This is a genomic window from Rhodoplanes sp. P11 (assembly GCF_964266735.1).
Lineage (GTDB): Bacteria > Pseudomonadota > Alphaproteobacteria > Rhizobiales > Xanthobacteraceae > Rhodoplanes > Rhodoplanes serenus.
The window spans coordinates 1,074,478-1,130,592 of the sequence record NZ_CAXWGY010000001.1; the positions used below are offsets into that span (position 1 = coordinate 1,074,478).

Sequence of the window (56,115 nt, forward strand, 5' to 3'; positions counted from 1 at the left end):
CTCGGCGATGCGCCCGATGGTGTTGCCGATCTCCTTGATGGCGCCGACGGAATCCTGAGTCGCCTGCTGCATGCCGGCGATCTGGGCGCCGATCTCGCCGGTCGCCTTGCCGGTCTGGGCGGCCAGTGCCTTGACCTCCTGGGCCACCACGGCGAAGCCCTTGCCCGCTTCGCCGGCGCGTGCGGCCTCGATGGTGGCATTGAGGGCGAGCAGATTGGTCTGCTCGGCGATCGCCGTGATCAGCTTGACGACGTCGCCGATCCGCTGCGCGGCCTGCGACAGCTCGCCGATGCGCGCATCCGTCTTCTCGGCCTGATGAACGGCGTCTGCCGCAATGCGGCTCGACTCCTGCACCTGGCGGCTGATCTCCTGCACCGAGGCGGTCATCTCGTTGGTGGCGGAGGCGACCGACTGCACATTGCTGGACGCCTGCCCGGATGCGGCAGCGACCCGGGTGGACAACTGCTGGGTCGTCTCGGCGGTCCGGAACAGCGTGGTCGCCGCGCCCTCGAGATCCTTCGATGCCGACGACACGGTCTCGACGATGTCGCCGACCGCCGACTCGAAGCCGTCGGCGAGCCGGTGCATCTCGCGCTTGCGCTCGGCCACGGCCTGCTGCTCGGCCGCCTGCTGGGCTTGTTGCAGCCGCTTCTTCTCGATGCCGTTCTGCTTGAACACCAGGGCGGCGCGAGCGATGTCGCCCACTTCGTCGCGCCGGTCCTGACCCGAAATCTCGACCGTGAAGTCGTCCTTGGCGAGCGCCTGCAAGTTCGCCACCGACGTGCCGATCGGACGCGCGATACCGAACTGGCCGATGACGAAGCCGAATGCGAGCGCGCTCAGGATGCCGACCGCCGAGGCCGCCACGATGGTGGTCCGGCCGTTCGATGCGGTGGTCTCGGCGACCTCCGACAGCACCTGCATCCTATTCTCGAGAGCGGCGTAGTAGTCCCTGGCGCGCGCCCGCGCCTTCTCCTGAACCTGGCGGCTCACCAGCAACTCGTGGATCAGCTTCTCCGCGTCGGCCGGAGTGAGCGCTCCGGACAGGGACTCGGCCATTTTGACGGTAATCTCCAGCTCCTTGCGATAGTCGGCATACAACGCCGCCGCTTCGGCGATGAAGCGACGGTCGTCGTCGGACGAGGCGAGCCCTTTGAGCTTGGCGAAGCGAAGGTCGAACATGGCCCATTCGTCGGAGATCGTCTGACGGGCGTCGCGGATCACGTCCGGCCGAGGCCGAATGGCAATGTTGTGCTCTTCCCGGTTCAGGGCCAGGACGTTGACGTTGAGAAGCGAGGACATTATTCCCTTGGCCCCGGCGGCCGCCACCTCACGGCTCACCTCGTTCAGGGCCGTGATCGCGTTGACCGCGACCACGCTGACGGCGGCGGCGGCGAAGCCGAGCAATCCGATGACGGTGAGAATCTTCGGCAGAATGCCGATACGGCTGAGCAGCGACATGTCGATCTCCGATGCATGTGTCGACGGCGCACGCGCCGGCGCGGCGCGCACGGGATGCTCCTCGCGGGGGCGAGGCACGACATTCACGAATCGCGTGATTCCTCCGGCCCGACGCCGGCATGCAATCGCGGCCGTCGTCCTGGCGCCGTCGTGCGGGGATCGCGGTGCGAGGACATGAGCCTCTCGATCCCTCCTCATACTCTTGGGTTAGTTAATTTATAGTATAAACGATCTATTTAAAAGACGATAACCATATGAAATAGGCTATGAATTGGATTATTAGTCCAATCCAGATAAGGTCGCCATGGTTAGTCTGGTGCGATCCGGCCGATCGCTTCGGTGATCACGCCGCGTCGGCGCGACCGCCTCGTCCTACGTCGGTTCGCGGGGCGACGAAGAACGTCTGCTCGAAGGTCGCGGCGCGCATCGGCGCGCCGAACAGATAGCCCTGGCCTTCGTCACAGCCCATGCTGCGCAGCAGCCCGACGGTGTCGGTGTGCTCGATGCCCTCGGCGATCACCGACAGGCCGAGCTGCTTGCCGAGCCCGATGGTGGAGCGGACGATCGCCGCGTCGTCGGTCCCGATGGTCAATTCGTGCACGAACGACTTGTCGATCTTCAGCCGGTCGGGGGCGAACTTCTTGAGATAGCTGAGGCTCCCGTAGCCGGTCCCGAAGTCGTCGAAGGCGATCTGGACGCCGAGCTGGCGAATCTGTCCGAAGGTGCGCGCCGCCGCCTCGTCGTCGGCGATCAGGATGTCCTCGGTCACCTCCAGCTCGAGCCGCGACGGCGACAGCCCGGTGGTGGCGAGAACGTCGGCCACGGTGGCGGCAAGATCGCCGAACAGCAGCTGCGACGGCGAGAGATTGACGCCGATGCGGATGGGATGGCCGGCATCGCTCCACGCCGCTGCCTGCCGGCAGGCACGGCGCAGCACCCACAGAGAAATGGCGTCCGACACCGACGAGGCGTTGGCGACAGGCATGAAGGCGCCCGGCGTCAGCAGGCCGCGCCGCGGATGCCACCAGCGGATCAGCGCCTCGGCGCCGGCGAGGGCGCCGGTCGCGAGGTCGATCTGCGGCTGATAGAACAGCTCGAACTCGTCGTGCAGCAGAGCCCGCGCGAGACCCTGCTCGAGCTCCAGGCGTTGGTCGAACTCGGCGCGGAAGCTCGGCTCGAAGCGGACGCTGCATCCGCGCCCCGCCGTCTTGGCGCGATAGAGCGCGAGGTCCGCATTGGCGAGCAGCTCCTCCGGCGAAGCCGCGTCGGCCGGCGCGCAGGCGCCGCCGACGCTGACATTGATGCGCATCTCGCGTTCGCAGACCAGGAGCGGCGTCGCCGCGAAGGACGACGCGATGTGCTCCATCAGGGCCGTGGCGCGGGCCGCGACGGTGTCGCCGATCAGCACCACCGCGAACTCGTCGCCGCTCACCCGGGCGACGAAGTCCGGCGTCGCGACGAAGGAGGCGAGCCGGTCGGCCACCGCGCACAGCAGCGCATCGCCATGACGATGGCCGAGCGTGTCGTTCACCTGCTTGAACTTGTCGAGGTCGATGATCAGCAGCGCGACCTGACGACCGGAGGCGAGCGCCGCCGCCGTCGCGTCGGCGAGCCGCGCATGCAGGACCTGCCGATTGACCAGGCCGGTCAGTGTGTCGTGCTCGGCCAGATAGCGGATGCGCTCCGCCTCGCGACGCTGGACCGAGACGTCGCGCAGCACCAGCCCGAACTGCCAGCCGTCGGTGCCCTGCCAGGCCGACAGCACGCCCTCGATCGGAAACGTCTCCCCATCGCGCCGCCGTCCGACCAGCTCGATCGGCTCGCGCGCGGCACGGTGCACGGCCTCCGGCGACAGCTCGCCGAGCGCGAACGGCTCGATCGCGGTGGCGGTGCGGCGCTCCGGGCAGACGGCGGCGAACGGCTGGCCCACGAGGTCGTCCGGCGCGCACCCGAAGAGCGTCGCCGCCGACGGATTGCACAACGTGATTACGCCCGCCTGATCGGTGCAGATCAGCCCGTCACCGAGCGACATGGTGACCTTCTGGAAGCGCAGATCGGCGATCCGCCCGAGCAGGCCGCGCAGATCGAGCTCCGACATCACGAGGGCGGCGAGCAGACCGGCGAGGGCGATCTGGACGAGCGCGGTGTCGACGATGATCGGCCACGTCGCCTGGACCAGCAGAGCGCCGGCCTCGATCGCCAGCGCCAGGCCGATCACGACGCCGCCGAGCGCCGGGGCGGACACGCGGCCCCACAGCAGCGACACGAGCCCCGCCAGCCCGAGCAGCCCGAGCGTGGCGACGACGGGGCCGCTCATCGTCAGGGCGCGGCCCTGAAGGATCGACTCGCCGGCGATTGCTTGCAGCAGCACCCCCGGGATGACTCGGCCGTTCGGCACGGTGAAGCGGTCGCCGAGCTCGATGGCGGTGCCGCCGATGATGACCTTCTTGCCGGCGAGCTGCGCTGCCGCGGTCTCCGCGTTGGCCAGCACGTCGATGTAGCTGATCACCGGCACGGTGGTCGCCGCGATGCCGAAATCGATCCAGAACGCATCGTCGCGCCCAGCCGTCGGACCGCCCAGATAGGCGCCGACGGTGGGCACGGTGAGACCGTCCATGTGATCCTGATACAGATAGCGCCGGACCCGTCCGTCGGCCTCCACCGGCACCGTCACCACGGCGGGCCAGGCGATATCGCGGAACTGCCGCAGCGGCATCGTCACCCGGTCGGGGCCCTGATAGCCGTGGCTGGCGGTGGGCTGCTTGAAGGTCGGCAGCACCACCGAGCCTTCGGCCTGGCGCAGGGCAGCCGCGAACGCCGCGTCCTCGGCCGGCGCAGAGCGCGAGCTGAAGTCGATGTCGAAGACGATGTCGGTGGCGCCGAACTGCTCCAGCCGGCCGATCAACGCGGCGTGCAGCCGGCGCGACCACGGCCACACGCCGATCGCTTCGATGGAGCGGGCGTCCATCGCCACCACCGCGATGGAGCCGGTCGCCGGCCGCGACAGCACGGCGAAGCGGAGGTCGGTGAGGGCATCGCGCAGGATGTCGCGGGCGCCGGTCAGCAGCCCGACGGTGACCAGGGCCGCGACCAGGAGGATCACGCGAGAGCGATGCACGTGCCCCTCCCTCGGTTCGCACGGCTTGCCACCGGCGCGGGCCGCAGGGGGATCACTTGCGCCGGCGCCGCCGTCGCCGCTCGATCGCCACCCCGAAGGCGACCAGCGTGCCGACCGACGAGGAGACCGCGATCGTCATGGTGGCGTCCTCGTGGTAGCGCAGGCTGTCGGCCGCGGTGACGACGTCGCCGAGATGCTCGAAGGCGCTGCGCAGCGGGTTGTACCAGCCATGCGCGCGGTCGTCGGTCGGCAGCAGCTCGGTGCCGTCTCCTCGGGTCGGCCAGGAGAGGGCGAGGCGCATGTCGGTCGTCGCGGCGGTCGCCGGCGCGGCGCCGACGGCGCCGTCGCGGTGCTCGCTCGCATCGGGCGCATCGGAGGCGTCGGGGGCCGGGCGGGCCGGCGGTGCGGCGGCCTGGCGGGCGCTGCGGTCCGTGGGCGGCGCCACCAAGGACGGGCGGGGTTGACCGGGCAGGATCGGGCTCAACCGGCCGGAGCCGCGCAGCGAGAGGTCGACGGGTCCGGCGGACGACACGCTGGCGCTCTGCTCGGCCAGCACCACGGCGTGGCGGCCGGTGGCGAGCGCCGTCACCTCGACGGCGCCGTTCACCACCTCGACATCCGAGCTTCCGGAGCCGACCGTGACGCGAAACTGGGTGCCCTTCACGACGGCGGCCAGATACGGCGTCTCGACCGAGAAGTGCTGCACCGGCTGCTTGTCGACGTCGAGCAGGAGCGTGCCGGCGCGCTGCAAGATGGTGGTCGAGCCATCCTCGGCGGTCGCGTCCGGAAGCGCCATCACCGAGCCCGGCGACACCAGGATCGACTCGCGGCCGCGGACCAGGAGGACACGGCCGTTGCGGCCGGTCGCCACCACGGTGCCGGGGCCGAGCACCGCGTCGACCGCGAGTGCGACGGTCGTCGTGGACGCAGTGCCGACACGGACGTCGCCGGACATCTTGGCGACGCGCCATTGCGGCTCGGCGGCCGCCGCGCCGGACACGACGGCGAGGCTCGTCACGAGGGTCGCCATCATGGTCGTGGCGAGAGAGATGAGCACGCGGAACGGGAACGATCGTCGCTCGAACATGGCCGAGGTCCCACGGTGAGCAATGGTGCCGCTGCGGCAGCGCCGGTAGTAACTCGATACTAAAAAGGTGTCTCAACTTGCTTATCGGTGATCGACGTATTTCGATGGGGGCCGAAAACGCATTGTTAACCGCGAGGCTCGCCCGCCGAGCCGCGATCGAGCACAGGGCGCCGATCGCTGCGGATACGTGGGAGTCACGCACCGGATTGCGCGAAAGTCTGATCTTTCGCGCGCATGAGGTGTGGCGAGCCGCGCGGCTCCAGTCACCACCCGTCAACCCTGTTCCGAAAGACAGTTGCAGCGCTGCGCCGCTGCGACGACGCGCCGTCAGGGGCGGAAGAGATCGAGCGGGCGGTGATCGACCGTGGGCGATCGATCGGGCGAGAGGGGGGATCGATGGTAGCGGAGGAGGGACTCGAACCCCCGACACGCGGATTATGATTCCGCTGCTCTAACCAGCTGAGCTACTCCGCCCCGTCCGGACGTGCGACCTGTAAGAAGCGCGATCCGGTGCAAGACCCCGCCGTGCAACACGCGCTCGGCCGGCGCGAGGCCGTGCGGCGCGTCCGCCGATCGGACCGCGAGGTCCGACCCGCCGGGGACGGCTCCATAGCACACCGCCCGGGCGGCGCGCCAGACCCTACGAGACGCCTTTTTGGCGGTCGCCGGGCCACGTCGCGCCCGCGGTCGACCCCAGCGTGCCGGCGAGACGAATCGACGAAGGAGGACGAGGCCACCTGAAGGCGCTCGCCCGCGTCGCCCGCATGCTGCGCGAGCCGGAGATCACCCGGCGCCACTCCTGCGAGTAAACGATCGGTTAATGTCGATCGCTGGTCGATGTTCGGCAGTGCAGCGAGTATCGGGGCTGACACCATCAGTACTTCTTCGAAGCCTATCGGTTTCTCTCACCGCTCCGTCACCATCTCGTCACCTCGCGAGACCTGTCGACCTGCTTCCGGCGGCGCGCTGTCGATCCTGCATGCCTCATTCAGCCGGCATTCATGTGGCGGGCGCCATGGTCCGCGCCGAACGAAGCTCGCAGCTCCATCGGTCTCACGGGGGGACCCGGCAGGCTCGCCATCATCGCCGATCGGTCGCACCGTCGCTCGCGCGGCGGACAGGCTTGCTCGGACCGACGATACGCGATCGTGCCGCGCCACTGCTGTCCGCGCGACATCACAGCCAGAGCACCATCATGGCCCATCGAATCGAGTTCGGCAGCGCCCTCGGCGGAGCGACCCACGGGGTCGACGGCACCGCGGCGCTTCAGGCGCTGGTCCAGCGCCGCGCAGACGATCGGCCGGGCCATGCCGAGGTGCTGTTCTGCCGCTCCGCCGACAAGGCGCCGCGCTGGCGGCCGGGCGAGCGGCTGCACCACCTGATCGAGGAGGCCGCCGACCGCTTCGGCGGCCACGCCGCCGTGGTGATGGGCGACGTGGTGCTCACCTATGCGGGCCTCGACCACCGCGCCAACCAGGTGGCGCGCCATCTGATCGCCGAGGGCGTGCGCCCCGGCGACCGCGTCGGCCTGCTGTTCGACAAGTCGATCGAGACCTATGTGGCGCTGCTCGCCGTCCTCAAGGCAGGAGCCGCCTATGTGCCGGTCGACGCCGGCTTCCCGGCCGATCGCGTCGGCTACATCCTCGAGGATGCCGGCGTCCGCACCGTCCTCACCATGGAGGCGCTGGCGGCTCGGCTCGCGAGTCTCGACGTCCGACCGATCGCGCTCGACGCGGCCCGCCCTGCCATCGATGCGCGGCTCGACCATCGCGTCGGCACCGACGAGGTGACGCCGTCCGACGATCCGCTCTGCTACGTGCTCTACACGTCCGGCACCACCGGCAATCCCAAGGGCGTCGCGGTCGAGCATCCGAGCATCTGCAATTTCGTGCGGGTGGCGGCGGAGACCTACGGCTACCGGCCGGGCGACCGCGTCTACCAGGGCATGACCATCGCGTTCGACTTCTCCATCGAGGAGACCTGGGTGCCGCTCTCGGCCGGCGCCACGCTGATTCCCGGGCGCGCCGGCGGCGGGCTGGTGGGCGAGGAGCTGGCCGACTTCCTGCACGATCGGCGGGTCACGGCCATGTGCTGCTGCCCGACGCTGCTGGCCACCATCGAGAAGGACCTGCCGCATCTGCGCCTGCTGATGGTGGGTGGCGAGGCGTGCCCGCAGAACCTGGTGACGCGCTGGAGCCGGGCGGGCCGCACCATCCTCAACACCTATGGGCCGACCGAGGCCACCGTGACCTGCACGGTGACGGAGCTGGTCGCCGAGAAGCCGGTCACCATCGGCGTGCCGATGCCGACCTACGCGATCGTCATTCTCGATCCGGCGGAGCCGCGCGCCCTGCCGCGCGGCGAGCTGGGCGAGCTCGGCATCGCCGGCATCGGGGTCGCGCGCGGCTATCTCAACCGCGAGGATCTCACCGCCCAGAAGTTCATTCCGGACTTTTTGGCGATCCCCAACAACGCCTCGGGACGCATCTACCGCACCGGCGACCTCGCCCGCATCAACGAGGACGGCGAGATCGAGTATCTCGGCCGCATCGATACGCAGGTGAAGATCCGCGGCTACCGCATCGAGCTGGTCGAGATCGAATCGGTGCTGATGGAGCTGCCGCAGATCGCCCAGGCGGCGGTGTCGACCTACGAGCCCGAGCCCGGGCTGGTCGAGCTGGTCGGCTACTACACGCTGAAGCCCGGCGCCGGCGAGCTGCCGCGCCGCGACATCGTGCAGGCGCTGCGCCGTCGGCTGCCCGCCTACATGGTGCCGGCCTATCTGGAGGAGCTGGACGCGATCCCGATGTCGGCCTCCAACAAGGCCGACCGCAAGCGCCTGCCGAAGCCGCGCGGGCCGCGCTGCCAGGCCGGCGACAAGGTGGTGGCGGCGCGCACCGAGAACGAGCGCCTGCTGGTCGAGGCGATCGCCGAGATCCTCACCGTCGAGCGGGTGTCGACCGAGGACCACTTCTTCGACGATCTCGGCGCCAACTCGCTGCTGATGGCGCGCTTCTGCGCCCGCATCCGGCGCAACCGCGGCATGGAGAACGTCTCCATGCGCGACATCTACATGAACCCCACCATCGCGCGCCTCGCCAAGAGCCTCGGCGACGCGGCCCCCGAGGCGGAGCCGGCGACGGCGCCCGAGCCGTTCCATCAGCCCTCGCGGCTCTCCTACTACTCGTGCGGCGCCCTCCAGGTGCTGTTCTACGCGGCCTGGAGCCTGCTCGGCCTGTGGGTGTTCGACACCGGGCTGGAATGGGCCTATGCGGCGACCGGGCCGGTCGACCTCTATCTGCGCGCCGTCGGCGCCGCGGTGGCGAGCTTCGTCGGCCTCACGGCGGTGTCGGTGATCGGCAAGTGGCTCTTGGTCGGCCGCTTCCGGGCCGAGCGCATTCCGATCTGGAGCCTCCGCTACTTCCGCTTCTGGGCCGCCAAGACGCTGATCCGCAACGCGCCCGTGGCGCTGTTCGCCGGCCACCCGATCTACAACCTCTATCTGCGGCTGCTCGGCGCCAAGATCGGCCGCAACACCATGGTGAAGTGCCGCTTCGTGCCGGTGTGCACCGACCTGATCGCGATCGGCGACGACACCATCCTGCGCAAGGACTCGATCCTGCTCGGCTACCGGGCGCAGTCGAACTTCATCCACACCGGCCCGGTCACCATCGGCGACCGCGCCTTCGTGGGCGAGGCGAGCGTGCTCGACATCGACACCGCGATGGGGAACGACACTCAGCTCGGCCACGCCTCCTCGCTCCAGAGCGGCCAGCGCATCGCCGACGGCGAGCGCCGGCACGGCTCGCCCGCCGTGGCGACGACCACCGACTACGTCCGCGTCGACGCGGTGCCGTGCTCGACGCTGCGGCGGGGGCTCGCCGAGGCGGCGCAGCTCGCGCTCGTCCTCGCCGTGGCGGTGCCGCTGCCGATCGTCGCGCTCGCCTTGTGGGACCAGCACGGCGGCGCGGGCTCCGCGGCGGCCGCGGCCGGCCTGTGGGGCAGCATCGGTACGGTCCTCGTGGTCTCGGCGGTGTCGTTCTTCGGCTCGATCGTGGCCGGCCTTCTCGGCGTGTGGGCGGTGCCGCGCCTCACCCGGTTCCTTCTGACGGAAGGCCGCACCTACACGAATTTCGGCATCCATGCGTGGTTGCAGAGCATCACCGCCAAGCTCACCAACGTGCCGTTCTTCAACGTGCTGTTCGGCGACTCCTCGGCGATCGTGCACTACATGCGGTTCGCCGGCTGGAACCTGAACACGGTCGAGCAGACCGGCTCCAACATCGGAACCAACCAGAAGCACGACAACCCGCTGCTCTGCGACATCGGCTCCGGCACCATGGTGTCGGACGGCCTGTCGATGATCAATGTGGAGATGTCGGCCTCGGCGTTCCGCCTGCGCACCACCCGCATCGGCGACCGCAACTATCTCGGCAACAACATCTGCTATCCGCCCGGCGGCCGCACCGGCGCCAACGTGCTGCTCGGCACCAAGGTGATGATCCCGATCGACGGCCCGGTGCGCGAGAATGTCGGCCTGCTCGGCTCGCCGCCCTTCGAGATCCCCCGCATGGTCGAGCGCGACAAGTCGATGCTCGATGCGCTGCCGCCGGAGGAGCGTCGCCGCCGCCTCGTCGCCAAGAACCGCTACAATGCCGTCACGGCGGTGCTGTTCCTGGCCACCCGCTGGCTCCTGGTGTTCGCCTCCCTGATGGTCTGGCAGGCCGGCCTGCTGGCCTATCCGGAGTGGGGCGTGCTGGCGCTGTTCGCGGCGGGTGCGGTCAGCTCGGCCGGCGCGGTGCTGTGGTTCACCCTCCTGGAGCGCGCCTCGATCGGCTTCCGCGACCTCAAGCCCGAGATGGTCACCATCTACGATCCAACCTTCTGGGCGCACGAGCGGCACTGGAAGCTGTCCGACTGGCCGCATGTGCAGCTGTTCGGCGGCACGCCGATCAAGAGCCTGATCCTGCGCCTGATGGGCGTGAAGGTCGGCCGCATGGTGTACGACGCCGGTTGCTCGATCACCGATCGCTCGCTCACCCAGGTCGGCGACTGCGCCAACCTCAACGAGGGCAGCGTGCTCCAGGCCCATTCGCTGGAGGAGGGCGTGTTCAAGTCCGACCACATCCGCATGGGGCGTGGCTGCACGCTCGGCCCGGCCGCCTTCGTGCACTACGGCGTGACCCTTGGTGATCATGTGGTGCTCGATGCCGATGCCTTCCTGATGAAGGGCGAGGTGGTCGAGGCGAACACCGCGTGGCGCGGCAATCCGGCCAAGCTGTGCCGCCGCCATGGCGAGCCGGCTCTTGCGCAGCCCGCGCCGGCGGCGCCGGTCGCGCCGCACTATCGCATCGCGGCGGAGTGAGGGCGTGCCGCGCGATGCCTTGAGATCGTTACGAGAGGCGGCCGGGCGCGTCCCGGCCGCTGGCGTTTCGACGGATGCAGGCGGCGAGGGCGTCCATGGATCGTCCGGGAGGCGATGCCGATGACCCGCGACCTCGTCGTGCCGGCCGCATCCGCGGGTGACGACGTCTCCCCCGTCGAGGTCCGGCTCGCCGACGTAACGGCCGACAACTGGCGCGACGTCGTCGCTCTCGAGGTGGAGCCGGAGCAGCGCCATCTGCTTGCCAGCAATGTCTACTCGCTCGCCGAGGCGAGCTTCACGCCGGCGGCGCGGCCACGCGCCATCTATGCCGGCCCGCGGCTCGTCGGCTTCCTCATGTACGAGCCGGGCGACACCCCGGAGGAGCGCCACCGCGTGTCGATCTACCGCTTCATGATCGACCGCCGCGTCCAGGGCCGTGGCTACGGCCGCGCCGCGCTGCTGAAGGCGATCGACGAGATCCGGGCGATGCCGGGCATCACCACGGTGTCGATCTGCTACGCCGCCGACAACCCGGCGAGGGTGCTGTACGAGAGCCTCGGATTCGTGCCGGTCGACCGCGACGAGGACGGCGACGTGATCGCCGACCGCCCGCTCGAAGGGGCGCGCTGATGCAACCGCTCGGCTCCGATCCCGGCCCCTTTGCGGCGCCTGCCGACCCGGTCGCGGCGGGCGTGCGGGTCGATGCGGCGCTGGAGCGGGCGCTCGACCGGCTCGGCGACGAGCTGCCCGACCTCGGCATCGCGGTGGGGCACCGGCTGATCGCGGCCGGCGACGAGCAGGCGCTGGACGACGCCGAGGCGCGCTCGATCGCCTCCATGGTGGTGGCGGTGCGGCGGGCGAGCGGCACCGCCCGGCTGGTGGCGCGCGATCTCATGGCGCGATTCGGCCATCGCGGCTGTGCCGTGCCGAAGACGGCATCGGGCGCGCCGGCCTGGCCGGCCGGGCTGATCGGCTCGCTCGCCCACGACGAGCGGGTGGCGGTCGCCGCCGTGGCGCTGCGTCGGTCGGTCGCCGCGCTCGGCATCGACGTGGAGCCGGCTTCACCGCTGCCCGACGAGGTGCTGGAGCTGGTGGCGACCGAGCGGGAGCGACCCGTGGTGGCCGGCGAGCCGCTGCGGGCGCGCCTGCTGTTCGCCGCCAAGGAAGCGGTCTACAAGGCGGTCTATCCGCTCGATGGCCTGTTTCTCGATTTCCATGACATCACCGTCGACCTCGCCGGACGGACCGCCCTGGTCACCAATGGCCGCCGGCTCGACCTGCGGTTCGCATGCGCGACCCATGTGGTGGCGCTCGCCTACACGGCGGCGGCCGACGACGGCCCTGCGAGCCGCTCCGGAGCCGGCTGACCCGCCTTCGCACGCGCACCCGAGACGCTGCGCCGCCCCCGTCGCCTGCTGGGCTCAGCACGTCGGCGTGGCCGGCGCGCGCCGCCTCGCCCGAGCCGCCGGCCGATCGCCGACGCTCTGCCGGAGACCCCGATGATCATCGTGTACAGCCCCGACCACGCGCTCCAGGAGGGCCGCTCCGAGCTGCACGACGGCAAGATCGTCCCCTGCTTCGAGTCGCCCCGCCGCGCCGCTCTCGTGCTGGCCGGCATCGAGGCCGCCGGCCTCGGCCCGGTGGAGGCGCCGCAGCGGTTCGGGCTCGATCCGGTGCGGCGCGTGCACGCAGCCGACTACGTCGCGTTCCTCGAAACCGCGTGGGGCGCCTGGGTGGCCGAGCACGGCGACCACGACGCGCTGCCGTTCACCTGGCTGGCGCCCGACATGCGGCGCGTCCTCCCCGATCACATCGACGGCAAGCTCGGCTACTACGCCTTCGACGCCGGCACGCCGATCACCGCCGGCACCTTCCGGGCGGCCGGGGTGGCCGCCGACGTGGCGCTCACCGGCGCCCATCGGCTCGCCGACGGCGCGCCCTGCGCCTTCGCGCTCGGCCGTCCGCCCGGCCACCATGCGGGGCGCGCCCACTATGGCGGCTACTGCTTCTTCAACAACGCCGCAATCGCCGCCCAGGCGCTGCGCGACCGCGGTGCCGCCCGGGTCGCCGTGCTCGATGTCGACTACCATCACGGCAACGGCACCCAGGAGATCTTCTACGATCGCGGTGATGTGCTGTTCGTGTCGCTGCATGCCGATCCGAAGCAGGAGTATCCGTATTTCCTCGGCTTCGCCGACGAGACCGGCAGCGGGGCCGGCGAGGGCGCCACCGCCAACTATCCGCTGCCGTTCGGGACCGGCTGGGACACCTATGCGGAGGCGCTCGACCACGCGCTCGGCCGCATCGCCGCCTTCGGGGCGGAGGCCGTCGTCGTCTCGCTCGGCGTCGACGCCTACAAGGGCGATCCGATCTCGCGCTTCCGGCTCGATACGCCCGACTTCGCGGCGCTCGGCCGCCGCCTCGCCGGTCTGCGCCGGCCGACCCTGCTGGTGATGGAGGGCGGCTACGCGGTCGAGGCGATCGGTCTCAACGTGGTAGCGGTGCTGCGGGGGTTTCTGGACGCCGCGTGAGGCGGGGCCGCCCGCGCGGCTCGCGCCACACCCTTGCCGGCCCGCACCGCGTCGTTGCGCCGCGTGCGGCGCCGCGGCCGCCATGCCGAACCGATCGCATTGGTGGTATGGTGTGGTCGCCACCGAGGTGGCGGCCGCTTCGCTCTCTTTCGCGTGAAGCGGCGCGAGGCTTGGTCGCCCGCCGAGGCGACGTGATCGATTGCATCTCTATTCGGGAGTTGATGACTATGTCGATCTCCATGTTGTTCATCATCGTGGTGGTGGGGGCGGCCGCGGGCTGGATCGCCGATCGCTTCGCCACCGGCAAAGGTTTCGGTCTCTCCGGCGACGCGATCGTCGGCATCGTCGGGGCGATCGCCGGCGTGCTGGCGGCCCGTCGGTTCGGTGTCGCCCTGATGCCGGGCATTGGTGGCACCGTCATCCACGCGGCGGCCGGCGCCATCGTGCTCCTGGCCATCGCCCGGGTGTCGCAGAGCGGTTTCGGCCGCGGCGCGTCGGCCGGCAAGCCCGTACCCACGCCGTCCACCAAGCCGGCGGCCGCCAAACCGGCCGCCAAGCCGGCCGCAGCGAAGCCGGCGTTCCGGTCGGCTCTGCGCCAGGCCGCCGCGGCGGCCCCTGTGCCGGCCGTGCGGCCGGAGCGGCCGGAGCCGCGGCAGGGACGCTGAGCCGCCGCTGTCCCTCGTGCGCTCCGCCTGGAGCGCACTGGAGGCAAGCCCGACCATCGAAACTACGCCGGCGCGACCTCGCGTCACGCCGGCGGCGCTTGATGTCACGCCGGCGGCGCCTCAGTGATCGCCGTCATGCTCGCCGGTTCGCCGTTGCGGATGAAGCGATGGCGGCTGGATCGGTGGTCGGCCCCGACGTCGATCCGCGCTTGTCCGCCGGCGGTCGGCTGCGCACGAAGGCATCGACATCCGCCAGCACGGGCGCCAAGCCCCGGAACGGGCGCACGAATGCGCCGATCAGCCCGACATGCCCGGGTCGCGGATAGACGGTCGCACGGACGTCGCCGCCGGCCGCCCGCAGGCGCGCCGCGAAGCGGGCCGTGTTGCCCGGATGGACGGTGCGATCGCGGGCGCCCGTCAGCAGCAGGGCCGGCGGCTCGCCGCCGCGGACGTGATTGATCGGATAGGTCTCGGGCCGGTGGGGCCCGCCGAAGATCTCGACCAGGACGGGATCGCGGAGGGGACCGAAGTCGTACGGGCCGGCGAGGCCGACCAACCCGGCAAGGTCATGCTCCGGACCAAGGCCGACGGCGGCGAGCCAGCGCCGCTCGGTCGCCAGCATGGCGGCGATATGGGCGCCGGCCGAATGCCCCATCAGCACCAGGCGGCGCGGGTCGGCGCCGAAGCGCCGCGCCTGCGCGGCCGCCCACGCCACCGCGGCGGCGCCGTCCTCCAGGAACTCGGGAAAGCGCGCCTGCGGGTGAACGCGATAGTCCGGCACCACCACCACATGGCCGCGCCGCGCCAGCGGAGCCGCGACGAAGCGGTAGATCTCTTTGGCGCCGCTCTGCCAGCTGCCGCCGTAGAAGAAGACCACCACGGCGGCGCCCGCTGCCCGCGGCGGCGCGTAGACATCGAGGGTATGGCGCGGGCCGTCGCCGTAGCGCAGCCCCTGCACGGCCGAGAAGCCGCCGAATCCGGTGAGCAGGTTGGCGGCACCGGCCGGCGACCAGCCGAGGCCGCGCCGGGCCATCCACGAGGGAGGTTCCGCCGACGCGGCCCGCCGCGACAGCGGCTCGACAGTATCGGCGGTCGCATCGGCATCGGTCATGCGGAAACTACGCGGCACGGCGGCGGCTGGATCAAGAGGGCCGGCCGCAGACCCGGGCGGCGCCCCGCTCAGGGCGGGCCACCCCGGCCGACCGTCATGGCCGGCACGGTCTCGACGGCGGGCGGCACCTGCGCGGCGTCCACGGCCGGCCCGTCCGTGCCCGGGTTTTCGCCGCGAATGCTGCGCTGTTCCGCACGGGCCGGCTCGGCGGCCAGCCGGCGCTCGGCCCGGCGTGCCTCTCGCTCGGCTCGTCTCGCCTCCCGCCTTGCCTCCCGCTCGGCCCGGCGCGCGGCGCGCCGCTCGGCCCGGCTGTCGGAGCGGGTTTCCTCCACGCGGCTCGCGGCGCTGCGGTCGGAGCCGGCGCCGACGCGGGCGAGGCGGGCGGGGGCGTTCGCATAGGCGCGGTCGATCTCGCTCAGATAGGCCGTCAGCCCGGCCGGCAGCCGCCGCGCCTGTCGATAGGGCGTGAAATCCCGGACATCGTGGGGTGGACGGCCGCGGCCGGTGAAGACGTGGACCCCGGCCTCGGTCACCACGATGTCGCCACGCACCAGCGTCGGATCGCGGCGGAGCTGCGCCAGTCCGCCGGCCGGCCGTGCCCCGCAGCCGCAGGTGGGAGCGCCGGCGGTGCGATAGGCGAACGCGGTGGCCAGCGCGCCGTAGCGGCGGCCGCCGTCGGTGGTCGCCTCGCCGATCCCGTCGGGGCCGTCGTCGCCGCCGCGATAGATCGCCGTCTGGGTGCCGGGGCACAGGCTCTCGCAGGCGCGCCGCGCCTCGGTGGTACCGAGGGCGCTGTCGAGCGGCACATAGAAGCCGTCGCAGGTGCGCACGCAATAGGCCCGGCCGCCGCCGGAGGCGCGGCTGCTCGACCGCCGGCCCTGGCTGCCGTCGCGGCGCGGCGTGACCGTGATGGCGGTGGGCGGCGCGCCCCAGGGATCGACCTGCGGCGGGGCGGGCGGCACGGCGCCGGGCATCGCGGGCGCTCGGCGCGCCCATTCGTCACGCCAGAAGTCGAGGGCGTCGTGGGCGCTCGGCGCTGTGACGGCGAGGCCGACGACCGACATGACGCCGAGAGCCAGGACGATGCGGACCAGCATGGGGGACCTCGGGGCGCGCGGGGGACGGGGAGGGAGACCGACACGGCGTCGTGCCGTCGTTGCGGCAACCGCATGACGTCGAGCTGGTTCCCTGGTGGTGCCTCAAGGGCCGTCGCCCGCGGTCACCGCCGCCGGAACGGCGGCCGACTCCGACGGTTGATCCACGGGCGAGGCACACCCGGACCAGCCCGCTTCACCACAGCCACGATCACTGGAGACTGCCATGACGCCGCAAACCGCCCGCGACCTGTTCGTCACCGGACTGCGCAACGCCCACGCGATGGAACGCCAGGCCGAGGAGCTGATGGAGCGCCAGATCGAGCGCACCACCGACTATCCCGAGGTGCAGGCGCGTCTGCGTCAGCATCTCGACGAGACCCGCCGGCAGATCGACCGCCTCGATCGTTGCCTGGAGGCGTGCGACGCCTCGGCCTCGACCCTCAAGGACGCGACGCTCTCCTTCATGGGCAACATGGCCGCCCTGGGGCACGCCATGGCGGGCGACGAGATCCTGAAGAACACCTTCGCCAACAACGCCTTCGAGCACTACGAGATCGCCGCCTACAAGTCGCTGATCACGTTGTCCGAGCGCGCCGGCGTCGATGCGGCCGCGCTGCTGCGCCAGTCGTTGAAGGAGGAAGAGGACATGGCGGCGTGGATCGACGCTCATGTGAGCAACGTGACGCTCGCCTATCTGGCGCGCGAGTCGACCGCGGCGTGACGATCCGCCGGTCGTGCGGCGCGGGCGCGTGCCGCACGATCGCGCCGGGGCCGAACCGCTCGAGGACGCCTGGCGCGCAGCCCGGGTCGCGGTCGAAAAATGCGATCATGCAGGGACTTTTAGAGCGGAGCCCGATCCCGTTGGATGGGGTCTGCTTCCGTCAGGCGGGCTCGCCACCTTGCAGGATCGCCAGGCGTGCCACGGCGACGGCTGCGAGATCCTGCAAGACACCGAGGACCGCCTCGTCGCGTGCCTGCTCGGCGGCGGCCAGATAGGTCTCGACCAGGAACTCGGCCGTCGCGATCAGGTCGTCGGCATCGGTCGCGGCCGGGCCGAGCGGCGCCACTGCGAGCGGCAGGTCGCCGTGATCGGCCGCGAGGGCTTCGAGACGATGCGCCGCGTCGGGCCGTGGCCCGACGACGCGATCGATGGCGAGTCGCAGCGCCGGATCGGCCGCCGCGGCGAGCTGCGCCGCCAGCTTCCGCTCCCGGGCGGCGAGATCGGCCAAGCCGATCACCAGCGGTCGACCATGCTCTCCACGCTCGGCATGAAAGGCGCGCCGCCGCTCCTGACGAAGCAGCGACACATGCTCGAGCTCCTCGTGGGCCATCCGCTCGGCGGCGTCGCGCACCTCGCGGGCGGGCGCCTGCGCGGCCACATAGGCCCAGAACGCGAAGGCGCGTTCCTCCTGACGCACCGCCGCGGCCAGCGCCGCATAAGGCGTGATCAGACGCGAGCGCGCCGCCTCGGCGGCCGGCGCGTCGAAGATGTCGGGCAGCGGCCATGGTGGCTCGGCGTTCATGGCGGTGTCGCCGAGATCGCTGCGACGCCAGGCTCCGATCTCGGCGACATGGCCGCGCTCGATGTCGGCGAGGCGCTCGAACACCCGCGCGAGCTCGCGGTCGTCGCGGGCGTGCATGGCGGAGGCCATCGCCGCATAATAGGCGACGGCGTCCCGCTCCATGGCGTCCGCGACGGCGAACAGCTCCGCCAGCGAGCGGAGCGGTGCAGGTGGGATCGCCTCGACGCGGGTCATGCGTGGTCTCCGGTTTCGGACCGCGGCACGGCGACAGCGGGACTTCGTTCGCTGCGACGCCGAGGTTCATGCCTTAGCTGATGTCGTCAGCGTACGTCGCCGCGCCGGCGGTGCGGCTGCACCTAAACACCGTTCGTGCGCTTGTTTGCGATCGCGCAACGAGACCCGCACGGGCCGCCGCCATGGTCAGGCCACCCACCGAGGTCGTTCCGGACGAACAGGAGCCCGCCCGTTCCGATGCATGTCTCGATCCCGCCAGCGCGCAGTATCTCCGGTACTGTCGTGCCGTCTGCACGCGAGCGATCATCACGAGTTTGGGACGATTATTCTCGGACGGTATGTACCTGCCGGAATCTCGCGCGTGTCGGGTGCGGACAACCGTGACTCCGTTGACAGCGGAGTATCCTGATTGTCGAGTGGCCGACACCGACTCGTCGGACATCGTGCACCGGAGCATCCGGTACTCTCGCGGCCGCGGGCGCGTCGATCGCACCGCACTTCAACATCTGAGCAGGATGCCTGACTTCGTTCGCTTCCGATCGTTCGGTCACCGTGTTCTTGGTCTCGTCGTTGTGGTCCTCGTCGCCCTGTCGTTCGTGGTGGCGTCCATCGGCGAAGCCGCGGCGGCTGGGCCGCCGTCGCGTATCACCGAGTTTCTCGCCAAGGTAACACCGCAGCAGCTCGTGCCTGACGCCGATCGTTTCGGCGCGCCGATCGGCGAACCGCCGATCGTGCCGGCCTATGCGGGCGATCGGATGGTCGGCCACGTCTATCTGAATTCCGACTTCAGCAGCTCGATCGGCTATTCGGGCAAGCCCATCGACATGCTGGTCGGTCTCGACCGTGACGCCGTGGTGACAGGGCTCGCGCTGGTGGAGCACAAGGAGCCGATCGTGCTGATCGGCGTGCCGGAGAAGAAGGTCGTCGAGGCCGTCAACAAGCTGATCGGCACCAAGGTCGGTCTGATCGCCGGCGGGAAGGCGAAGGCACCCCAGCCCGACATCGTCAGTGGCGCGACCGTTACGGTGCTGGTGATGGCCGACAGTGTCGTCCGCTCGGCCGTCAAGCTGGTGCGCAGCGGCCGGCTCGGCGCTACGCCGGCCGCGACCGCGGCAGCCCAGCAGGCACCCGAGATCCGCACCATCGATGCCGATCGGAAGGAGGTGCGCGACTGGGACAGCCTGGTGGGGGACGGCTCCGTGCGCCGCCTCCATGTTTCGGTCGGCGACATCAACGCCGCCTTCGTGCGAACCGGCAACACCGGCGCCGCCGCCAACCCGGAGCCGGGTGCCGCGGACGAGACCTTCATCGATCTCTATGCCGCGCTGGTGAGCGTGCCGACCATCGGGGCGAGCCTGCTCGGTGAGGCCGGATGGGCGCAGCTCCAGCGCCGGCTCGCGCCCGGCCAGCACGCGCTGCTGATCGCCGGTGACGGGATATATTCGTTCAAGGGTTCCGGCTATGTGCGGGGCGGCGTATTCGACCGCATCCAGATCGTCCAGGACGGAGCCTCGGCGCGATTCCGTGATCGCAACCACGAGCGCATCGGTGCCATCGAGGCGGCCGGCGCACCGGAGCTGCGGGAGATCGGGGTCTTCGTCGTGCCGGCCGACATGGATTTCGATCCGACCGAGCCGTGGCAGCTCCAGCTCCTGGTGCAGCGGGAGATCGGCGCGCGCGACAAGGCGTTTCTCTCTCTCGATCTCGGCTACACGCTGCCCGCCACCTATGTGCGACGCGAGCGGACCGCCGCGCCGCCGCCCGCAGCGGCCGCGACATCGGCCCCGCCGCAGGCGTCCGGCACGCCTGCACAGCGCGCCACGGCACCCGACGCTGTGGCGCCGGCCGCGACCGACGTCGACCCGGCCGATCACGACGAGCCCTTCTGGAAAAAGATGTGGCAGCGCGACATGGCGTCCACCGCCATCACGCTCGCCGCCCTGCTGGTGCTCACCGGCATCTTCTTCTTCCAGAACGCGCTGGTGCGCCGGCCGGTGGTCTACACCTGGGTGCGTCGCGCCTTCCTGCTGTTCACCCTGGTCTGGCTCGGTTGGTATGCCAACGCCCAGCTCTCGGTGGTCAATATCCTGACGTTCACCAACGCACTGATGACCGGCTTCTCGTGGGAGTACTTCCTCACGGCGCCGCTGATCTTCATTCTGTGGTCGGCCGTGGCGGCGTCGCTGCTGTTCTGGGGGCGCGGCCCGTTCTGTGGCTGGCTGTGCCCGTTCGGCGCTCTCCAGGAGCTGACCAACACGATCGCGAAGTGGTTGCGCATTCCTCAGATCCGCGTCCCATGGGGCCTGCACGAGCGGCTGTGGCCGATCAAGTACATCATCTTCCTCGGCCTGTTCGGCGTGTCGCTGCATTCGGTGGCGCTGGCCGAGAAGCTGGCCGAGGTGGAGCCGTTCAAGACCGCCATCGTGCTCAAGTTCGTGCGCGACTGGCCGTTCGTGCTCTTTGCCGTGGCGCTGCTGGTGGCCGGGCTGTTCGTCGAGCGGTTCTTCTGCCGCTATCTGTGCCCGCTCGGCGCCGCGTTGGCGATTCCGGGGCGGCTGCGCACCTTCGAATGGCTGCGCCGGTGGCCCGAATGCGGCTCGCCGTGCCACCGCTGCGCGGTCGAGTGCCCGGTGCAGTCGATTCATCCGGAAGGACATATCAACGTCAACGAGTGCATCTACTGCATGCACTGTCAGGAACTCTATTTCGACGACCAGCGCTGCCCGCACATGATCCAGGTGCGGCTGAAGCGCGAGCGGCGCGAGGCGCTGACCTCGCCGTCCATGCGGGGCGGCAAGGGACCGACCCCGCCGGTGATCACGGCCGGCGGCCGCACCGTTCCGGTGCCGGCCTCGACCGCAGACTGACATTTGCCCACGCCATCGTCGTATCGGAGGAGACGCCATGAGTGCCGACGACACCAGCAGCAGCACCTTCAATCGCCGTGACTTGATCAGGACGGGTGCGGTCGCGACCGTCGCCGGCGTGGCTGGTGCCGCGACCGGCGCCGGCCTGAGCACCGGAGTCGGCCCGGCCGAGGCACAGACCCGGGCGCCCGCCCAGGCGCCGGCGCCGCGCGGCCCGGCGAAGTACGAGGTGAAACCGGGCGAGCTCGACGAGTACTATGTGTTCTTCTCCTCGGGCCAGACCGGCGAGATGCGCATCGTCGGCCTGCCGTCGATGCGCGAGCTGATGCGGGTGCCGGTGTTCAATCGGTGCAGCGCGACCGGCTGGGGGCAGACCAACGAGAGCCTCAAGGTGCTGACCGAGGGGCTGACGCCCGAGACACGCGAGTTCCTCAAGGCGACGGGCGGCACCTATCTGAACGGCGATCTGCACCATCCGCACATGTCGTTCACGGAGGGCACCTACGACGGTCGCTATCTCTACATGAACGACAAGGCGAACACGCGCGTGGCGCGGGTGCGCTGCGACGTGATGAAGTGCGACAAGATCATCCAGCTTCCGAACCAGCATACCGTGCACGGGTTGCGGGTGCAGAAGTATCCCCGCACCGGCTATGTCTTCGCCAACGGCGAGGACGGTGTGCCGGTCCCGAACGACGGCAAGGTGCTCAACGATCCGAAGCAGTACCATTCGATCTTCACGGCGATCGACGGCGACACCATGAAGGTCGCCTGGCAGGTGATGGTCGACGGCAATCTCGACAACGTCGATGCCGACTATCAGGGCAAGTACGCCTTCTCGACCTGCTACAACTCCGAGAAGGGTGTCACGCTCGCCGAGATGACGGCGAACGAGCAGGACTGGATCGTCATCTTCAACCTCAAGCGCATCGAGGAGGCGGTCCGCAAGGGCGACTTCAAGGAGATGGGCGGCGTGCCGATGATCGACGGCCGCAAGGGCTCGCCCTACACCCGCTACGTTCCGGTGGCCAACGGCCCGCACGGCATCAACACGGCGCCCGACGGCATTCACGTCGTCGCCAACGGCAAGCTGTCGCCGACCGTGACGGTGTTCGACGTGCGTCGGTTCGACGACCTATTCGACGACAAGATCAAGCCGCGCGACACCGTGGTGGCGGAGCCCGAGCTCGGCCTCGGCCCGCTGCACACGGCCTACGACGGCAAGGGCAATGCCTACACGACGCTGTTCATCGACAGCCAGATCGTCAAGTGGAACATCGAGGCGGCGCGCCGCGCCTTCCAGGGCGAGAAGGTCAACCCGATCATCCAGAAGCTCGACGTCCACTATCAGCCGGGCCACAACCACACCTCCATGGGCCAGACCAAGGAGGCGGACGGCAAGTGGCTCATCTCGCTCAACAAGTTCTCGAAGGATCGGTTCCTCAACGCGGGTCCGCTGAAGCCCGAGAACGACCAGCTCATCGACATCTCGGGCGATCGCATGGTGATCGTCCACGACGGCCCGAGCTTCGCCGAGCCGCACGACGCCACCATCGTGCATCGCTCCAAGGTCAATCCGCTGCACGTCTGGAAGCGTGACGATCCGTTCTTCGAGGACGCCCGCAAGCAGGCCGAGGCGGACGGCGTCAAGCTCGAACGCGACTCGAAGGTGGTTCGCGACGGCAACGTGGTGCGCGTCTACATGACCTCGTCGGCGCCCGCTTTCGCGCTCGACTTCTTCGAGGTCAATCAGGGCGACCAGGTCACCGTCTACATCACCAATGTCGACGATATCGAGGACCTCACCCACGGCTTCGCCATCGTCAACTACGGCATCAACATGGAGGTGGCGCCGCAGGCCACCGCCTCGGTGACGTTCACGGCGTCGCGGCCCGGCGTGTACTGGTACTACTGCTCGTGGTTCTGTCACGCCATGCACATGGAGATGAAGGGGCGCATGCTCGTGCACCCCCGCAACGCATGATGGCTGATCTCCATCATCGCATGACGGTCGCGGCGGCGGTTCTCTCGACCGCCGTCGCGACCCTCCTCGCCGGGGCGGATCACCACCGCCCCGCGCGGGCGGCGACGCTGGCGGTCGAGGCCGGCGACGACGTGCAGGCTGCGATCGACCGGGCGGGCCTCGGCGATACCGTGTTGCTGCGGCGGGGGGCTCACCGCGGTCCCGTGCAGATCGCCGTGCCGCTCACGCTGCGGGGCGAGCCTGGCGTCGTGCTGGAGGGCAGCGGGGAAGGTAACACGGTCACTGTCACGGCGGCGGACGTGGTGGTCACCGGGCTTACGCTGCGCGGGTCCGGCAGCAGCCTCGAACGGATGGACTCCGCCGTGTTCCTGGCGCGGACAGCGCTGCGCGCCCGCGTCGCGGAGAACCGCATCGAGGACAATCTGTTCGGCGTCTATGTGCACGGCGCCGCCGAGGCGGTGGTGGAGCGGAACGTGATCATCGGCCGTCGTGGCGGCCGCACCAGCGAGGCCGGCAACGGCGTCTCGGTGTGGAACGCGCCGGGCGCCCGCATCGTGGGCAACGACATTCGCCATGGCCGCGACGGCGTCTTCGTCGTCACCAGCCGGGGCAACGAGTTTTCCGACAACGTGTTTCGGGATCTGCGCTTCGGCGTCCACTACATGTACGCCGACGACAGCACAGTGGCGCGCAACGTCTCCATCGGCAATCACGTGGGCTACGCCGTGATGTTCTCCAAGCGGCTGACCATCACGGACAACCGCTCCGAACGCGACCGCGACCACGGCCTGTTGTTCAACTACGCCAACGGCTCGACCATCACGGGCAATGTGGTGCTGGGCGGCCCCATCGCGGCTGGCACCGAGATTGCCGCCGAGGACGACCAGCACTCCGCCATGCTGGCGCGCGCACGGGAGAGCTCGGGGCTGGTACGGCGCGCCGGGCCGGAGAAATGCGTGTTCATCTACAACGCCAACGCCAACCGCTTCAACGGCAACCACTTCGAGGGCTGCGAGATCGGCATCCACTTCACGGCGGGCTCGGAGCGCAACGAGATCGTCGGCAACGCCTTCGTGCGCAACCGTCATCAGGTCAAGTATGTCGGCACCCGCGCGCTCGACTGGTCGAAGGACGGTCGCGGCAATCACTGGAGCGACAATCCCGGCTTCGATCTCGACGGCGACGGCATCGCCGACACCGCCTATCGGCCGAACGACGTCGTCGACAAGGTGCTGTGGACGGCGCCGGCCGCCAAGATCCTGGTCGCCAGCCCGGCCGTGCAGATGCTGCGCTGGGCGCAGTCGCAGTTTCCGGCGCTCTATCCGGGCGGCGTCGTCGACAGCCGGCCGTTGATGAAGCCCCCGGTGGAGGCGGCCGCCGGCGGCTCCGCCGCGACGGGCTCCGTCGCGACCGATGGACGCGCCGGCACCGGGCCGGTTCCCACGAGGATGCCATGAGCACGGAGAGAACGGCCGGCGGGCGCATCGTCGATGTCGTCGCGGTCGCCAAGCGCTACGGGCCGGTCGAGGCGGTGCGCGACGTGTCGCTGGCGGCGCAGGCCGGCGAGTGCGTCGCGCTCGTCGGCCACAACGGCGCCGGCAAGACCACGCTGATGAAGCTGATGCTCGGGCTGATCCGGCCGAGCGCCGGCCGCGTCGCGGTGCTCGGCGCCGATCCGGCGGCGCGCGATCCGGCGGCACGGCGCCACATCGGCTTCCTGCCCGAGAACGTCGCCTTCAACCCGGCGCTCACCGGGCGCGAGCTGCTGGGCTTCTATGCGCGGCTCAAGGGCGAGCCGGCCGGCGAGGTCGACCGCCTGCTCGGCGTCGTCGGGCTCGCCGAGGCGGCCGACCGCCGCGTCGGCACCTGGTCGAAGGGCATGCGCCAGCGGCTCGGCCTCGCCCAGGCCCTGCTGGCGCAGCCGGCGCTGCTGCTGCTCGACGAGCCGACCTCCGGCCTCGATCCGGCGCTGCGCGGCAGCCTCTACGGCCTGGTGCGAAGCCTCGCCCGCGACGGCGCCGGCGTGCTGATCTCGACGCACGCGCTGAGCGAGCTCGAAGGCGTCGCCGATCGCGTCGTCATCCTCGATCGCGGCCGCGTGCTGGCGAGCGGCTCGCTCGCCGAGCTGCGCCGCCTGGCGCGGCTGCCGATCCGGGTGCGCGTCACCGTCGAGGAGCCGGCCACGGCGCCCGACTGGCTGCGCCGCGAGGGCGCCCGGGTCAACGGTCACGCCTTCGATCTCACCTGCGCGCCGGACGACAAGATGGCGTTGCTACGCCGCGTCGCCGCCGGGGAGGGCGCGATCCGCGACGTCGAGGTCGCGGTGCCCACCGTGGACGAGCTGTACGCCCACTTCCTGGCGCGCGGGCAGGATCGGGAGGGTCTGCGATGAGAAGCCTCGTCGTCATCGCCGGCAAGGAGCTGCTGGAGTCGGTGCGCAACCGCTGGGTCGTCGCCGCCACCTTGCTGCTCGGCGCGCTCGCGCTCAGCCTGACGCTGGTGGGCGCGACGCCGACCGGCACGGTGGGCGTCGCCCCCCTCGATATCGTCGTGGTGTCGCTGTCGAGCCTCGGCATCCTGCTGCTGCCGCTGATCGCGCTGCTGATCTCGCACGATGCCCTGGTGGGCGAGATCGAGCGCGGCACCATGCTGCTGCTGCTCACCTATCCGGTGGCGCGCTGGCAGATCGTGCTGGGCAAGTTTCTCGGCCATCTCGCCGTGCTGGCGATCGCCACGCTGATCGGCTTCGGGGCGGCGGCGCTCGCCGTGCTGGCGACCGCCGAGGTGGACCGCCAGAGCTGGCAAGCCTTCGCGGCCATGACGGGGGCCTCGGTTCTGCTCGGCGCCGCCTTCGTGGCGATCGGAAGCTGCGCCAGTGCGCTCGCCCGCAGCCGGGCGGCGGCGGCCGCGGTGGCGATCTGCCTGTGGCTGGTGTTCGTCGTCGTCTTCGACCTGGCGCTGCTCGGTCTCCTGGTCGCCGACCAGGGCGCCCGCATCGGCGCCGGCGCCGTGGAAACGGCGCTGCTGTTCAATCCCACCGACGTCTATCGCCTGCTCAATCTCACCGGCTTCGCCAATGTCAGCCTGTTCTCCGGCATGGCGGGGCTCGGCGGCACGGTGTCGCTCGGTCCGGCCGTGCTGGTCGCCGCGCTCGCCGCCTGGGTCGCGGTGCCGCTCGGTATCGCCACCCTTCTGTTCGCCCGCAGGGAGCTGTGACGATGCGCCGTCTCGTTCTCGCCGCCGCCCCGCTGATCGTGCTCGCGCTCGCCGGCTGCAACGAGCGCGCCGCTGCGCCGCCGCCGCCCCCGCAGGCGCTCACCGCCGCGGCGATCGGGCGCTACTGCGGCATGAACGTGCTGGAGCATCCGGGGCCGAAGGCGCAGATCCTGCTCGACAGCCGCATCGACCCGGTGTGGTTCTCCTCGGCCCGCGACGCCGTCGCCTTCACGATGATGCCCGACGAGCCGCGCGACATCCGCGCCGTCTACGTCTCCGACATGGGGCGGGCGCCGAGCTGGGACAGCCCGGGGGCCGACAACTGGGTCGAGGCCCGCAAGGCGGTGTTCGTGATCGGCAGCCGCCAGCGCGGCGGCATGGGGGCGCCCGAGACGGTGCCGTTCGCGACGCGGGCCGCCGCCGAGCGGTTCGTGGGCGAGAACGGCGGCCGCGTCGTCGCCTTCGCCGAGATCCCGCGCGACTATGTGCTGGGCGAGGCCGCCGAAGGCGCCGCGACCGAAGCGCCGCAGGCCGGCCTGCCGCCCGCAGGAGTGACCGATGGAAGCCGTGCCCATGCGCATTGATGTCCCGCTGGCCCGGCCGACCCGTCGTCGGGTGCTCGCCATCGCGGCCGCCGTCGCCGGCGTCGCCCTGCTGCCGCGGCCGGCGTGGTCCGGCGTCGGCCGACCAGGCGATGGCGTGCCGGAAGACCTTGCGCCGGTCACCTGGACCGGCATCGCGCTTGGCGCCGTGGCGAGCCTGCGGATTCATCATCCGGACCGCGCCGTGGCCGAGCGGCTGGTCGCCGCGTCGGTCGCCGAGATGCGCCGGCTCGAAGCGGTGTTCAGCCTCTATCGCGACGATTCGGCGGTGGCGGAGCTGAACCGCACCGGCACGCTGGTGGCGCCGCCGCCCGAGCTGGTGACGCTGCTGGCGCGCTGCGACGACGTCGTTCGCCTCACCGGCGGCGTCTTCGATCCGACCGTGCAACCCCTGTGGCGGTGCTATGCGGATCATTTCGCGACGAACGGACCGCAGGCCGGCCCGCCGCCCGCCGCCGTGCTGCACGAGGCGCTGGAGCGGGTCGGTTGGGACGGGCTGCGCCACGGCCGTGACCGCATCGCCTTCGCGCGGCGCGGCATGGCGCTGACGCTCAACGGCATCGCCCAGGGCTTCGTCACCGATCGCGTCGTCGCGCTGCTCCGCGACGCGGGCCTCTCGCATGCGCTGGTCGACATGGGCGAGATCCGGGCGATCGGCGATCGGCCCGGGCGCCGACCCTGGCGCGTCGCCATCGAGCCGGCGGAGGGGAGCGACACGGCGACGCCGCGCGCGGCGATGCCGCGGCAAGTGATCGACGTCGTCGACCGGGCGGTGGCGACCTCGGCGGCGGCGGGCTTCCGCTTCGATCCCGCGGGGCGCTGCAACCATCTGCTCGACCCCCGCAGCGGCGGCTGCGCCGGCCCGACTCGCCGCGTCACCGTGACGGCCGACGATGCGACGACCGCGGATGCGCTCTCCACCGCCTTCGGCCTGATGGACGAGCCGGGAATCGCGGCGGTGCTCGCGGCTTGCCCGGGTGTCGCGCGGATCGCCTGACGCGCGCCGGCGGCGGCGCGCAGCAGGGCGGGCGACGTTCGGCCGCGGCCGCGGTTAACCGCCTGTTGACGGCTGGTCTCGAAGCTGAGGCGTGGTCTCGTAGCGCGTCCGGGTGATCAGGTCGCCGTCATTCCGGGGCGCGGCGAAGCCGCGAACCCGGAATCCAGCGGCAAGCGTCGAGCTCTCGGCTGGATTCGGGACAGCCGCTTCGCGGCGTCTGGAATGACCGCCGCGTCGATCAGCCGGATCTCGTATCAGGGAATCCGATCGCCATGCCGAGGCGCAGTCCGCCCGTCGCGAAGAAAGCCGCTCAGGCTCGCCGGGTGGTGCTGATCTGCGTCGCGTTCGTCGTGATGATGGCGATGGCGACGATCGCCGATCGCACCTTCGACGGGCCGATCCGTCAGCTCCTCTCCACCGCGCCGGTCGAGCGGCAGGTGAGCCATGTCGGGTCGATCCGGCTGGCGCCGGGCCGTGACGGCCGCTGTCCGGAGATGCAGTTCGACAACGACAGCGGGATCATCGTGCCGATCGGCAGCGCGGTGTGCGAGATCGACGAGACGCCGCCGGCCTGGGGCAGTGGCGGCACCAACCGGATGGACTCGATCCGCGAGGGCTTCCGGCGCCGCTGAGCGTCCAATTCGGAGCTGCGCGGGCGACGGCAGGTCGGCGCGCGGTGGCGCGCCGACGATCGTGTGGCTGCGACGGCGAGGATCAGAACAGCCAGAGCAGCAGCAGGATGAAGATCACCAGGCCGATCAGGAAGTTCTTCTGCTTGGTGGCGAACTTCACGAACGGCGCCTTGATCTCGACGAGCAGCACCCGCATGTCGGCCCACACATACTGGGCGTAGGCCTTGATCGTCTCGATGGCCTTGTCGACGATGGTGGTCGGCGGCTCGCGGCGCGGCGGCGTGCTGCCGCCGGAGCTGCCGGGGCCGGAGGTGCCGAGACCGGCGCTGCGCGGCGTCTCACCGGGGCGCGGGCCGAGGACCGGATCGGCGGGCGCTGCGGACGACGGCTCGACGGAGGGCGTGGGCTTCGGCGTGATGGGATCGGACATGGAACACTCCTGGTGCGCGATCGGCGATGGCGTGACGCTCCGCCGCGAGGACGGCGCGTCGGGATGCAGGCGGGAGGTCGGCAGCGGCGGGGTGACCGGGCGGGGCGACCATGCGGGACGACCAGGCGGGCCGCCAGCCCGCCGGAGACGGCGGACGTCGATCGGCGGATCGGGTCATCGCATGGTCCAAAATCGACAATCCAAATTAGACGCGAACGTCTGCGGCTGCCGGGCGGAATAATCACCCGCGCGCGACCAACGGCCACGCCGCACCTCATCGTACCTCGGATGACCGCGCGATTCGACGAGAAGCGTCAAGAAAAGGCGGCCGGGCCGGGCGGCTGTCCACTGTCATGTGGGCCGCGGGCGCGGCGAGCCGTGCCCACGGCGGACCGCCCTGATGCGTCGCGCAAGTGGATGTCCCGGCGCGTCGCGCCGATCGCTCCGGGCGAGCCCGGCCGTGGGCCGGTCTCGATCGGCGGGGCCGCCACCGGCCGGTGGCGCCACCCGGGTCAGTAGCCGCCGCCCTTCCGGCGCTCCTTCTTGGCCGCCTTGCGGGCCGCATAGCGGGCGTCGCGGGCGGCCTTCTGAGCCGCCTTGAGGGCGGCCTCGGCCTCGGCGGCCTCGGCGGCTTCCAGCGCCTCGCGCTCGGCTCGCTCGGCCGCCTCGCGGGCGGCGATCTCCTCGGCCTCGCGGCGGGCCTTCTCGGCCGCCTCGGCGGCGATGCGGGCCTTCTCGGCAGCCTCCGCCTCGCGCTTCGCCCGTACGGCGTCGCGTTCGGCCTTGCGGGCGAGCCGCTCGGCCTCCAGGGCGGCCCGTCGCTGCTCCAGCGCCGGATCGGCCGTCGCGGTGCGAAATTTATCCAGAAGCGCCTTCTTGGCGGCGACCGCATTGCCGCGGCGGTCCTCCAGGTCGTTGTCCTTGAAGCGGCCCATTCGATCTCCGGTGACATCGGGCGACGGCCGGTCCCCGGGGCGTCGCGCGACGCCCTCCGGCCACGAGGATAGTTCGCGGGGATGGCGCCCATATAGGCTCCTCCGCGATCCGCATCAACAATTCAAAGGCGAAAGGATGGTCCGCAATGCGGTGCGGCGGTCTCGCCGTCCGCGGGAGCCAAGGGCGCCACGCGGGCGGCTCAGCGTACCGTCGGGCTCAGCGGGCGCTCTGGCGGGTCGGGGCCGGCTGCTCGGCCGGCGGATCGAAGGAGAACTCGTCCGTCATGGCCGAGAACACGGCCGGTACCTGGGCGCCGCCCGTGGCGCGGGCGACCGCGAGCCGCGTGCGGTTGAACGCCTGCTCGACCGTCAGCCCGGCGGCGCCGAGCTGGGCGACCAGCTCGCGGGCGAAGACGCTGGGGCCGTCGCCGGTCTGGTCGGCGACCTTGCCGGGCGCCACCGCGTAGAGGACCAGCGTGCCTTCCGGCCCGGCGATCGGGGCGAGGCCGGACGAGAAGCCGCGCAGGCGGCGTTCGAACGGATTGCGGCGGGCGGCGTCGACGACCACCAGCTTGCGAGCGGCGCCGCGGGCGCTCATCTCGGCGACCAGCGGCTCCAGGCTCACGGCGTCGCGGCGGACATCCTCGGGCCGCCAGATCTGGGCGGAGACCGGGATCAGGAAGCTCTCGCGGCCGATCTGGGCGCCGTGGCCGCTGTAGTACAGGAGCGCGGTGGCGCCGGGCACCAGCTTGCCCTGGAACCGCTCGACGGCGCGCTCCATCGCCGGCTTGCTGAGATTCTCGCCCAGCTCGACGTCGAAGCCGCGTCGGCGCAGGGTGTCGGCGACCATCCGGGCATCGGCGACCGCTGCCGCCAGGGGCGCATCACCATCCGGATAAGCCGCGTTGCCGATCACCAGGGCGAGCCGCGGGCCGGCCTGCTCGGCCGTGCCCTCGACGAGGCCCTGGCCGGGCGAGCCGTTCACGGGCCGCGCCAGCGCCTCGGCGGTGGCGCCACGGTCACCGTTCGGGCCGGCGGCATGGCCCGATGCGAGCGCCACCCGGGTGGCGGCGGGCTGGGCGGAATCGACACGGGCGGAGTCGAGACGGGTGGAATCGAGACGGGCGGATTGGAGCTGCTGGCCGACCGCGGTCCGGATCAGCTCCGCCGAGACCAGCGTCAGGCCCACGCAGGCGAGCGCCGCCGCCCCGGCGAATTTCACTGTCCGCATGCATCCTCCGCGTCCGTGCGATGGTGCGACCCCATACAGACAAAGAGCCGGCAAGGCAAGCTCTTCCAAAATCCGGCAGGATTGCGGCATGCGGGGCGAGCGATATCACGAAGAAGAGGTGACGATGGCCTCGGGTCGATGAAAGTATAGGATCGTTAAATTGCGTTCACGAAATCGAGAGCGGCAGACATTCTTCAGAAGCGTGTCTGATCTGTTCGATGGAGCGCGACGACAGGTCTGGGCCGCTCGGCTCCGTCGCGCCGGTATCTTGCCGAAACGATGAGCAGAGCGCCCGGCGAGGGCGCCTTATCGCGATGCAGCAAGAACTCGCGCCGCGCTCAGCCGCCCAGCACGCGGACCGGCGCCCCGTCCAGGAAGGCGCGGATATTCTCCACGGTGTCGCCGAAGTAGCGCGCGTAGTTCTGGCGGGTGACGTAGCCGAGATGCGGGGTGGTCACCACGTTGGCGAGCGACCGGAACGGATGGTCGACCGGCAGCGGCTCGACGTCGTAGACGTCGAGCCCGGCGCCGGCGATGCGGCCGTCGCGCAGCGCCGCGACCAGCGCCGCCTCGTCGACGATCGGGCCGCGCGCCGTGTTGATCAGCAGCGCGGACGGCTTCATCAGGCCGATCTCGCGGGCGCCGACGAGGCCGCGCGTGCGCTCCGACAGGCGGACATGCAGGGTGAGGATGTCGCTCTCCGCGAACAGCGCGTCGCGGTCGACCCGGGTGGCGCCGGCGGCGGCCGCTGTCTCGGCGGTGAGGTTCTGGCTCCAGGCGACGACCGACAGGCCGAAGGCCCGGGCGATGGCGGCGACCCGGGTGCCGAGCTTGCCGAGGCCGAGAATCCCGAGGGTCTTGCCCTCGATGTCGTCGCCGATGGTCTCCTGGAGGGCGGCGCCAGCCTTCATGCGGGCGTTCTCGTAGCCAATCCGGCGGGTCAGCTCCAGGATCAGCCCGAACACGATGCCGGCCGTGGGGGTGCCGACGGCGCCGGTGCCGCAGACCGTGACGCCGCGCGCCCGCGCCGCCGGAACATCGATGGCGCTGTTGGCCATGCCGGTGGTGATCAGCAACTTCAGATTCGGCAATGCCGCGATCAGCTCGGGCGGGAACGGCGTGCGCTCGCGCATGGCGCAGACGATGTCGAACGGCGCCAGCGCCCGGGCGGCATCGGCGGCGGATGCGAACGGCGTATCGAACACCGTGACGTCGACGTCGGCCATGACCGCCGACCAATCGGCACTGGTCAGCGCCACCTTCTGATAGTCGTCGAGGACGGCGCAGCGGCGGCGCATGGGACGGGGCTCCCTGGCAGGGCGTCGGCAGGAGGAACCGCGCTATCGCGAGGTCGGCCGGGGAGCAAGGGAATTCGTTCGCGTGGCGCACCGAAGGGGGCGCGCGGCCGGTCGCGGACCGCGCGGTCGGTCGCCGGGCCTTCCTGTCAGATCCGGATGCGGATGCGGGCGGGCGTCGACCGCATGCTGCGGTCGGGGCGGATCACCACGATGTTGACCAGGTTCTTCTCGCGCCATTTCGGCCCGGGACCGCGCATGTAGTGGCGCTCGGGGCGATAGGGGTGGAAGAGGTCGGACAGGATCGATCGCGCCACCGACACGAGCGTGGTGGTGAGCGAGGGACCCGAGGAACTGGAGGCGTTCATGACACGCTCCACGGTTGGGGCGATCCTGATCCGGCGTGCGGACGGCGCATTCATGGACCGCTGTAGAGCTTTTTCTCGGCCATAATCGTTAAAACTGCGTTCATTTTCCGGGCTGAGTGCGACTTCGTGGGGCACCGTTACCGGACGGTTACAGTCGACCCCGGCTTTCCGTCCGCATCGGCACAGAATACCGGCCGAGCCGCAAAGACTAGACGTGACGGGTGATGGCGACGACACGACCGTTACTCCGATCCGGACTTGTCGATTGGTGCGGGGGGCGGCGAGGTCCGTTCGTGAGGTGGATCACGCTCGGGCAGGGGCGTTCGGCGGGGCCGCCGGGCCGGCGGGGCGCGAGGCTGTGCCACGGGCGGCCCGGGGACCGTCCCGGCAGACCGCCGCCTTGCCCTGAACCGCGGCGGTCGCTACATCAGCCACGAATCCCGACAACCCGAGACGAGGGCGAGCCGCGATGGCCCGGCAGTTCATCTACCACATGCAAGGTCTGTCCAAGACCTATCCGGGCAACCGCAAGGTGCTCGACAACATTCACCTGTCCTTCTACCCGGACGCCAAGATCGGTGTGCTCGGCGTCAACGGCGCCGGCAAGTCGACGCTTCTGCGCATCATGGCCGGCATCGACAAGGACTACACCGGCGACGGCTGGGTGGCGGAGGGCGCCCGCGTCGGCTACCTGCCGCAGGAGCCGCAGCTCGATCCGGACCTGACGGTGCGCGAGAACGTCATGCTTGGCGTCGCCGCCAAGAAGGCGATCATCGACCGCTACAACGCGCTGATGATGGACTACTCGGACGACACCGCCGAGGAGGCCGCCGCGCTCCAGGACAAGATCGACAGCCAGAACCTGTGGGACCTCGACTCGCAGGTCGAGCAGGCCATGGACGCGCTCGGCTGCCCGCCCGACGACTGGGGCGTGGAGAAGCTCTCGGGCGGCGAGCGGCGCCGCGTCGCGCTGTGCCGGCTGCTGCTGGAGCAGCCCGAGCTGCTGCTGCTCGACGAGCCCACCAACCATCTCGACGCCGAGACGGTGAACTGGCTGGAAGGCCATCTGCGCAGCTATCCGGGTGCCATCCTGATCGTCACCCACGACCGCTACTTCCTCGACAACGTGACCGGCTGGATTCTCGAACTCGATCGCGGCCGCGGCATCCCCTACGAGGGCAACTACTCGTCCTGGCTCAAGCAGAAGCAGAAGCGCCTGGAGCAGGAGGGCCGCGAGGAGGAGACCCGCCAGAAGACGCTGGCGCGCGAGCAGGAGTGGATCGCGGCCTCGCCCAAGGCGCGGCAGGCCAAGTCCAAGGCGCGCTATCAGCGCTACGAGGAGCTGCTCGCCAAGGCCAACGAGAAGGCGCCGCAGACCGCCCAGATCGTCATCCCGGTGGCCGAGCGGCTCGGCCAGAACGTCATCGCGTTCGAGAACCTGTCGAAAGCGTTCGGCGACAAGCTGCTGATCGACGGCCTCACCTTCAAGCTGCCGCCGGGCGGCATCGTCGGCGTGATCGGCCCCAACGGCGCCGGCAAGACGACGCTGTTCCGCATGATCACCGGCCAGGAGCAGCCCGACGCCGGCACCATCGAGATCGGCGAGTCGGTCAAGCTCGGCTATGTCGACCAGTCGCGCGACTCGCTCGATCCCAAGAAGACCGTGTGGGAGGAGCTGTCCGGCGGCCTCGACGTGCTGATGCTGGGCAAGCGCGAGGTCAACAGCCGCGCCTATTGCGGCGCCTTCAACTTCAAGGGCGCCGACCAGCAGAAGAAGGTCGGCAACCTGTCGGGCGGCGAGCGCAACCGCGTGCATCTCGCCAAGATGCTCAAGTCGGGCGCCAACGTGCTGCTGCTCGACGAGCCGACCAACGATCTCGACGTCGACACCCTGCGGGCGCTGGAGGAGGCGCTGGAGGACTTCGCCGGCTGCGCCGTGATCATCAGCCACGATCGCTGGTTCCTCGACCGCATCGCCACCCACATCCTGGCCTTCGAGGGCGACAGCCACGTCGAGTGGTTCGAGGGCAACTTCCAGGACTACGAGACGGACAAGATGCGGCGGCTCGGCACCGACTCGATCATCCCGCATCGCCTCAAGTACAAGAAGTTCTCGCGCTGACGGCGCGCCCCGGCTCCGTCCGGGGCGGTCCTCGCCCGGTCGGTCGTCGTCCGGTCGGTCGTCGTCCGGTGGGCGGCCGGCCACCGGGCGCGACGGGCGGGGCTCGTGTCACCTCGGCAGGGTGGGCGGCCGGCGCCGGCCAGGGCGCTGCTCGCCATCGCTTCGAACGCCCACCTGCGGCGATGCGTCCATCGGACCGTCATGCGGCCGCCATTGTACTCTGGTGTCCCGTGTCCGCCACGGACCGCCGCCGGCGGCCGTGCCTTCGGACACCGAACCCGCGAGACCTCGCCGCATGACCCAACCCCATCCGCCGCTGCCGCGCGAGCTGCGGCCGCTTCCGATGCTCATCTTCAGCTCGCGCTGGCTCCAGCTCCCGCTCTATATCGGCCTCATCGTGGCCCAGGGCGTCTACGTGTTCCTGTTCCTCAAGGAGCTGTGGCACCTCGTCACCCACGCATTCAGCTTCTCCGAGCTCCAGATCATGCTGGTCGTGCTCGGCCTGATCGACGTGGTGATGATCTCGAACCTGCTCATCATGGTGATCGTCGGCGGCTACGAGACCTTCGTGTCGCGTCTCGGCCTCGAAGGGCACCCTGACCAGCCGGAATGGCTGAGCCACGTCAATGCCAGCGTGCTGAAGATCAAGCTCGCGATGGCGATCATCGGCATCTCGTCCATCCATCTGCTGCGCACCTTCATCGAGGCCGGCGCGCTCGCCTCCGGCCGCGGCACGCTGACCGAGACCGGGGTGATGTGGCAGACGATCATCCACTGCGTGTTCATTCTCTCGGCGATCGGCATCGCCTATGTGGACCGGCTGAGCCAGCCGCCCGAGGGCGCTCACCACTGATCGCCGGCGCGCCGCCACATGGCCGGCCCGGCCACGGGCCGTGCCGCCGCGGCTCACGCCTCCGCGGGTCCGGCGGCGGGTCGCTCGATGATGGCGCGGATGCGTGCTGCCAGCGCCGGAACGGCGAACGGCTTGGTGATCAGCTCCATGCCGGGGGCGAGGAAATCGCCGCGTGCCGCCGCCTCGCCCGCATAGCCGGTGATGAACAGAACCTTCAGGCCGGGGCGGCGCTGGCGTGCCATCTCTGCGACCTGGCGGCCGTTGAGCCCGGGCAGGCCGACATCGGTGATCAAGAGGTCGATCCTACGGTTCGAATCGAGGATCACCAGCGCGCCGCGGCCGTCCATCGCCTCCAGCGCCTCGTAGCCGAGCTCGCGCAGCACCTCGACCACGGTCTGCCGCACGGCGGCGTCGTCTTCGATCACCAGCACGGCCTCGCCGTCGGCCGGGGCGGCGCTGGTCTCGATCGGCGCCGCCGGCACGGCCGGGGCGTCGGCGCGCGGCAGATAGAGCGTCACGGTGGTGCCGCGGCCGACCGCGCTGTCGACCTGGAGATGGCCGCGCGCCTGCTTGGCGTAGCCGTACGCCATCGACAGCCCGAGCCCGGTGCCCTGGCCGATCGGCTTGGTGGTGAAGAACGGATCGAAGACGCGCTCCAGCACGTCCTTCTCCATGCCGATGCCGGTGTCGATCACCCGCAGCACCACATAGTCGCCGGGCGTCGTCCCGATCCGCAGAGCCGCCGTCTCGTCCAGGGTGACGTTGGCGGCCGCGATGGTCAGCGTGCCGCCGTCCGGCATGGCGTCGCGGGCATTGATGGCGAAGTTCAGCAACGCGCTCTCGGTCTGGTTGGGGTCTCCTTGCGCCGGCCAGGTGCCATCGTGGCGAACCACCTGCAACCTGATCTGCTCGCCGAGGGTCCGGTGCAGCAGGTCGCCCATGCCGGCGATCAGTGCGTCGACGTCGATCGGCCTCAGATCGAGCGACTGGCGGCGCGAGAAGGCGAGCAGCCGGTGGGTGAGCCCGGCGGCCCGATGGGCCGATCCGACCGCTGCCTCGAAGAAGCGGTCGAGGTCGTCGGTGCGGCCGGCCGCGATCCGGCGGCGCAGGATGTCGATGCTGCCGATGATGCCGGTGAGGAGATTGTTGAAGTCGTGGGCGATGCCGCCGGTGAGCTGGCCGACCGCCTCCATCTTCTGCGCCTGCCGGAGCTGATCCTCGGCGGCGCGCCGCTCGGTGACGTCCACGGCCTCGGGCACGAGGGCGATGATCCGGCCGGCGGAGTCGTGCATCGGCCGCAGCGAGAAGTCGAGCACGCGACGGCCGATCGGCAGGTCGAGCACCATCTCGCGCCGGATCGACTCGCCGGCCGCCACGCGAGGGATCGTGGCGGCGATCTCGTCCGCCATGCCGGGCGTCCCGGAGAACCAAGGAGTCTCCCAGAACGGCCGTCCGAGCACGTCGTCGCGGCGGGCCCCGATGCCGGCCAGCGAGGTCGGATTGGCGTCGAGCAGCATGCCGTCGGGCGTCAGCAGGCCCTGGTACTGATAGCTCGTCTCGAAGATCGAGCGCAGATACGTCTCGGATCGCTCCAGCGCGGCGGCCTGCTCCCGCTGGCGGGTGATGTCGCGGCCTGTGGCATAGATCAGTCCAGCCTCGGACGAGGCGCGCCAGCCGATCCAGCGGAACGAGCCGTCCCGGTGCAGGCAGCGCGATTCCCAGGCGAGTCGTTCGCCGGCGTCCAGGCGGGCCCGGTGGCCGTGAAGGGCGGCGCGATCGGCGCGATGGATCAGGTCGACCAGGCGCCGTCCCACCACGGTGTCCGCCCGGCGGCCGAGCACCGTCTGCCAGGCCGGATTGGCGGCCCGGATGACGCCGTCGTCGCCGATCACGGCCAGCAGATCCTGGGCGTTGTTCCAGGCGCGATCGCGCTCCCGCGTGCGCTCGGCGACCTGCTCCTCCAACGTCGCGGCGAGATGCGCCAGCCGCTGCACCGCCAGCACCCGCTCGGTCGTCTCCGAGACCACGCAGACGACGCCTTCGACGGTGCCGTCCTCGCCGCGGGCCGGCGAGTAGGAGATGTCGAACCACACCGATTCGAGAAAGCCGTTGCGCTCGATCACGAATGGGCGGTCGGCCGCCACCACCGTCTCGCCCGCGCGGGCGCGCTGGAGCAGCGGTTCGAGATCGTCCCACAGCTCGGCCCAGTTCTCCCGCGCCGGGCGGCCCAGGGCCCGCGGATGCTTGTACCCGATCGTCGGCGCATAGGCATCGTTGTAGAGGGCGACGAACTCGGGTCCCCAGAACATCACGATCTGGGCGCGCGACGGCAGGATCAGCGTCACGGCGGCGCGCAGGATGGGCGACCACTGGTCGATCGGGCCGAGCGGTGTCGCAGCCCAGTCGATCGCCCGTATCAGGCGCCCGGTTTCGCTGCCGTCGTTGGGGAAGCCGGCCGCCGCCGGCGCTGCCTCGGGCGAGGCGATCGCTCCTCCGCAGCCGTTGGGATCGTCGAAAGGATCGAGCACGCGATGCCTGTTTGTGCCTGCCGGTGCAGCCGCCAGACAACCACGCCGTCGGTAAAAAGTTCCTCTCCCGGCCGCCGGCCGGCGCTGCTCAGATCCGCCGCAGCGGATTGGTGAGAGCGAGCACGAAGCCGACGGTCGAGAACGCCGCGATGGCCACGAACACCGCCCGGAAGGCGTCGCGGATCTCGGCCTGCACCACCGCCGAGGCGATCGTGCCGCCGCCCGTCGCCGGCGTCCGATGCACCAGAGCGGACAGCACCTGCACGGCCTCCGGATCGCGCAGCGCCAGCGCCCCGAACAGCACCGTCGCGACCAGCGCGGTGCCGAGCCCGGCCCCGATCGAGCGCGAGAACTGCACCGAGGCGGCGGCCTCGCCGAGGCGCAGCGGGCCGGCGGCGCTCTGCACCATCACCTGCACCACACCCATCACCGTGCCCATGCACAGCCCGTTCCACAGCATCAGGGCGGCGAGCGCCGGCATGGCGAGCATGTCGGCCCACATGGCGAGCACCAGCAGGTTGACGGTGGCGAGCACCAGCCCGACGGCGGGAAACACGGTGGTGCGCCCGGTCCGCGCCACCAGCCGCCCGGTGAGGAGCGAGCCGGTGCCGATCCCGATGGTGAGCGGCACCAGCAGCAGGCCGGTGGCGGACGGCGAGGCGCCGCGCACCACCTGGAGGAACACCGGCAGGAAGGTGATGAGCGACACCAGCGCGGCGCCGTGGCACGCCGCCATCGCGTCGCTGCGCCAGATCGCCGGCTGCCGCAGCAGGGCGAGCGGGATGAGCGGCGAGGGGGTGCGGCGCTCGTGCACGATGAGCAGCACCAGCGCCAGCGCCGCGGCGGCGAGGAGCGCCCCGGCGGCCGGCAGCGCCGCCACGTTCGCCCGCTGCACCTGCTCCAGCGACAGCAGCGTCGTCGTCACCAGCACGGCGAACAGCACGAGCCCGCCGGGATCGGCGCGCCACGGCAGCCGCTGCGCGGCGCCCGCCGGCAGCCGCCGCGCCAGCCACAGCGCCACCAGCGCGACCGGCAGGTTGACCAGGAAGATCGCGCGCCAGCCGAAATGCTCGGTGAGCAGCCCGCCCACCACCGGGCCGAAGCTGTTGGCGGTCACCGCCACGGTGGCGATCCAGCCCTGATAGCGGGCGCGCTCGCGCGGCGGCACCGCCTCGCCGATCAGCGCCTGCGACAGCGTCATCAGGCCGCCGCCACCGAGCCCCTGGAGCACGCGGGCCACGGTGAGGAGCTCGATGGTCGGCGCCGCCGCGCACAGGAGCGAGGTGACGAGGAACACCACGAGCGCGATCTGGAGCATCCGTCGCCGGCCGAACGAATCGCCGAGCCGGCCGTAGAGCGGCGCCGCCACGGTGGCGGCGATCAGATAGGCGACGACGATCCACGGCGCGCGCTCGATGGCGCCGGTCGAGGCGGCGATCGCCGGCAGCGCCGTCGCCACGATGGTCTGGTCCACCACGGCGAGGAACATCGGCAGCATGATCGAGGGAAACACCACCAGGAAGGCCGGCCGGGCCGGGGGTGTGCCGGCGGGTGGCGGGCCGGCCGGGACCCCGGATGCGGGCGGCGGATCGGTCGGCGGCGGGGCGGGGCTCGTCGGCACGGGCTTCGTCCTCGGCGGGGAAGCGGCCACGAGACGCCGGCCCGCGCGGTGGGGCGGCGGGCCGGCGCGGGGGCGCTCGCCTCCAGTTAGAGCATTTTTTGGCCGAGGGGGAGCGTGCGCGTGGGACGCCGGGCCGTCCGCGGCGTGCGTCACATGGCGGCGCGGATGCGTGCCGCGGTCTGGCGCAGCAAGGCCAGGAACTCGCGCCGCGCCCGCGCCTCGCTGAAGGTGCCCGACGGCAGGCTGACATTGAGGGCTGCCACTACGGTGCCGTCGGGATCGCGGACCGGAACCGCGAGCCCGCAGATCGCCTCGTCCAGCTCGGCGTCGACCCAGGCGACGCCGGTGGTCCGCACCGCCTCGACGGCGGCGCGCAGGCGATCCGGCTCGGTCACGGTCGCGTGGGTGAGGCGGCGGATCGGTGCGCTCGTGAGATACGCATCGAGCGCCGCGGGGGGCGCTGCTGCGAGCAGCACCCGGCCCATCGACACCGCATGCGCGGGCAGGCGGCTGCCCAGTGTCGGCCCGGCGCGCAGGATGCGATAGGTCGGCACCCGCACCACGTAGACGATGTCGTGGCCGTCGAGCACCGACATGGCGCAGGACTGCTTGATGTCGGCCGACAGCTCCTCGACGGCCTGCTGGGCATGGCGCCAGAACGGCAGCGCGTAGAGATACGACAGGCCCAGCGTCAGCACCTTCGGGGTGAGCCAGAAATGCTTGCCGTCGCTCGCCGTGTAGCCGAGCTCGGTGAGCGTCATCACGAACCGCTTGGCGACGCTGCGTGGCAGCCCGGCCGCCTCGGCGATCGCCGCCACCGTCTGGCGCGGCGCTCCTTGCCCCAGCACCTCGACCACCCGCAGGCCGCGCGCCAGCGCACGCACGAAGGTCTCGCTCTCGGCCGTCGCCATGGGGCGCTCCACATGCGGTGCGGCGGCGGCCCCTTGACAGCGTGCCGGGACCTCCGCCAGAGTTCGCTTAGCGATCAAAAAGTTCGCTAGGCGGTTATAAGCTGATCCGACCGTCCTGGCAAGCGGATCGTCGCGGCGGAGTGCGCGGCCCTCGTGGCCGACGCGGGGCGGTGCGAACGGCGGGGGGCGCGTGCACCAACGGCGGAGTGCGCCGGCCACCAGGCGCCGCGGTCCGCCGGCGCGGATCGTGAGACGAGCGGATCAGCCGAGAGGGAGCCCGACGGGAGCAGCATGACCAGCAACGCCCAGGCCGCGGTGGCGGTCGATTTCTGGACGGACGAGAAGCGGCGCAAGGTGTGGGACGACATCGTCCCCGGCGCGCCGCGCAAGACGATCCCCTACGTGCTGACCAAGGAGGCGATCCAGGCGTACTGCCGCTCGGTCGGCGACCTGCATCCGCTCTACATGGACGAGGACTACGCCAAGGCGTCGCCCTATGGCGGGCTGATCGCGCCGCCCTCCATCCACATCCTGCTGATGTTCGCCTGCACCCCGATGGACGACTGGATGCGCAGCCCCGGCACCGTCAATGCCGGCCAGTCGTGGAGCTACAACGTTCCGGCGCGGCCCGGCGACACCATCCGGATGGATGCTCGCGCGCTCGACAAGTTCATCAAGAAGGACCGCCTGTTCGTGATCCACGACAACGTGTTCTTCAATCAGAACGACGACGTGATCTGCTCCGGCCGCGGCTGGACCATCCGGCCGATGTGAGGACCCCCATGAGCTTCGACACCATCGCGATCGGCCACACCGTCACCGGCACGCCGTTCTCGCCGACCCGCGAGACCATCCGGGAGTTCTGCGACGCCTCGCTCGACTACAATCCGCTGCACTGGGACGACGAGTACATGAAGGGCCACTTCGGCAAGACCCAGTTCGGCGGCATCATCATGCACGGCATGACCAATTTCGGGCTGATCACCCGCATGCTGACCGACTGGCTGTATCCGCTCGGCGGCGTCCACCGCCGGCTGGAGACGCGCTGGAAGGCGCCGGTGAAGCCGGGCGACACCATCGTGCCGCACGCCACCGTGACGGCCAAGAAGGAGACCGGCAAGAGCCGCTGGGCGGTGCTGGCCGTCGAGGTGAAGAACCAGCACGGCGTCGTGGTGGCGCAGGGCGAGGCGATGGCCGAGTTTCCGCACTGACACAGGACCGCCGGCCGAGCCGGACCGGCGGCCTCACAACAATAATGTTCGAGGGAGAGACCCCATGATCAGCCTGCTCACCGCCGTTCGCGCGGCGTCGTCGTCCGTCGCCGTGTCGCTGGTCGCCGCATCGCTCGTCGGCTTGTCGCTCGTCGCCGCCTCGCCGGCGGCGAGCCAGCCCGCCGCGAGCCAGACGGCACCGGCCGGCTGGCCGTCCCAGCCGGTCAAGATCATCGTGCCGTTCCCGGCGGGCGGCACCACCGACATCCTGGCGCGGGTGCTGGCCGATCAGCTCGCCGCCAAATGGAGCCAGTCGGTCGTGGTCGACAACCGGCCGGGCGCCAGCGGCACCATCGGGTCCGAGCAGCTCGCCAAGTCGGCGGCCGACGGCTACACCCTGATGGTGACGGCGACCCATCACGTCATCAACCCGTCGCTGTTCAAGCAGCTCCGCTACGACACCCGCACCGACTTCACCCCGGTCGCGCTGGTCGCCTCGGTGCCCAACGTGCTGGTGGTGCATCCCTCGGTGCCCGCCAAGACGGTGCGCGAGCTGATCGAGCTGGCCAAGCGCGAGCCCGGCAAGCTCAATTTCGGCTCGGCCGGCACCGGCGGCGCCAACCATCTGTCGGGCGAGCTGTTCGCCTATCAGACCGGCATCAAGATCACCCACGTTCCCTACAAGGGCGCGGCGCCGGCGCTGAACGATCTGCTCGGCGGCCACATCCCGATGATGTTCGACTCGCTGCCCGGCGTCGTCGGCCACATCCAGTCCGGCAGCCTGCGGGCGCTCGGCGTCACCAGCCCGAAGCGGGCCGCGGCGGCGCCCGACATTCCGACGCTCGACGAGGCCGGCGTGCCCGGCTTCGACGCCACCGCGTGGTTCGGGCTCTATGCGCCGGCCCGCATGCCGGCGGGTGTGCTCGCCAAGATCGCGGCCGATGTCCGCGAGGCGCTGCGCGCACCCGCCGCGGAGGCCAAGCTCAAGGAGCTCGGCGCCGAGCCCGGCACGCTGTCGCAGCCCGACTTCGCCGCCTTCGTGCTGGCCGAGATGGAGAAGTGGAACGGCGTCGTCACCCGCGCCGACATCCGCGTGAGCCAATAGGCGGCCTCTCGCGACGCGCGGCGCCCTGCGGCGCCGTGCGGCCGCGGCCCTGTGCTATGCGATGGTGATCACTGCTTCATCCGGACCGTCTCGACCCATGACCCGTGCTCTCTCCCATCTCCGCGTGCTCGATCTGTCGCGCGTGCTCGCCGGTCCCTGGTGCACCCAGAACCTCGCGGATCTCGGCGCCGACGTGATCAAGGTGGAGCGCCCCGGCAGCGGCGACGACACCCGTGCCTGGGGGCCGCCGTGGATCGCCGGCGCGGACGGTGCGCCGTCGCGCGACTCGACCTATTTCGCCGCCGCCAATCGCGGCAAGCGGTCGGTCGCCATCGATCTGGCGCAGCCGGACGGGCAGGCGCTGGTGCGGGCGCTCGCCGCGACCAGCGACGTCGTGGTGGAGAACTTCAAGGTCGGCGATCTCGCCCGCTACGGTCTCGACTATGCGTCGCTCGCGGCCGTCAATCCCGGGCTCGTCTACTGCTCGATCACCGGCTACGGCCAGGACGGCCCGTACGCCCACAAGCCCGGCTACGATTTCGTGTTCCAGGGGCAGGGCGGGCTGATGAGCATCACGGGCGAGCGCGACGACCGTCCCGGCGGCGGCCCGCAGAAGGTCGGCATCGCCATCGCCGACGTGCTCACCGGCATGTACGCCTCGATCGCCATTCTGGCGGCGCTGAGCCACCGCGGCGTCAGTGGGCGCGGCCAGTACATCGACATGGCGCTGCTCGACTGCATTGTGGCGCTCGGCGGCAACCAGGTGACGGGCTTCTTCGCCTCCGGGCAGGTGCCGCACCGCTACGGCAACGCCCATGCGAGCCTGGTGCCCTACGAGGTGTTCGCCACCGCCGACGGCCATGTGGTGCTGGCGGTCGGCAACGACACGCAGTGGCAGCGCTGCTGCGAGGCGCTGGAGCGGCCCGACCTCGCGGCCGATGCGCGTTACGTCACGGTGACGGGGCGCATCCTCGGGCGCGACGCGCTCACCGCCGAGATCGCCCGCACGCTGCGCGAGCGGACCACGGCCGCCTGGATCACGGCGCTGGAGGCGCGCGGCGTGCCGTGCGGGCCGATCAACGACTACGCCCAGGTGTTCGCCGATCCGCAGGTGCAGCACCGCGGCATGCGGGTCGATCTGTCGCGCGACGACGGCGGCACCGTGGGCACGGTGGCGTCGCCGCTTCGGCTCGCCGGCACGCCGCCGGTCTACGAGCGGGCGCCGCCGCGGCTCGGCCAGCACACCGACGAGGTGCTGCGCGAGGTGCTGGGGCGCTCGGCCGACGAGATCGCGCAGCTTCGCGCCGCCGGCGTGGTGGGGTGAGGCGGAGGCACGTCACCTCGATGTGGCAGCCTGCGGGCGCACCAGCTCGGGCCGGTACTCGAAGTGCATGGTGTCGTAGTGATACCACTTGCCGCCCCACACGAAGCCGTGGCGCTCGAACACGTCGACGATCTCCTGCGGCATGCGGTTCTTGTAGGGGATCGGATCGGTCTTCTTCTGCCACAGCCAGTAGTCGGAGACGTCGAGGTTGAGATCGATGGCGGCGCCGTAGCCGTGCATGCTCATCCGGCCGGTATCGGCGACCGGCCGGCAAGCGAGCACGCCGGCGATCGGGTAGGCGGCCTTGCGGATGTCGGCCGGCAGCGCCTCGATGGCGTCCGACACGGCCTTCAGCTTGTCGGCGACGCCGTTGACGCTGGTCACCTGGACGCGCTTGCCCCACGTCTTCGGCAGCCAGACCATCGACACCATGCGGGCCTGCACCTCGCCCTTGCGGCAGTCGCCGTACATCTTCAGGAAGAACGTTTCGTTGCGAAAGCGGCCGGGATCGTCGTCGCGGGCCGGGGGCCGGTCCAGCCGCCCGGTGCGGTAGGGCAGCAGGAGCTGGTCTCGGATCGAGGCGGTCTTCAGCCGCTCCGCGAAGGTCTTGTCGGTGCGGCCGTCGGAGACCGGCATGACGGTGCCGTCCCGCCAGTAGAGCTTGTCGCCGTCGTGTCGCGCGAGCTGGTCCGGATAGGCGGCCACGAGCGCATCGAGGCGCTCGTCGGCCCGCGCGAGGCCGGGGCCCGCCAGGGTGGTCACGACGCCGACGAGCGCGAGAGCGAGCACGACGCCGGGATGCGGGCGCACCGCGAAGCCGGTGCGCAACGGCGGCGCCGACGTGACGAGAGGTCGAGACATGGCGGTCTCCCGATCGATTCTGCCGAGCAGAGGCGGCCCGGTGTCGCGCACCGCGGCGCCGTCCGGGTCCTGCCTGTCGGCAACCTTATCTTAACCGGCCACGCTCCGTTTCCGATTCGTGTCGCGAGGCCGAAGCGGGAACGCGGCCGTGAGTCGCGGCGAGCCCGTGCGGATGCGTCGCGACCGGCCGATAATCTTTTGTTTACCGCCCCCTATCGGTTTCCGATTCGTGCCGAGCGGCCGAAGCAGGAACATCCGTGCGAGGCCGCGAGAAAGCCTTGTGCGACCGCAACAGCGGTGAATAAACCTTTTGTTTACCGGCCACTGTCCGTTTCCGATTCGTGTCGAAAGGTCGAAACAGGAACGAGGTCGCGATCTATCGAAAGGGGATTTTCGGCAGAAATTTCGTCGATCGAAACCTTTCGTTAACCGCCCCCTCTTGGTTTCCGATTCGTCCGATTTTCGCGCATTGTTCCGCGCACGCATCGATGCGGCCGCGGGTGCCTGGTTCGACCAGAAGCCGGGCACCTTCAAATTAAAACCGTGTTTGCGCACTCTGTGTGTCGCTCGTCCGCCATCGCCGATCTCCTGGAGCCCTCCGGATGACCGTCCTGTCCACCGTCCGGCCCGCGCCCGTCCGGCCCGCGCCCGCGCGCCCGCGCCACGACCGCCTGCGGCACGTCGCGGTCGCGCTGCTCGCGGCCGTCGCGATGCTGCTGCTCGCGCCCGTGCCCGGCCGCGCCGCCGATCCGGCGTTCCAGCAATGGCTCCAGGCGCTGTGGCCAGACGCCCAGAAGCTCGGCGTGTCGCGCGCCACCTTCGAGCAGGCGATCCGCGGCATCGAGCCCGACCTGTCGCTGCCCGATCTGGTGATCCCGGGGCGTCCGCAGGCGCCGCCGCGCGGCCAGGCCGAGTTCGTGCAGACGCCGGCCGAGTATCTGCGCGAGAAGACGCTGGCCAGCCTCGCCGGCCAGGGCCGCAGCCTACTGGCCCAGCATCGCGAGACGCTGCGCCGCATCGAGGAGCGGTTCGGCGTGCCGCCCGCCGTGGTGCTGGCGATCTGGGGGCGCGAGACGGCGTTCGGCAATTACAAGCTGCCGCACGACGCGCTGCGGGTGCTGGCGACGCAGGGCTTCTACGGCCGCCGCAAGGACATGTTCCGCACCGAGCTGCTCTACGCCATGAAGATGATGCAGGACGGGGTGCCGCGCGCCGACATGCGGGCCTCGTGGGGCGGCGCCATGGGGCTGACCCAGTTCCTGCCGTCGGAGCTCTACAAGCACGGCGTCGACTTCGACGGCGACGGGCGCCGCGACATCTTCCGCTCGGTGCCCGACGCGCTCGCCTCGGCGGCCCAGCAGCTCGCCGCCAAGGGCTGGCAGGCCGGCCATCATTGGGCCTACGAGGTCAGGCCGCCGCGCAATCTCGACTGCACCATCGCCGACCCCGACAACGTCAAGCCGCTGCGCGAGTGGCAGGCGCAGGGCTTCGTGCCGGCGGGCGGGCGGCGCTTCGCGGCAGCGGATCTCCAGGAGAACGCCTCGCTCCTGATGCCGGCCGGCACCCACGGGCCGTCGTTCCTGATCCTGCGGAACTACTACGTGATCAAGGACTACAACTTCTCGGATCTGTACGTGCTGTTCGTCGGCAATGTCGCCGATCGCATCGCCGGCGGTGGCCCGTTCGAGCGGGCGTGGGACCCGGTGGTGCAGCTTCGCACCGCCGACCTCGAGGCCATGCAGCAGCGTCTCACCGCGCTCGGGCTCTACAAGGACAAGATCGACGGCAAGGCCGGCATGCGCACGCGGCTCGCGCTCGGCGCCTACGAGAAGGCGAACGGGCTGCCGCTCGACTGCTGGCCCGACGCCGCCGTGCTCGATCACATGCGCGGCCGCACCGCGGGGCGCTGACGTCCGCGCCCGCCGAAACGACGACGGCCGGCGCAGGCGCCGGCCGTGAATTGGTGTCTGGGCGGATTGTCGGGCTGCTTCGGGCAGGCCCTACGGGCAGAACCAGCGTGGCCGCGAGTAGCCGACGAACTCGCCATAGGGATCGTACAGCGGGCGGCGCGCCCAGTAGCCGCCCGGGCAGCCGACCGGAATCGGACCCGCATAGGCCGGGTAGGGGGCCCAACCGGCCACCGGCGCGTAGCCCCCGTAGGCGGGCGGTGGGGGCGGCGGAGGCGCGACATAGACCGGGCCGCCATAGGCCGGCCGCGAGTTGGCGATGGCCCCGCCGATGATGGCGCCGGCCGCGAGCCCGCCGAGCAGGCCGGCCGCCGCGGCGCCGCCGCCACCGTGATGATGATGGTGATAGTGCTGGGCGCCGGCGTTGCCCGCCGGCATGGCCAGCACGGCGGCCAGCGCGGCCGTCGCGACAGCAGACAGGGTTCTGGTCATCTTCCCCTCGTGAAGCACTGAGGCGACCCGTACCCCGTGCGGAGGTCGGTTTCGGGTCGTCGCCGAGGCTCAGCCCCGTGCGGCTGGCGGCACCGCGCAGCAAGCACGGCCAATTTGTCGTTAGTTGGGCGGCCGGCCTTACGCCTTCGTGCTAACGCATTGATGAACAGGCGTTAATAACAGACTGGGGCGACCCGCCAGCGCCATCCGTACTCGGTCCACAGGCGCTGGCGCTGAAGCCAGCAGCCGGGCTGCACCGGCAGGGCCGGCCCGTACAGGGGGCTCCACGGCAGGGGGCCGCCGGTGAGCCCGTACGGCCCGTAGGCGTAATAACCGTTATTGGCCGCGACGCCGCCGACGATCGGCCCGGCGACGATCGGTGCCGCGACGATCGGTGCCGCGACCCTGTGGGCACGGTGCGCCGGACGGGTGTCGGCCGCCGCGGCGAGCCCGGGCATAAAGCTTGCGGATAGTACGATGGTGTAGAGCAGCGCCGCGGTCGCCGCTGCTCCGAGCCCACCCGCGGAGCATCGAAAGGTTGTAGCTGGTATTGCGGAGCAATCACCGGAATGCGCGCGATCGCAGTAAAGGTCGCTTAAGTGGTCATCCCTAAAATTGAACACATCCTCGATTGCTCGGCGCGGCGCGGCTCCCATGATGGCTTACCTCATCCTGCTCGTCGTCTTGGTCCTGGCGGCGGCGCCCGCATCGGCGGGTCCGCTCTGCACCAGCGCGCCACCGGCGACCTGGCTGCCGCTCGACACGCTGCGCGCCCGGGTCGAGGCCGAAGGCTATCGGATCGTCGTGCTCAAGACCACGGCCGGCAACTGCTACGAGATCTACGGCCGCGACCGCGACGGCCGGCGGGTCGAAATCTACTTCGATCCGGTCTCGGGCGACGTCGTCAAGGCGTCGATCCGTTGACCGCCCCCCGGCCCCCCATGCCGCCGCTCGACTCCCGGCAGGGCATGCGGGTCCTGATCGCCATTGCCCTGCTGATCGCCGCCATCATCGGACCGGCCGGCCTCTATTCTTATCAGCTCGGGTTCGGCCGTGACCAGGCGGAGACCATCAAGGTCGACATCAGGCGACTCGCGCTGGTGCGCTCGGTGGACCAGAACTTCGTCCGCATCCTGTTCGGGCTGGCGGGCGCGCTGGCCGGCATCGACTCGGGCGAGCGGGCGCTGCTTCTGTCGAAAGCCGCCGAGGATGTGCGCGCCGCCACCGCGGTCGGCTCGCCGCTCGACAAGCTGATGAGCGCGAGCGCCGACCTCCAGACCGCTGCCGACCAGATCACGCTGTGGGCCACCATCACGGCGCTCGGCGAGAGTCTCGATCACGTCGCCGAATGGCGCAGCGACGGCGCCTCCGACGAGGAGCGGTCGTTCCATGTGCTGCGCGCCCACGACAGCATCGGGGCCGCTCGCGAGGTGCTGGAGCGGCTCGAAAGCGTTCTGGAGGCGCGCATCAAGCAGGAGGTCGACGTCTCCACCGGGCTGCTCGATGCCGCGGTGCCGATGCTGTGGACCATCGAGGTCGCCGGCGCGCTGGTCGGCGCCGCCATCGTGTTCTTCATGCTCGCCACCATCCGGCGGCTGGAGCGGGCCCGCAGCGAGCTTCAGGACAGCCGCACCGAGCTGTCGCAGCAGAACGCCCGCTTCAAGGACGCACTGGAGAGCATGGGCCAGGGGCTGGTGATGTTCGATGCCGACAACCGGCTGATCGTCTGCAACGCGCAGTTCGCCCGGCTGTACGGCATCGGTCCGCTGCCCCCGGGAACGCCGTTCCAGTCCATCGTCGATCACTGGCGCGACACGGGTGTTCTGTCGGAGGGCGGCGGGCCGCTCCAGATCGTCCCGGAGCGCGACAGCAATTGGATCGCCCGGCTGCCCGACGGGCGTGTCATCTCGATCAACCGCCGCGTCCGGCAGGCGGGCGGCTGGATCGGCACCCATACCGACATCACCGAGCTGAAGCGGGCCGAGGACGAGCGGCTGCGTGCCGAGGCGGAGGCGACGCGGGCGCGCGACCACGAGCGTGCCATGCAGGCGACCAGCCGGGCCAAGGCGGACTTCTTCGCCACCATGAGCCACGAGATCCGCACTCCGCTGAACGGACTGCTCGGCCTCGCCTCGACCCTGCTGGAGACCGGCCTCGACGCCGATCAGCGCAAGACGCTGGAGGCGGTCAACCAGTCGGGCGAGAGCCTGTTGGCCATCCTCAACGACATTCTCGATCTGTCCAAGCTCGATGCCGGGCGGGTGCAGTTCGAGCAGGTGGCTTTCTCGCCGCGCGAGCTCGCCGACGCGGTGGTCGGCGTGATAAGGCCGCAGGCAAGGGCCAAGGAGGTCTCGCTGTTCCTGTCGGTGGCCGGCGACGTGCCGGAGCTGATGCTGGGCGACCCCGGGCGGATTCGGCAGGTGCTGCTCAACCTGGCCGGCAACGCCGTCAAGTTCACCGATCCGGGCGGCGAGGTGGAGCTCACTCTCGCGTGTCGTGCCCGCGATGCGGAGCGCGCCGTGCTCGAATGGTCGGTGCGCGACACCGGCATCGGCATCGCGCCGGAGCATCTCGCCTCGCTGTTCACCGACTATGTCCAGGCCGACTCGTCGATCAATCGTCGCTTCGGCGGCACCGGCCTCGGTCTCGCCATCAGCAAGCGCCTGGCCGAGCAGATGGGCGGCGACATCACGGTGATCTCGGCGCTCAACCAGGGTTCGACCTTCACGCTGTGCCTGCCGCTGCGGGTGACCCACGAGCGCCGCACCGCGGGGGTCGCCGGTCCGGTGTCGCACGCCGCCTTCACGGCGGCGCTCGGTCGGCTCGGCCGGCCGCTGCGGCTTCTGCTCGCCGAGGACAACATCACCAATCAGCTCGTCGTGACGCGCATGCTGAGGACGTTCGACATCGCCATCCGCATCGTCGAGGACGGCGAGGCGGCGGTCGCTGCGGTGATGGAGCATGCCTGCGACGTGGTGCTGATGGACGTGCGCATGCCGGGCATGGACGGCCTCGCCGCGACCCGGCAGATCCGCGCGCGCGGCGGCCGCTTCGCCACCCTCCCGATCGTCGCGCTCACCGCCAATGCGTTTCCGGAGGACATGGGGGCCTGCCGCGAGGCCGGCATGACCGGGTTCGTCGCCAAGCCGGTGCGCAAGGCGGTGCTGGTCGAGGCGCTGGCGCAAGCCGTGCAGGCGGTCGTCTACGGCGGCGCCGGGATGGAGGACCGCGACGAGACGGTCGACAATCTTCCCGTTCCGGCGGTGGTGCTGCGCGCCGCCTCCGGCGAGGAGAAGGCGCCGGTGCTCGATGGCGCCGTGGCGGCGGCATTGTGCGACGAGATCGGCGAGGACGGCGTCGCCGCGACGGTGACCTGCTTTCTCGCCGACACCCGGCAGCGCCTCGACGGCCTCGCCGGGCTGGCCGCGGCGGCCGATCGCCGCCGTCTCGGCATCGAAGCCCATACGCTGAAGAGCGCCGCGGGAGCCATCGGGTTCCGCCGGCTGGCGGGGCTTGCTCTCACCCTGGAGCGCGAGGCCGCCGACATCGCGCCGGAGCGCGCCGCCGATCTGGTGGCGGCCCTCGCCGCAGCCTTCCGCGACGCCGAGGCGGCCGCCGTCGCGCATCGGCTCGCGCGGGTCGCCTGATCCGCGACATCGACACCAAGCCGCACCGGACCGTCGGTTGCCGGTGCGCTCGCGACGTCAGCGTGCCGCCGGGCCCGACGGCTGTGGCGAGCCCGAGGGCTTCGGCGCGAGACCTTCGACAGTGTCGGGATGCGGGGTCGGCGATCCCGGCGTGGGTGCATGATTGGAGGTGCCCGTGAAGGCGCCGCCGGTGCCGCCGGTCCAGCCGGTCGAGCCCTCGTTACCGGGCGCGGTGCCGGACGACGGCCCGGTGGTGGGCGGCGTGGCCGGTGGCTCGGGGGTCGCCTGCCCGGTGGCTGGTGCCGGGTTTGGCGCTGTGGTCTGGGCGCTCGCGAACGTGGCGGCGAGCAGCAGGGGCGTGGCGACGATCAGCAGCAAGCGGAGACGGGGGCGGCGCATGCGCGTTCTCCGGAGGAGCGGGATGGGTGGCCGAAGAGCGATCACCACGGCAATGCCGTACCCCGCGCCGTGTTCCCGACGCGCCGGCGATCACATCACCACGGTGAGGCGGCGCGCCGCCCGGGTGATGCCGGTGTACAGCCACCGCTCGCGCGTCTCCTGGAACGCGAAGCTCTCGTCGAACAGCACGACGTCGTCCCACTGCGAGCCCTGTGACTTGTGCACCGTGAGCACGTAGCCATAGTCGAACTCGTCGTAGATCTTGCGCTGCGCCCAGTCGATCTCCTCGATGGCGCCGAGGAAGCACTCGGGCCGCACCGTCACCTTCAGGGGCTTGGCCCGCGCGGTGACCTCCTCGTCGGGGGTGATTCGCATGGTGACGAGCTTTTTGGAGCGGCCGACGGCGCGCTCCTTGACGCTCCACAGGCCGCCGTTGAACAGGCCCTTCTTGCGGTTGTTGCGCAGGCAGACGAGCTTGTCGCCGGCGAGCGGCAGCGGGTCGGTGAAGCCGCGGCGCTCGCGCAAGCGGCCGTTGTAGGCGCGGCGCGTGGCATTGCGGCCGACCAGCACCTGGTCGGCCTCGAGCACGTCGGCGGGATCGAGATCGGCGCGGCGCACCACGCGGCTCGCCCCGTAAGCGCCCGGCCGCAGCCGGCCGCCCTCGCGCACCTGCATGGACATCTGCACGATCGGGTCGTCCTGCGCCTGGCGATGCACCTCGGTCAGCATGGCGTCCGGCTCCTGCGCCGTGAAGAAGCCGCCGCCCTGGATCGGCGGAAGCTGGGCCGGATCGCCGAGCACCAGGATCGGCACCCCGAACGACATCAGGTCGCGGCCGAGATCCTCGTCCACCATCGAGCACTCGTCGATGACGATCAGCTTGGCCTTGGCGGCCGGCGCGTCGTCCCACAGCGTGAAGCTCGGCTGCTCGCTCTCGGTGTCGAGCGGGCGGTAGATCAGGCTGTGGATGGTGGAGGCATTCCGGCAGCCCTTGGAGCGCATCACCTGGGCGGCCTTGCCGGTGAAGGCGGCGAACTTCACCTCGCCGTCGACATCGTCGGCGATATGGCGTGCGAGGGTGGTCTTGCCGGTGCCGGCGTATCCGAACAGGCGGAACACCGGCGGCGTGCCGCGCGAGCCGGGCCGGTCGGCCAGCCAGCGGGAGACGGCGGCGAGCGCCTGGTCCTGGTGCGGAGTGAAGACGGGCATGCGGGCTTCTAGCACGGTCACGCCAAGAGGGTCAGACTCGAGGGTCAGGCTCGAGGGTCAGGCTCGAGGGTCAGGCGCCGGATCAGGCGGGGGATCGGTCACGCCGATGGCGGGCCCCGGCCCGACGTCGCGATGCGGGGCTCGCCCGTCGCGGGGCCGTCGGCGCCGCGGCGCGCCCGGCTGCGGCCGCGCGCTTCCTCGGCGCATTTTTCGACGTGGACGTCGCGGTTGATCACCTGGAGGTTGGGCAGGCCCCAATAGGCGAGCAGGTCCGGCCACGGCGTGTCGCGGCGGTCGCGCCACACCTCGAACAGCGGCACCCGATGGTCGATCTCGGCGGTCCGCCACAGCCGCTTGCCGCGTGCCGCGCAGCGGCGCTGCTGCAACCGGCGGAGCAGGGCCACATGGGCGGTGGGAGCGGTCCAGAACTGCCAGGCGGCCACGCAGGCGGCGTGCCATTCCGCGTTGCGGTTCGGCCCGCGCGCCCACAGGTCGACGTGCCAGCCGAAGCGATAGACCGGCTGGCCGCACACGCAGCACCAGCCGCCGCCGCGCGCGAAGGCGGCCTCGCGCCAGGGCGCCGGCGGAACCCGGAAGCTCGCCGGCAGGCCGCTCCGGGGCTCTCCGCGCGTGCGGACAGCCTCGGCGAGCCGCCAAGTCCAGCCCTCCGGCGCGCCGCTGACGGCCGCCAGCGCCCGGGCGAGACGGTCGGCGCGCAGCGGATGGGCTCGCCAATAGCCGTCGACGGCGAGCCGCGGCAGCGGCGGGATCAGCGGTCGGGAGAGGGCGCGGTCGAGCACCGGCACCGGGAAGACAGCGGGCAGCGCCTTGGTGAGCCGCGCCCGCGATCGCTCGTTTCGCTCCGCGCGCCAGCTCGACCCCGTCGTCATGCTCCCCCTCCGCGAGCCGCGCCGAATCGTGCCGGCCCGCCGCCACTCTGCGGCCGAACCGTAAACGATTCGGGCCGCGGCCCGCGGTCGGCGGCAGATGACGCACGCGGCGCCAGCCCCTATGCTGCCGGCCCCGCCGGTCCGCCACCCCGCCGACATCGGAGATCGCCATGGCCCTCGTGTTCGACCACGTCCATCTGCGCAGCCGCGACCCCGAGGCGACGGCGCAGTGGTTCGCCGACATGCTCGGCGCCGAGATTCAGCGCAGCATCGAGCAGGGCAAGCCGCGCATCGATCTCGTGCTCGGCGGCGCCCGGATCTTCATCGCCTCGGTGAGCGAAGGCGACGGCGTGAACCCGCCGCCGGCGCTGCCGTGCCGCGGGCTCGATCACTTCGGCCTGCGGGTCGAGGGGATCGACGCCGTGGCGGCCGAACTGAAGCGGAAGGGCGTCGTGTTCACCAAGGAGCCGCACACGCCGCGGCCGGGCATCCGCATCTGCTTTCTGCGTGGCCCGGAGGACATCTCGATCGAGCTGTTGGAGCGCAGCCCCGCCTACGCCTGAGGCGTATCCTCATCGCGCCGCCGCGGATCGACCCGCGGCGGCGGGCAGCGGGCACGCCTCCAGCACCGGCGCGATCGCGGTGGCGGCACCGGCGATGCGGAACTCCGCCACCGTGTTGCCGGCGAACAGCGAGGCGGCCCGCAGCAGCAGCAGCGTGCCCGCCGAGATGTCGGCGATGAAGCGGGTCACCGCGGCCGGCTCGTCGATCACCACGGTGCGCTGGTCGGGCAGGAATGTCGCCTCGATCTCGCCGCCGGGGCGGTCGTCGACCCGGTAGGCGAGGGTGGAGCTGCGGTCGGCCCCGACCCGCAGATCGTAGGCGATGCGGACGATCGGCCGGCTCTCGAAGCAGGTCAGTTCCAGCGTGGCGGGGCGGATCGCCGCGTTCTTGCTGTTGGTGACCATGGCGACCACCGAGGCGATCGGCGCCGGGCGGGCGGTGATGCGATCGACGCGGTGCTCGACCCGCCAGGCCCCGGACGTCTCGCTCGGCCGCGCCCGCACATAGGAGCGGTCCTGAGCGACGCACGCGACCGCCGTGGCGGCCACGACGAGGGCGATGACGAGCCCGGCTCCGCTCCGCATGACGCCCCCCGGCACGCCACCACCTGCACGCTCACTCCATCCGAGGCTGGCATGGGCAGGTGTCGACCTGCAACCATAAAGTGTTGTGCAATTGTATGACGGCCCGGCGTCGTGCCGGTTCGATCGGGGGCTTCGCTCTCGGCAGGAACCCGTTGCCGCCGCGGCGCGTTCGAGCCGGGCGGTTCCGTGGAACCGTGCGGCGGAGCCGGTCCGCGCCGCGCGGGTGGTCCGCCGTGCTTGCGGACCCAGGAGGCCCCGATGCTGAAATACGCGATCCTGTTTCTCGTGCTCTCGCTGATCGCCGGCGCGATCGGCCTCACCAACATCTCGCGCCTCGCCAAGCGCATCGCGATGGTGCTGTTCGCGCTCCTGTTCCTCGGCTTCCTGGCGCTGCTCGGCTTCGCCTATCTGCTCGGCGAGGCGTTCGAGGCGGGGCGCGCCGCCCTGCCGCTGCTGCCGACCACGCTGCTCGCCTGAGCGGCCGCGCCGACGGGCGCCGCCGGCGCTTGCGCCGGACGCCGCCGCCGTCGTATCGCATGCCGTCATGCGCGAGGTGGAGACCATCGTGGTCGGCGGCGGACCGGCGGGCAGCACCTGCGCCCGCCGCCTAGTGCAGCACGGCCGCGACGTGGTGGTGCTCGACAAGGCGCAGTTTCCGCGGCTCAAGCTGTGCGCCGGCTGGATCACCGACAAGGTGCTGCGCGACCTCGACATCGCGCCCGGCGACTATCCGCACCCGATGCTGCGGCTCGACATCCGCGCCCATGTGCCGGGGCTGCCGTTCGGGCTGCGCTGGTTCCCGACGCCGGGCGCCAACTGGTCGATCCGTCGCATCGAGTTCGACGCCTGGCTGCTCGCCCGCGCGGGTGCCGAGGTGGTGGCCCACGAGGTGCGCCGCATCCGTCGCGACGGCGACCGCTTCATCGTCGACGACGCCTTCGCGTGCCGCTGGCTGATCGGCGCCGGCGGCACCATGTGCCCGGTGCGGCGCGCGCTGTTTCCCGAAGGGCGCAACAAGTCACGTCAGATCGTCACGCTGGAGAAGGAGTTCCCCTATCCGGCGCGCGAGGACGTGTGCCGGCTGACCTTCTTCCGCCGCGGCCTCGTCGGCTACGCCTGGGTGGTGCCCAAGGGCGAC

The 56,115-nt window shown here is 70.9% G+C and carries 46 protein-coding genes, 1 tRNA gene and 1 pseudogene (2 of these 48 cut by a window edge); 26 read left to right on the top strand and 22 right to left on the bottom strand.

Translation table 11 applies throughout. The features are described 5' to 3' along the window. The 4 genes from ACFQUV_RS04775 to ACFQUV_RS04790 all read right to left on the bottom strand — a co-directional run. Nucleotides 1-1,461: the 5' portion of a methyl-accepting chemotaxis protein gene (locus ACFQUV_RS04775; RefSeq protein WP_129611384.1), read on the bottom strand. The gene continues 249 nt to the left of window position 1, outside the view; only the first 1,461 of its 1,710 coding nucleotides appear in the window; it begins with the start codon at nucleotides 1,459-1,461; its stop codon lies beyond the left edge, outside the window. A 343-nt stretch (nucleotides 1,462-1,804) separates the two neighbouring features. Beyond that, nucleotides 1,805-4,579, bottom strand: coding sequence for an EAL domain-containing protein (locus ACFQUV_RS04780; protein ID WP_129611385.1), 2,775 nt, complete (start codon nucleotides 4,577-4,579; stop codon nucleotides 1,805-1,807). Between the two features lie 52 nt (nucleotides 4,580-4,631). Continuing rightward, complete coding sequence (locus tag ACFQUV_RS04785; RefSeq protein ID WP_129611386.1) at nucleotides 4,632-5,666, bottom strand: FecR family protein; 1,035 nt, start codon at nucleotides 5,664-5,666, stop codon at nucleotides 4,632-4,634. Nucleotides 5,667-6,063: 397 nt separating this feature from the next. Next, a tRNA-Met gene (locus ACFQUV_RS04790) sits at nucleotides 6,064-6,140 on the bottom strand. Nucleotides 6,141-6,861: 721 nt separating this feature from the next. On the opposite strand from ACFQUV_RS04790, the gene ACFQUV_RS04795 reads away from it, so the two are divergent. The 5 genes from ACFQUV_RS04795 (at nucleotide 6,862) to ACFQUV_RS04815 (ending at nucleotide 14,227) form a co-directional block, all read left to right on the top strand. After that, nucleotides 6,862-11,031, top strand: a complete 4,170-nt coding sequence (locus ACFQUV_RS04795) for a Pls/PosA family non-ribosomal peptide synthetase (protein WP_129611387.1) — start codon at nucleotides 6,862-6,864, stop codon at nucleotides 11,029-11,031. Nucleotides 11,032-11,151: 120 nt separating this feature from the next. Then, nucleotides 11,152-11,661, top strand: a complete 510-nt coding sequence (locus ACFQUV_RS04800) for a GNAT family N-acetyltransferase (RefSeq protein ID WP_129611388.1) — start codon at nucleotides 11,152-11,154, stop codon at nucleotides 11,659-11,661. Continuing rightward, nucleotides 11,661-12,398 (top strand): 4'-phosphopantetheinyl transferase, encoded by a 738-nt coding sequence (locus tag ACFQUV_RS04805; RefSeq protein ID WP_129611389.1) that lies wholly within the window; start codon nucleotides 11,661-11,663, stop codon nucleotides 12,396-12,398. The genes ACFQUV_RS04800 and ACFQUV_RS04805 overlap by 1 nt, the downstream gene beginning before the upstream one ends. A gap of 132 nt (nucleotides 12,399-12,530) precedes the next feature. After that, the gene (locus tag ACFQUV_RS04810) at nucleotides 12,531-13,562 is read left to right on the top strand and encodes a histone deacetylase family protein (protein ID WP_129611390.1); all 1,032 of its coding nucleotides are present in this window, start codon (nucleotides 12,531-12,533) and stop codon (nucleotides 13,560-13,562) included. 227 nt (nucleotides 13,563-13,789) lie between these two features. Further along, nucleotides 13,790-14,227, top strand: coding sequence for a GlsB/YeaQ/YmgE family stress response membrane protein (locus tag ACFQUV_RS04815; RefSeq protein WP_129611391.1), 438 nt, complete (start codon nucleotides 13,790-13,792; stop codon nucleotides 14,225-14,227). 133 nt (nucleotides 14,228-14,360) lie between these two features. On the opposite strand, the gene ACFQUV_RS04820 is transcribed toward ACFQUV_RS04815, so the two are convergent. Together ACFQUV_RS04820 and ACFQUV_RS04825 are read right to left on the bottom strand one after the other, a co-directional pair. After that, complete coding sequence (locus tag ACFQUV_RS04820) at nucleotides 14,361-15,338, bottom strand: alpha/beta hydrolase (RefSeq protein WP_207211604.1); 978 nt, start codon at nucleotides 15,336-15,338, stop codon at nucleotides 14,361-14,363. 68 nt (nucleotides 15,339-15,406) lie between these two features. Continuing rightward, a complete protein-coding gene (locus ACFQUV_RS04825; protein ID WP_129611392.1) occupies nucleotides 15,407-16,435 on the bottom strand; it encodes a DUF2865 domain-containing protein in 1,029 nt (342 codons plus the stop codon). A gap of 223 nt (nucleotides 16,436-16,658) precedes the next feature. Here ACFQUV_RS04825 and ACFQUV_RS04830 point away from each other — a divergent pair, with 223 nt between their 5' ends. After that, nucleotides 16,659-17,156, top strand: coding sequence for a ferritin-like domain-containing protein (locus ACFQUV_RS04830; RefSeq protein WP_111388772.1), 498 nt, complete (start codon nucleotides 16,659-16,661; stop codon nucleotides 17,154-17,156). Between the two features lie 160 nt (nucleotides 17,157-17,316). Here the strand turns inward: ACFQUV_RS04830 and ACFQUV_RS04835 are convergent, their stop codons facing one another. Further along, nucleotides 17,317-18,192: a ferritin family protein gene (locus ACFQUV_RS04835; RefSeq protein WP_129611433.1), complete on the bottom strand. Its 876-nt coding sequence runs from the start codon at nucleotides 18,190-18,192 to the stop codon at nucleotides 17,317-17,319. Between the two features lie 515 nt (nucleotides 18,193-18,707). On the opposite strand from ACFQUV_RS04835, the gene ACFQUV_RS04840 reads away from it, so the two are divergent. The 8 genes from ACFQUV_RS04840 to ACFQUV_RS04875 all read left to right on the top strand — a co-directional run bounded on the left by ACFQUV_RS04840 (nucleotide 18,708) and on the right by ACFQUV_RS04875 (nucleotide 28,490). Beyond that, nucleotides 18,708-21,059: a NosR/NirI family protein gene (locus tag ACFQUV_RS04840; RefSeq protein ID WP_129611434.1), complete on the top strand. Its 2,352-nt coding sequence runs from the start codon at nucleotides 18,708-18,710 to the stop codon at nucleotides 21,057-21,059. Nucleotides 21,060-21,096: 37 nt separating this feature from the next. After that, on the top strand, nucleotides 21,097-23,043 hold the full coding sequence (nosZ, locus tag ACFQUV_RS04845; protein WP_129611435.1) for a TAT-dependent nitrous-oxide reductase: 1,947 nt from the start codon (nucleotides 21,097-21,099) through the stop codon (nucleotides 23,041-23,043). Further along, on the top strand, nucleotides 23,043-24,500 hold the full coding sequence (locus tag ACFQUV_RS04850) for a nitrous oxide reductase family maturation protein NosD (protein WP_165364172.1): 1,458 nt from the start codon (nucleotides 23,043-23,045) through the stop codon (nucleotides 24,498-24,500). The genes nosZ and ACFQUV_RS04850 overlap by 1 nt, the downstream gene beginning before the upstream one ends. Next, the gene (locus tag ACFQUV_RS04855; protein WP_129611436.1) at nucleotides 24,497-25,435 is read left to right on the top strand and encodes an ABC transporter ATP-binding protein; all 939 of its coding nucleotides are present in this window, start codon (nucleotides 24,497-24,499) and stop codon (nucleotides 25,433-25,435) included. The genes ACFQUV_RS04850 and ACFQUV_RS04855 overlap by 4 nt, the downstream gene beginning before the upstream one ends. Further along, entirely contained in the window at nucleotides 25,432-26,259 is an 828-nt protein-coding gene (locus tag ACFQUV_RS04860) for an ABC transporter permease (protein ID WP_111386167.1), read from the top strand. The genes ACFQUV_RS04855 and ACFQUV_RS04860 overlap by 4 nt, the downstream gene beginning before the upstream one ends. A gap of 2 nt (nucleotides 26,260-26,261) precedes the next feature. Beyond that, nucleotides 26,262-26,843, top strand: coding sequence for a nitrous oxide reductase accessory protein NosL (locus ACFQUV_RS04865; RefSeq protein WP_129611437.1), 582 nt, complete (start codon nucleotides 26,262-26,264; stop codon nucleotides 26,841-26,843). Continuing rightward, nucleotides 26,818-27,858: an FAD:protein FMN transferase gene (locus ACFQUV_RS04870; protein ID WP_244601756.1), complete on the top strand. Its 1,041-nt coding sequence runs from the start codon at nucleotides 26,818-26,820 to the stop codon at nucleotides 27,856-27,858. Before ACFQUV_RS04865 ends, ACFQUV_RS04870 begins: the two co-directional genes overlap by 26 nt. Nucleotides 27,859-28,130: 272 nt before the next feature. Beyond that, nucleotides 28,131-28,490, top strand: coding sequence for a hypothetical protein (locus tag ACFQUV_RS04875; RefSeq protein WP_129611438.1), 360 nt, complete (start codon nucleotides 28,131-28,133; stop codon nucleotides 28,488-28,490). Between the two features lie 82 nt (nucleotides 28,491-28,572). Here ACFQUV_RS04875 and ACFQUV_RS04880 read toward each other — a convergent pair whose 3' ends face one another. The 5 genes from ACFQUV_RS04880 to ACFQUV_RS04900 all read right to left on the bottom strand — a co-directional run bounded on the left by ACFQUV_RS04880 (nucleotide 28,573) and on the right by ACFQUV_RS04900 (nucleotide 32,749). Continuing rightward, nucleotides 28,573-28,920 carry a hypothetical protein gene (locus ACFQUV_RS04880; protein WP_129611439.1) on the bottom strand — a complete coding sequence of 116 codons (348 nt, stop codon included), beginning with the start codon at nucleotides 28,918-28,920 and terminating at the stop codon, nucleotides 28,573-28,575. Nucleotides 28,921-29,432: 512 nt separating this feature from the next. Next, a complete protein-coding gene (locus ACFQUV_RS04885) occupies nucleotides 29,433-29,855 on the bottom strand; it encodes a DUF6481 family protein (RefSeq protein ID WP_129611440.1) in 423 nt (140 codons plus the stop codon). A gap of 217 nt (nucleotides 29,856-30,072) precedes the next feature. Then, nucleotides 30,073-31,086 carry a caspase family protein gene (locus tag ACFQUV_RS04890; RefSeq protein ID WP_165364171.1) on the bottom strand — a complete coding sequence of 338 codons (1,014 nt, stop codon included), beginning with the start codon at nucleotides 31,084-31,086 and terminating at the stop codon, nucleotides 30,073-30,075. 338 nt (nucleotides 31,087-31,424) lie between these two features. Beyond that, a complete protein-coding gene (locus ACFQUV_RS04895) occupies nucleotides 31,425-32,384 on the bottom strand; it encodes a D-2-hydroxyacid dehydrogenase family protein (protein WP_129611442.1) in 960 nt (319 codons plus the stop codon). 146 nt (nucleotides 32,385-32,530) lie between these two features. Beyond that, nucleotides 32,531-32,749 (bottom strand): hypothetical protein, encoded by a 219-nt coding sequence (locus ACFQUV_RS04900; RefSeq protein WP_129611443.1) that lies wholly within the window; start codon nucleotides 32,747-32,749, stop codon nucleotides 32,531-32,533. A 469-nt stretch (nucleotides 32,750-33,218) separates the two neighbouring features. Here ACFQUV_RS04900 and ettA point away from each other — a divergent pair, with 469 nt between their 5' ends. Both ettA and ACFQUV_RS04910 read left to right on the top strand, forming a co-directional pair. Then, nucleotides 33,219-34,871 carry an energy-dependent translational throttle protein EttA gene (ettA, locus tag ACFQUV_RS04905; RefSeq protein WP_111386646.1) on the top strand — a complete coding sequence of 551 codons (1,653 nt, stop codon included), beginning with the start codon at nucleotides 33,219-33,221 and terminating at the stop codon, nucleotides 34,869-34,871. Between the two features lie 295 nt (nucleotides 34,872-35,166). Beyond that, the gene (locus ACFQUV_RS04910) at nucleotides 35,167-35,724 is read left to right on the top strand and encodes a TIGR00645 family protein (protein WP_111386644.1); all 558 of its coding nucleotides are present in this window, start codon (nucleotides 35,167-35,169) and stop codon (nucleotides 35,722-35,724) included. A 53-nt stretch (nucleotides 35,725-35,777) separates the two neighbouring features. Here ACFQUV_RS04910 and ACFQUV_RS04915 read toward each other — a convergent pair whose 3' ends face one another. The 3 genes from ACFQUV_RS04915 to ACFQUV_RS04925 form a co-directional block, all read right to left on the bottom strand. Beyond that, on the bottom strand, nucleotides 35,778-38,252 hold the full coding sequence (locus ACFQUV_RS04915) for a PAS domain-containing protein (RefSeq protein WP_129611444.1): 2,475 nt from the start codon (nucleotides 38,250-38,252) through the stop codon (nucleotides 35,778-35,780). An 88-nt stretch (nucleotides 38,253-38,340) separates the two neighbouring features. Continuing rightward, complete coding sequence (locus ACFQUV_RS04920; RefSeq protein ID WP_378394281.1) at nucleotides 38,341-39,873, bottom strand: MFS transporter; 1,533 nt, start codon at nucleotides 39,871-39,873, stop codon at nucleotides 38,341-38,343. 149 nt (nucleotides 39,874-40,022) lie between these two features. Continuing rightward, a complete protein-coding gene (locus ACFQUV_RS04925; RefSeq protein ID WP_129610999.1) occupies nucleotides 40,023-40,784 on the bottom strand; it encodes an IclR family transcriptional regulator C-terminal domain-containing protein in 762 nt (253 codons plus the stop codon). A gap of 291 nt (nucleotides 40,785-41,075) precedes the next feature. Between ACFQUV_RS04925 and ACFQUV_RS04930 the strand changes: the two genes are divergently transcribed. The 4 genes from ACFQUV_RS04930 (at nucleotide 41,076) to ACFQUV_RS04945 (ending at nucleotide 44,424) form a co-directional block, all read left to right on the top strand. Next, nucleotides 41,076-41,558, top strand: coding sequence for a MaoC family dehydratase (locus tag ACFQUV_RS04930; RefSeq protein WP_111387572.1), 483 nt, complete (start codon nucleotides 41,076-41,078; stop codon nucleotides 41,556-41,558). 8 nt (nucleotides 41,559-41,566) lie between these two features. After that, nucleotides 41,567-41,995 carry a MaoC family dehydratase gene (locus ACFQUV_RS04935; RefSeq protein ID WP_129610998.1) on the top strand — a complete coding sequence of 143 codons (429 nt, stop codon included), beginning with the start codon at nucleotides 41,567-41,569 and terminating at the stop codon, nucleotides 41,993-41,995. Between the two features lie 64 nt (nucleotides 41,996-42,059). Continuing rightward, nucleotides 42,060-43,100: a tripartite tricarboxylate transporter substrate binding protein gene (locus ACFQUV_RS04940; RefSeq protein WP_129610997.1), complete on the top strand. Its 1,041-nt coding sequence runs from the start codon at nucleotides 42,060-42,062 to the stop codon at nucleotides 43,098-43,100. A 97-nt stretch (nucleotides 43,101-43,197) separates the two neighbouring features. After that, complete coding sequence (locus tag ACFQUV_RS04945; protein ID WP_129610996.1) at nucleotides 43,198-44,424, top strand: CaiB/BaiF CoA-transferase family protein; 1,227 nt, start codon at nucleotides 43,198-43,200, stop codon at nucleotides 44,422-44,424. 12 nt (nucleotides 44,425-44,436) lie between these two features. Here the strand turns inward: ACFQUV_RS04945 and ACFQUV_RS04950 are convergent, their stop codons facing one another. Continuing rightward, entirely contained in the window at nucleotides 44,437-45,285 is an 849-nt protein-coding gene (locus ACFQUV_RS04950) for a M15 family metallopeptidase (protein WP_129610995.1), read from the bottom strand. 710 nt (nucleotides 45,286-45,995) lie between these two features. Between ACFQUV_RS04950 and ACFQUV_RS04955 the strand changes: the two genes are divergently transcribed. Then, nucleotides 45,996-47,195, top strand: a complete 1,200-nt coding sequence (locus ACFQUV_RS04955; RefSeq protein ID WP_129611004.1) for a lytic murein transglycosylase — start codon at nucleotides 45,996-45,998, stop codon at nucleotides 47,193-47,195. A gap of 246 nt (nucleotides 47,196-47,441) precedes the next feature. Here ACFQUV_RS04955 and ACFQUV_RS04960 read toward each other — a convergent pair. Together ACFQUV_RS04960 and ACFQUV_RS04965 are read right to left on the bottom strand one after the other, a co-directional pair. After that, nucleotides 47,442-47,684: pseudogene (locus tag ACFQUV_RS04960) on the bottom strand (hypothetical protein); the annotation flags it as partial. 173 nt (nucleotides 47,685-47,857) lie between these two features. After that, nucleotides 47,858-48,142 (bottom strand): hypothetical protein, encoded by a 285-nt coding sequence (locus tag ACFQUV_RS04965; RefSeq protein ID WP_129610993.1) that lies wholly within the window; start codon nucleotides 48,140-48,142, stop codon nucleotides 47,858-47,860. 196 nt (nucleotides 48,143-48,338) lie between these two features. On the opposite strand from ACFQUV_RS04965, the gene ACFQUV_RS04970 reads away from it, so the two are divergent. After that, nucleotides 48,339-48,608 carry a PepSY domain-containing protein gene (locus ACFQUV_RS04970; protein WP_207211575.1) on the top strand — a complete coding sequence of 90 codons (270 nt, stop codon included), beginning with the start codon at nucleotides 48,339-48,341 and terminating at the stop codon, nucleotides 48,606-48,608. A 17-nt stretch (nucleotides 48,609-48,625) separates the two neighbouring features. Continuing rightward, nucleotides 48,626-51,331 carry an ATP-binding protein gene (locus ACFQUV_RS04975; RefSeq protein WP_129610992.1) on the top strand — a complete coding sequence of 902 codons (2,706 nt, stop codon included), beginning with the start codon at nucleotides 48,626-48,628 and terminating at the stop codon, nucleotides 51,329-51,331. Between the two features lie 57 nt (nucleotides 51,332-51,388). On the opposite strand, the gene ACFQUV_RS04980 is transcribed toward ACFQUV_RS04975, so the two are convergent. The 3 genes from ACFQUV_RS04980 to ACFQUV_RS04990 form a co-directional block, all read right to left on the bottom strand. Next, on the bottom strand, nucleotides 51,389-51,730 hold the full coding sequence (locus ACFQUV_RS04980; RefSeq protein ID WP_129610991.1) for a hypothetical protein: 342 nt from the start codon (nucleotides 51,728-51,730) through the stop codon (nucleotides 51,389-51,391). Between the two features lie 90 nt (nucleotides 51,731-51,820). Beyond that, complete coding sequence (locus tag ACFQUV_RS04985) at nucleotides 51,821-52,939, bottom strand: ATP-dependent RecD-like DNA helicase (protein WP_129610990.1); 1,119 nt, start codon at nucleotides 52,937-52,939, stop codon at nucleotides 51,821-51,823. Between the two features lie 98 nt (nucleotides 52,940-53,037). Next, nucleotides 53,038-53,829, bottom strand: a complete 792-nt coding sequence (locus ACFQUV_RS04990) for a hypothetical protein (RefSeq protein WP_244601717.1) — start codon at nucleotides 53,827-53,829, stop codon at nucleotides 53,038-53,040. A gap of 170 nt (nucleotides 53,830-53,999) precedes the next feature. On the opposite strand from ACFQUV_RS04990, the gene ACFQUV_RS04995 reads away from it, so the two are divergent. Then, nucleotides 54,000-54,392: a VOC family protein gene (locus ACFQUV_RS04995; protein WP_129610989.1), complete on the top strand. Its 393-nt coding sequence runs from the start codon at nucleotides 54,000-54,002 to the stop codon at nucleotides 54,390-54,392. A gap of 9 nt (nucleotides 54,393-54,401) precedes the next feature. On the opposite strand, the gene ACFQUV_RS05000 is transcribed toward ACFQUV_RS04995, so the two are convergent. Continuing rightward, nucleotides 54,402-54,977, bottom strand: a complete 576-nt coding sequence (locus tag ACFQUV_RS05000) for a hypothetical protein (RefSeq protein WP_129610988.1) — start codon at nucleotides 54,975-54,977, stop codon at nucleotides 54,402-54,404. Nucleotides 54,978-55,235: 258 nt separating this feature from the next. On the opposite strand from ACFQUV_RS05000, the gene ACFQUV_RS05005 reads away from it, so the two are divergent. Beyond that, nucleotides 55,236-55,454, top strand: a complete 219-nt coding sequence (locus ACFQUV_RS05005) for a DUF1328 family protein (protein ID WP_111386049.1) — start codon at nucleotides 55,236-55,238, stop codon at nucleotides 55,452-55,454. Between the two features lie 67 nt (nucleotides 55,455-55,521). Beyond that, nucleotides 55,522-56,115, top strand: the 5' portion of a protein-coding gene (locus tag ACFQUV_RS05010; RefSeq protein WP_129610987.1) for an NAD(P)/FAD-dependent oxidoreductase. The gene runs 414 nt beyond the window's last position; the window shows 594 of its 1,008 coding nt (coding positions 1-594); the start codon lies at nucleotides 55,522-55,524; the stop codon falls past the right edge of the window.

What these genes read in the sequence shown, in the direction of transcription:
- ACFQUV_RS04950 (WP_129610995.1), bottom strand. Translation starts at nt 45,285, where the DNA reads ATGTCTCGACCTCTCGTCACGTCGGCGCCGCCGTTGCGCACCGGCTTC.
- ACFQUV_RS04900 (WP_129611443.1), bottom strand. Translation starts at nt 32,749, where the DNA reads ATGAACGCCTCCAGTTCCTCGGGTCCCTCGCTCACCACCACGCTCGTG.
- ACFQUV_RS04875 (WP_129611438.1), top strand. Translation starts at nt 28,131, where the DNA reads ATGCCGAGGCGCAGTCCGCCCGTCGCGAAGAAAGCCGCTCAGGCTCGC.
- nosZ (WP_129611435.1), top strand. Translation starts at nt 21,097, where the DNA reads ATGAGTGCCGACGACACCAGCAGCAGCACCTTCAATCGCCGTGACTTG.
- ACFQUV_RS04985 (WP_129610990.1), bottom strand. Translation starts at nt 52,939, where the DNA reads ATGCCCGTCTTCACTCCGCACCAGGACCAGGCGCTCGCCGCCGTCTCC.
- ACFQUV_RS04975 (WP_129610992.1), top strand. Translation starts at nt 48,626, where the DNA reads ATGCCGCCGCTCGACTCCCGGCAGGGCATGCGGGTCCTGATCGCCATT.
- ACFQUV_RS04940 (WP_129610997.1), top strand. Translation starts at nt 42,060, where the DNA reads ATGATCAGCCTGCTCACCGCCGTTCGCGCGGCGTCGTCGTCCGTCGCC.
- ACFQUV_RS04885 (WP_129611440.1), bottom strand. Translation starts at nt 29,855, where the DNA reads ATGGGCCGCTTCAAGGACAACGACCTGGAGGACCGCCGCGGCAATGCG.
- ACFQUV_RS04855 (WP_129611436.1), top strand. Translation starts at nt 24,497, where the DNA reads ATGAGCACGGAGAGAACGGCCGGCGGGCGCATCGTCGATGTCGTCGCG.
- ACFQUV_RS04930 (WP_111387572.1), top strand. Translation starts at nt 41,076, where the DNA reads ATGACCAGCAACGCCCAGGCCGCGGTGGCGGTCGATTTCTGGACGGAC.
- ACFQUV_RS04860 (WP_111386167.1), top strand. Translation starts at nt 25,432, where the DNA reads ATGAGAAGCCTCGTCGTCATCGCCGGCAAGGAGCTGCTGGAGTCGGTG.
- ACFQUV_RS04850 (WP_165364172.1), top strand. Translation starts at nt 23,043, where the DNA reads ATGGCTGATCTCCATCATCGCATGACGGTCGCGGCGGCGGTTCTCTCG.
- ACFQUV_RS04880 (WP_129611439.1), bottom strand. Translation starts at nt 28,920, where the DNA reads ATGTCCGATCCCATCACGCCGAAGCCCACGCCCTCCGTCGAGCCGTCG.
- ACFQUV_RS04965 (WP_129610993.1), bottom strand. Translation starts at nt 48,142, where the DNA reads ATGCCCGGGCTCGCCGCGGCGGCCGACACCCGTCCGGCGCACCGTGCC.
- ACFQUV_RS04810 (WP_129611390.1), top strand. Translation starts at nt 12,531, where the DNA reads ATGATCATCGTGTACAGCCCCGACCACGCGCTCCAGGAGGGCCGCTCC.
- ACFQUV_RS04955 (WP_129611004.1), top strand. Translation starts at nt 45,996, where the DNA reads ATGCTGCTGCTCGCGCCCGTGCCCGGCCGCGCCGCCGATCCGGCGTTC.
- ACFQUV_RS04835 (WP_129611433.1), bottom strand. Translation starts at nt 18,192, where the DNA reads ATGACCCGCGTCGAGGCGATCCCACCTGCACCGCTCCGCTCGCTGGCG.
- ACFQUV_RS05005 (WP_111386049.1), top strand. Translation starts at nt 55,236, where the DNA reads ATGCTGAAATACGCGATCCTGTTTCTCGTGCTCTCGCTGATCGCCGGC.
- ACFQUV_RS04825 (WP_129611392.1), bottom strand. Translation starts at nt 16,435, where the DNA reads ATGCTGGTCCGCATCGTCCTGGCTCTCGGCGTCATGTCGGTCGTCGGC.
- ACFQUV_RS04925 (WP_129610999.1), bottom strand. Translation starts at nt 40,784, where the DNA reads ATGGCGACGGCCGAGAGCGAGACCTTCGTGCGTGCGCTGGCGCGCGGC.
- ACFQUV_RS04820 (WP_207211604.1), bottom strand. Translation starts at nt 15,338, where the DNA reads ATGACCGATGCCGATGCGACCGCCGATACTGTCGAGCCGCTGTCGCGG.
- ACFQUV_RS04785 (WP_129611386.1), bottom strand. Translation starts at nt 5,666, where the DNA reads ATGTTCGAGCGACGATCGTTCCCGTTCCGCGTGCTCATCTCTCTCGCC.
- ACFQUV_RS04990 (WP_244601717.1), bottom strand. Translation starts at nt 53,829, where the DNA reads ATGACGACGGGGTCGAGCTGGCGCGCGGAGCGAAACGAGCGATCGCGG.
- ACFQUV_RS04830 (WP_111388772.1), top strand. Translation starts at nt 16,659, where the DNA reads ATGACGCCGCAAACCGCCCGCGACCTGTTCGTCACCGGACTGCGCAAC.
- ACFQUV_RS04890 (WP_165364171.1), bottom strand. Translation starts at nt 31,086, where the DNA reads ATGCGGACAGTGAAATTCGCCGGGGCGGCGGCGCTCGCCTGCGTGGGC.
- ACFQUV_RS04865 (WP_129611437.1), top strand. Translation starts at nt 26,262, where the DNA reads ATGCGCCGTCTCGTTCTCGCCGCCGCCCCGCTGATCGTGCTCGCGCTC.
- ACFQUV_RS05000 (WP_129610988.1), bottom strand. Translation starts at nt 54,977, where the DNA reads ATGCGGAGCGGAGCCGGGCTCGTCATCGCCCTCGTCGTGGCCGCCACG.
- ACFQUV_RS04840 (WP_129611434.1), top strand. Translation starts at nt 18,708, where the DNA reads ATGCCTGACTTCGTTCGCTTCCGATCGTTCGGTCACCGTGTTCTTGGT.
- ACFQUV_RS04795 (WP_129611387.1), top strand. Translation starts at nt 6,862, where the DNA reads ATGGCCCATCGAATCGAGTTCGGCAGCGCCCTCGGCGGAGCGACCCAC.
- ACFQUV_RS04805 (WP_129611389.1), top strand. Translation starts at nt 11,661, where the DNA reads ATGCAACCGCTCGGCTCCGATCCCGGCCCCTTTGCGGCGCCTGCCGAC.
- ACFQUV_RS04980 (WP_129610991.1), bottom strand. Translation starts at nt 51,730, where the DNA reads ATGCGCCGCCCCCGTCTCCGCTTGCTGCTGATCGTCGCCACGCCCCTG.
- ACFQUV_RS04800 (WP_129611388.1), top strand. Translation starts at nt 11,152, where the DNA reads ATGACCCGCGACCTCGTCGTGCCGGCCGCATCCGCGGGTGACGACGTC.
- ACFQUV_RS04970 (WP_207211575.1), top strand. Translation starts at nt 48,339, where the DNA reads ATGATGGCTTACCTCATCCTGCTCGTCGTCTTGGTCCTGGCGGCGGCG.
- ACFQUV_RS04945 (WP_129610996.1), top strand. Translation starts at nt 43,198, where the DNA reads ATGACCCGTGCTCTCTCCCATCTCCGCGTGCTCGATCTGTCGCGCGTG.
- ACFQUV_RS04910 (WP_111386644.1), top strand. Translation starts at nt 35,167, where the DNA reads ATGACCCAACCCCATCCGCCGCTGCCGCGCGAGCTGCGGCCGCTTCCG.
- ACFQUV_RS04815 (WP_129611391.1), top strand. Translation starts at nt 13,790, where the DNA reads ATGTCGATCTCCATGTTGTTCATCATCGTGGTGGTGGGGGCGGCCGCG.
- ACFQUV_RS04935 (WP_129610998.1), top strand. Translation starts at nt 41,567, where the DNA reads ATGAGCTTCGACACCATCGCGATCGGCCACACCGTCACCGGCACGCCG.
- ACFQUV_RS04870 (WP_244601756.1), top strand. Translation starts at nt 26,818, where the DNA reads ATGGAAGCCGTGCCCATGCGCATTGATGTCCCGCTGGCCCGGCCGACC.
- ACFQUV_RS04995 (WP_129610989.1), top strand. Translation starts at nt 54,000, where the DNA reads ATGGCCCTCGTGTTCGACCACGTCCATCTGCGCAGCCGCGACCCCGAG.
- ACFQUV_RS04895 (WP_129611442.1), bottom strand. Translation starts at nt 32,384, where the DNA reads ATGCGCCGCCGCTGCGCCGTCCTCGACGACTATCAGAAGGTGGCGCTG.
- ettA (WP_111386646.1), top strand. Translation starts at nt 33,219, where the DNA reads ATGGCCCGGCAGTTCATCTACCACATGCAAGGTCTGTCCAAGACCTAT.